Below are 54,510 nucleotides of genomic sequence, written 5' to 3'. Positions count from 1 at the left end.
GCAGCTCGTCGCCCTCGTCGAAGTCCAGGGTCATGCGTCCTCCTCGGTCGCTGACGGGCGGTCGGCGCCGGCCGGGCCGGCGAACGCCTGGGCGAGGTCGAGCCAGCGGTCGGCGGCGTCGCCGGTGGCCTCGAGCGCCAGGTCGGCGCGGTGCCGGCGGCGGGTGACGCGCAGGCAGAAGTCCAGGGCCGGGCCGCTGACCCGCTGGGCGGCGTCCTCGGGCCCGAAGACCCAGAGCTCGCCGTCGGGCGCGGTCAGCTCGACCCGGAACGGCTCGGCCGGGGCGGGCAGGCCGCGCTGGGCGAAGGCGAAGTCACGGGTGCGCACCCCGAGGTGGGCGACCGCGCGCAGCCGCGGCGAGACCGACGGCGGCAGCCCGAGCGCGTCGGTGACGTCGAGGCCGTGCGCCCAGGTCTCCATCAGCCGGGCGGTGGCGAGGGACGGGGCGCTCATCGGCGGGCCGAACCAGGGCACCTTCGCCCCCTCGGGCAGCGACGCGAGCCGGCGGGCCAGGTCGGCGCGGCTCGTCCGCCAGCGCTCCACGAGCAGCGCCGGATCGACGGCGGCCCCCTCGGCGGCCGCGGCGTCCACCGCCGCCGCCAGCTCGGGGGCGCTGCCGGCCGCGGCGGCGGCGAACGCCTCCGGCTCGGTGACCGCCCGCAGCGCCTGCTCGTCGGTCCAGGCCAGGTGGGCGATCTGCATCGCCACCGTCCAGCCCTCCGCGGGGGTCGGGAGGAGCCAGGCGGTGTCCTCCAGGTCGGCGACCACCGCGTCGAGGGCCGCGCCCTCGGCGGCGAGGTCGTCCAGCAGTCCGGCGAGCAGCCGGGTGCGCTCGCTCATGCCCACCTCCGTCGCGGCCGGCGGCGGTGCCGGACCCCGCGCCGACCGTACGGGCGGCGGTCTCGCGCTGGCCAGCGGGCCGGGCGGTCGGGCAGGCTCGGGCACCGTGCTCCTCGACGCCGCCCTGCTGTCCACCGGGATCGACGGCATCCCCGCCACCGCCCGCGACCTGGAGGCGCGCGGCTACGCCGGCGTCTGGGCCTCGGAGGTCGACCACGACCCGTTCCTGCCGCTGCTCTCGGCCGGGCAGGCGACCGAGCGGCTCCAGGTCGGCACCGCCATCGCCGTGGCCTTCGCGCGGTCGCCCATGACGCTGGCCACCACCGCCCACGACCTGCAGCGCTACACCGGCGGCCGGTTCGTGCTGGGCCTCGGCACGCAGATCAAGGCGCACGTCGAACGCCGGTTCTCGATGCCGTGGAGCCCCCCGGTGGCGCGGATGCGCGAGTACGTCGCGGCGCTGCGGGCCATCTGGGCGTCCTGGCAGGACGGCACGCCGCTGCGCTTCCAGGGCGAGCACTACCGGCACACCCTGATGACGCCGATGTTCGCGCCCGACCCGCACCCGTGGGGGCCGCCGCCGGTGTTCCTCGCGGCGGTCGGCCCGGCGATGACCCGCCTCGTCGGTGAGGTGGCCGACGGGTTGCTCGTGCACGGCTTCACGACCGAGCGCTACCTGCGCGAGCGGACGCTGCCCGCCCTCGAGGAAGGGCTGGCGGCCGCCGGCCGCACCCGGGAGCAGGTCGCCGTCACGCTGCCGGGCCTGGTCGTCTCGGGGCGGTCCGAGCAGGAGCTGGCCGAGGCGTCCGCGGCCGTGAAGGCCACCATCGCCTTCTACGGCAGCACCCCGGCCTACCGCCCGGTGCTCGAGCTGCACGGCTGGGAGTCCCTCGCCGACGAGCTGCACGCGCTCTCGGTCGGGCGCCGGGAGGACAAGTGGACGGCGATGCGCGACCTGGTCGACGACGAGGTGCTCGCCGCCTTCGCCGTCGTCGCCGAGCCGGACGACGTGGCCGCGCAGGTGCGCGCCCGCTACGACGGCGTGGTGGACCGGTTCAGCGTCTACGCGTCCTATCCCGCACCGCTGGACCTGTGGGACCCGCTGGTCGCCTCGTTCCGCTGAGGCGGTTCCGGCGGGGCGTCGGCCATGCTGGGCCCCGACGTCCCGACCCAGCGAGGAGTTCGCCCCCGTGCCCCGCCTCCGCACCAGCCTCGTCCCGCTCGCGCTCTCGGCCCTGCTGCTGGCCGGGTGCGGGGGCGAGGACGCCCCCGAGAGCACCGCCGCCGTCGCGAGCGGCAACCCCGACACCTGCACCGGCGAGGTCGTCGACGTCGTCGTCTCGGTCGGGCAGTGGGGTGACGTCGTGCGGCGGGTCGGCGGTGACTGCGCGAACGTGACGACGGTGCTCGCGTCCGGGGACGTCGATCCGCACGAGGCCGATCCGACCGCCGCAGACCTGGCCGCCTTCGCCGACGCCGACCTGGTGGTGGTCAACGGTGCGGGCTACGACCGGTGGGCCGAGGACGCTGCCGAGGCGCAGGAACCCGAGCCGGCCGTGCTGACGGTGACCGACCTCCTCGACGAGCCGGCGGGGAGCGACCCGCACGTCTGGTCGTCCCCCGCGGCGGTGCACGCGCTGGCGCCGGCGCTGGCCGAGGAGCTCGGGCAGCTCTCCCCCGACGCCGCGGACGTGTTCGAGGCGAACGCGGCGACCTGGCAGGCGGAGCTGCGGCAGTACCTGGACGCCGTCCTGGCGCTGGGCTCGACGGTCAGCGGCCGGACGTACGCGGCGACCGAGCCGGCCTTCGACCGGATGGCCGACGCCCTCGGCCTCGTGGACGCCACGCCGGAGGGCTACCGGCGCAGCGCTGCCCGCGGGGAGGAGCCCGCGCCAGGAGACCTGAGCGCCTTCGAGTCCGCGCTGGCCGACGGCTCGGTGGACGTGCTGGTGCTCGACGAGCAGACCGGCGGGGACGCGGCGGAGGCGCTGCGCTCGGCGGCCGACGACGCCGGGGTGCCCGTCGTCGAGGTGACGGAGGCGCCCGCCGACCAGGACGAGCCCTTCCTCGATTGGCAGCTCGCCCAGCTCACCGCCCTCGGCGAGGCGCTGGGCGCGGCCCGCTGACCTGCGCGGACGTGACCGAGATCTCAGGCCCCGTGGGGTGGATCACGCCGCTCCGAGGTTTCTCCTGCCGCGCCGCAGGGGCACGCTCGGGCACATGGAGGACACGCAGCGCGACGTACGAGTTTCCGACGACTCCCCCGAGGCCCAGACCGAGGATTCCCGCAGCCCCGAGCCGGCCACGGTCACGGTCGCGCGCATGCTGGCCAACCCCCGCCGCGTCCGCCGCAACTGAGCACGGAGCACCCTGCCCGGCGGTGACTCTCCGTCGCACCACGAGCCACACCGCTCCCCGTCGCCACGGGTAACCCGTCCACCTCTGGTTACCCAGAGCTACATCCACGGCGTGCCGCGAACTGCTCCGTCACGCGGTGGGTGCACCATCCCTGCGTGACCGCCGCCCCGCTCCTCGCAGCCGACGCCTACGCCGACGCACTCGGTGCTCCCGGCGCCCCCGTCCGCCGCAGCCGCGCCGAGCGGCAGGCGATCGTCCTGGACACCGCCGAGCGCTTGTTCGCCGGACGCAGCTCGCGCAGCGTCGGGATGGACGAGCTGGTCCGCGAGACCGGGCTGGGCAAGATGACGGTCTACCGGCTCTTCAAGAGCAAGGACGACCTGGTCGGGGCCTACCTCTCCCGCAAGGCCGCCACCGTGCTGGCCTTCATCGACGCCGAGCTGGTGCGGCTCGAGGGCGACCCGCGCGCGGCCCTGCTCTCCGTCGTCGACGCCGTCGAGCGCGACGTGACGCGCACCGGCTTCCGCGGTTGCCCCTTCACCAACGTCAGCAGCGAGTACGACGACCCGCAGCACCCGGCGCGGTCCGCCGCCGCCGACTACAAGTTCGAGATGCACATGCGCCTCGAGCGCCTCGCCGAGCAGGTCGCGCCGGGCAACGGCGAGGACCTCGCCGCGCAGATCCACCTGATCATCGACGGCATGTACCTCTCCGGGGGGCTGCTCGGTCCCGACGGCCCCGCCTCGCACGGCCGCCCGCTGGCCGAGCGGCTCATCGACATCGCGGTGGGCCGGGTCTGACCTGCGGCCGGCCGGCGGCCCCCGCACGATGAGCGGGTGACCGACGACCGGACCCGTCCCGACCTCGACGACACCACCGTCGAGGGCCTCGGCAAGCTCTCCGAGGCGCTCGAGACCGTCGACCAGGCCCGCGGCCTGCTCTACGGCTTCCACCAGCTGACCGGCAAGGCCGACCGGCTCCTGCAGGAGGCTGTCGAGGTGCTCGGCACGGCAGGAGCCACGCAGCTGGCCGCCGACCTCGACCGCGACCTCGTGGGCCGCAACGTGATCGCCGACCGCTGGACCTTCCAGATCGTCGAGGACTTCGACGAGAACTACTGGGCCACGTTCCGCGCCTTCGACCAGCGCGCCCGGGACGAGCTCGCCGGCGGCGACCGGCACGTCTTCGAGGCCCGCATGAAGCAGGGCGAGCGGACCCACGGCCACCCGAACCACGAGGCGGGTCCTGCGCTGTCCGAGTGACCGGGCGCCGCCATGATCACCGGCCGCGGGAGGCCCTCTCACGGGCCGCGCACGGGGCGCCCGACGGGCGGTGATCATGCAGACTCGACCGCATGACGATGCCGACACCGGCCCGGGACGACGACCTCGACGCGCAGCCGCTGGGCACCGACACCGCACCTCCCGGGGACGAGGCGTCGCAGGGCGGCGAGGACCGGCCCGCCGGCGGAGCTGCCGGGCCGAGCTACCCCCCGGCCGGCACGGAGCCGGACGCGCAGGGCTGACCTGCGCCGCGCGTCCCTGAGCAGCACACTCAGGGGGTGAGCACTCCCGAACCCCGCCCCGCCGGCACCCCCGGCACCGACCCCACGCTCGGCTCCCCGGGCGGCCAGGGCTCCACGCCGCCGCCGGTCGCCTCGGCCGGCCCCGACGGCCCGGCCCGGCCCACCGGCGGGGCGCAGCGGCACACCGGCCGCACGATCGGCCGGACCCTCGCGCTCTCCCTGCTGGTGTTCGTGACCGTCGTCCTGGTGCTGTTCGTCGTCTTCAACACCCAGACCGTCGACATCAGCCTGGTCTTCACCGACGTCCGCGCGCCCCTGGTCGTCGCACTGCTGATCGCCGCGGTCCTCGGCGCGGCGATGGTCGGGCTCCTCAACGCCCTCCTGACCGTGCGGGGGCGGCGGAAGAACCGCTGACCGGCCGTACCTCACCCCGACTGGGCGCGTCACGGCGGGGCCACTTGCTCGTTGCTACCGGTGAGTAATAGCGTTTGTTACTGGCGAGTAGGACCTCGCCGCCCACCGGCACGGAGCACGGGAGCCCAGTTCGATGACGCACTACACCGCCAACCTGCGGGACCTCGAGTTCAACCTCTTCGAGTTCCTGGACACCAAGGACCGGTTCGGCACCGGGCCGTTCGAGCAGATGGACGCCGAGACCGCGCGCGGTGTGCTGGCCGAGATCCGCAAGTTGTCGGAGGGCCCGATCGCGGCGTCCTTCACCGACGCCGACCGGAACCCGCCGGTGTTCGATCCGAGCACGCACTCGGTGACGCTCCCCGAGTCGTTCAAGAAGTCCGTCGAGGCGCTCAACGCCGGCGAGTGGTACCGGCTGGACCTGTCGCCGGAGATGGGTGGCTTCGGCGCTCCCGCCGCGCTGACCTGGGCGGCCTTCGAGATGGTGCTCGGCGCCAACCCCGCCGTCTTCATGTACGGCTCGGGCCCCGCGTTCGCGCAGACCCTGTACGACCTGGGCACCGAGGACCAGAAGAAGCTCGCCCACCACATGATCGACAAGGGCTGGGGCGCCACGATGGTGCTCACCGAGCCCGACGCGGGCTCGGACGTGGGCGCCGGCCGCACCAAGGCGGTCCAGCAGGCCGACGGCTCGTGGCACATCACCGGCGTGAAGCGGTTCATCACCTCCGCCGAGCACGACCTGAGCGACAACATCATCCACCTGGTCCTCGCCCGCCCGGAGGGCGCGAAGGCCGGCACCAAGGGGCTGTCGCTGTTCCTCGTCCCCAAGTTCCACGTCGACCTCGAGACCGGTGAGCTGGGCGAGCGCAACGGCGCCTACGTCACCAACGTCGAGAAGAAGATGGGCCTCAAGGTCTCCACGACCTGCGAGGTCACGTTCGGCGACGGCCCCGTGCCCGCGCAGGGCTGGCTGGTCGGCGAGGTGCACGACGGCATCGCCCAGATGTTCAAGATCATCGAGTACGCCCGCATGTTCGTCGGCACGAAGGCGATCGCCACGCTGTCGGCCGGCTACCAGGTCGCGCTCGACTACGCGAAGAGCCGCGTCCAGGGCGCCGACCTGACCGCGACGTCGAAGGACGCCCCGCGGGTCACGATCACCCACCACCCCGACGTCCGCCGCTCGCTGATGCTGCAGAAGTCCTACGCCGAGGGCATGCGCGCGCTGTACCTGTACGCGGCGAGCTTCCGCGACCAGGTCACCGAGGCCGAGGCCGCGGGCACCGCGGACAGCGAGCAGGCCGTGCTGGCCGCCAAGGTCAACGACCTGCTGCTGCCGATCGTGAAGGGCTTCGGCTCCGAGCGCGCCACCCAGCTGCTCACCGCCGAGTCGCTGCAGACGCTCGGCGGCTCGGGCTTCCTGCAGGACTACCCGATCGAGCAGTACATCCGGGACTCCAAGATCGACACCCTCTACGAGGGCACGACGGCGATCCAGGGCCAGGACTTCTTCTTCCGGAAGATCGTCAAGGACGGCGGCGTCGCGCTGACCTGGCTGGCCTCGCAGATCCAGGCCACGATCGACGCGGAGGTCGGCAACGGCCGGCTCAAGGAGGAGCGGGCGCTGCTGGCGACCGCCCTCCAGGACGTCCAGGGCATGCTCACCGCGATGTTCGGCCAGCTGACCGCCGCGCAGGAGGACATGTCGAGCCTGTACAAGGTCGGCCAGAACACCTCCCGGCTGCTGCTGGCCGTCGGCGACCTCGTCACCGCCTGGCTGCTGGTCCGCCAGTCCGAGGTGGCGCTCGCGGCGCTGTCGGGCGAGGTCGGCGAGAAGGACCGGTTCTTCTACGAGGGCAAGCTGGCCGCCACCCGCTTCTTCACCTCGCAGGTGCTGCCGCGCCTGACCTCGGACCGGACCATCGTCGAGAACACCGACAACGCGCTCATGGAGGTCGACGAGGCCGCCTTCTAGGCCTCGGGACCGACCGGACGGCCGCCGACCCCACGCGGGACGGCGGCCGTCCGTCGTTTCCGGCCGCGGGCAGCGGGCATGGGGTCCGGGAACCACGACCGGACAGGAGACCGCCATGACCGATCCACCGGGCAGCGACCGGATCCAGCAGGACGTCCCCACGGCGTCGGGCACCGGCGACAACAGCTCGTCGGGAACCTCGGGTTCCAGCTTCGACGACGTCCCCCTCACCGCCGACGAGGCGATCGAGCGGGACGCCTCCCACGGCGACGACCTCCCCGCCCGCGCGGACGGCGACGTCGCGCGTGCGGCCGGCGGGGGCGCGTCCGGCGAGGTCTCCGAACCGACCCAGCGATCAGGCGGGAGCAGCGCATGAGCCAGTCCGACCCCACCGGCTACGGCGAGTCCGCGGACACGACGGACGGCCCGGTGGCCGACGACCAGGGCGGCGACGCCCCCGAGGCGGACGCGACCCTCACCACCGACGACGACGCGCAGTCCGACGACGGCGTGGTCCGCCCCGGCAACCAGCCGGACTGAGGAAGGGCCCCGTCCTCCCCACCCCTCGCGCGGTCGGGGCGGTGCCCTGCACGCGGCCGCATAGGCTGCACCGGTGCCGCCCGCGACCGTGCTGCCGCGCGAGGAGCGGCTGGCACGGACGGCCGAGCACGAGGCGCGGATCGACAGGTGGGCCGGGCCGCACCGGGAGCGCCGCCGCCGCGGCGAGGCCCACCCGGTCCTCGATTTCCTCTTCACCTACTACTCCGAGACGCCCGGCCGGTTGCGCCGCTGGCACCCCGGGCCGGACGCCGCCCTGGCCCTTCCCGCCCCGCACGCGGCGTGGCGCTGGTACGCGACCGACGGCGGGACGGTGCGGCTGGACGTCGCCGCCTTCGTGGCCGAGCGCGGGGACACCGTCCGGTTCGTGCGCCGGCTGCTCGCGGCGACCGCGTCCCGCCCCGCCTTCAGCGGCTGCTTCGGCCTGCACGAGTGGGCGATGGTCTACCGCGACACCGGTACCCGGCACCCGGTCCCCCTCCGCCTCGGCCAGGCGGGCACCGACGCCGTCGTCGAGGCGCACCCGGTCCGCTGCAGCCACTTCGACGCCTTCCGCTTCTTCACGCCGGCCGCCGTCGGCCGCAACCGGCTGCAGCCGACCCGCGAGACCCAGCCGGAGCTGGAGCAGCCGGGCTGCCTGCACGCCGGCATGGACCTGTACAAGTGGGCCTACAAGCTGAGCCCGGCGACGCCGGGCGAGCTGGTGGCCGACTGCTTCGAGCTGGCGGTCGAGATCCGGGAGCTCGACATGCGGGCGTCGCCGTACGACCTGCGCGCCCACGGCTACGAGCCGGTGCCGATCGAGACGCCCGAGGGCAAGGCGGCCTACGTCGCCGCCCAGCGCGGGTTCGCCGAGCGCGGCGCCGTCCTGCGCGCGCGGTTGATCGAGCTCTGCGACCGGCTCCTGGCGGCCGCCTGACCGTCGTCCTCCGGTCGCCGGCCCGTCACGGGGACGTCGTACCGTCGTCGGGTGACCTCGACGCAGACCGGCCGCTGGGTGCGGCTCGACGGGACCGCGAACACCCGTGACCTGGGCGGCCTGCCGACCAGCGACGGCGGCCGCACGGTGCCCGGCCGGATCCTGCGCAGCGACAACCTGCAGACCCTCACCCAGGACGACGTCCGGCGACTGGTGGGCGAGCTGGACCTGCGGCAGGTGGTCGACCTGCGCACGACGGCGGAGATCCTGCTCGAGGGGCGGGGTCCGCTGCGCGACGTCCCCCAGGTCTCGCACCGCCACTTCACGCTGCTGCCCGAGCGCGGCCACCACACCGACGTGTTCGCGGTGGAGGAGGACGACCCCGAGCTGGACCTGCCGGCCGGCTGGATGGAGTCGCTGCTCCCCCGCCAGGTGGCCGCGCACGACGAGGGCGAGCCGCCCGCGGTCCGCTCCTACCTTGGCTACCTGGGCCAGCGGGGCGACAACGTCGTCGCCGCGCTGCGGGCGCTGGCGCAGGCCGGACCGGGCGCCTCGGTCGTGCACTGCGCGGCGGGCAAGGACCGGACCGGAGTGGTCTGCGCGCTCTCCCTGGCCGTGGCGGGGGTCCCGCACGAGGAGATCGTGGCCGACTACGCCATGACCGCCGACGTCATCGAGGGCGTGGTCGCGCGGCTGGCCGCCTCACCGACCTACGCCGAGGACATGGTCACCCGCGACATCGCCGTCCACACGCCGCGCGCGGAGACCATGGACCGCGTGCTGACGCTGCTCGACGAGCGGCACGGTGGCGCACGGGGCTGGCTCGAGGCGCACGGCTTCGGTGCGGACGAGCAGGCGGCGCTGAGGGCCCGGCTGCGCTCCTGACCCGTCAGCGGGCGGTGCGCGCCCCGGGCCGGGTGCGCTGCTTGTGCCGGTACATGGCCGCGTCGGCCTCGCGCAGCAGCTGGTCGGCGGTGCGGTCGCCGTCGCCACCGTGCACGGCGACGCCCACGCTCGTCCCGACCGCGACGTCGGTGCCCTCCAGCCGGAAGGACTCGACGAAGCAGCCGGTGACCCGATCGGCCAGCCCGTGCGCGTCGGCCGGGTCGACCAGCCCGGGCAGGACGATCGCGAACTCGTCCCCGCTGAGCCGGCCGACCGTGTCACCGGGGCGGACGGCCGCCCGCAGCCGTGCGGCCACCTGGCGCAGGAGCTCGTCGCCGGCCGCGTGACCGAGGGTGTCGTTCACCTGCTTGAAGCCGTCGAGGTCGCAGAACAGGACGCCGAGGTGGGCGCCGGCACGGGCATCGGGCAGCTGCGCCTGCAGCCGGTCGAGGAAGAGCACCCGGTTGGGCAGGCCCGTGAGCGCGTCGTGGGTGGCCTGGTGCTGGACCGTCGCCAGGAGCCGCGCCTTCTGCAGGGCGCTGGTCGCCTGGTCGCCGACGCCGCGCAGCCGGGCGAGGACGTCGCCGTCGAGCTGGGTCGGTGCCTCGCCGCGCCGCCAGCCGGCCGTGGCGACACCCAGGAACGTGGAGCCGGCCAGCAGGGGCACGGCGACGACGTCGACGGTGCCGGTGCCCTCGAGCAGCCGGCGCAGCGGGGCGCTGCTGGTCTCGGCGCTGATGATGCGAGGGGCGCGGTCGGTCAGCATGCCGACCAGCTCGGGCAGCTCCTCGGCGCGCAGCGTCGTCGTCCGCAGCACGTCCGACCCGCCGTGGGAGAGCCCGACCGAGGACTGGGAGTGCAGGGAACCGGTCGCCGGGTCCCAGAGCAGGATGCCGGCGCTCGTGCAGCCGACGATGCGCGGCAGGGCCCCGCTCACCACGTCGGTGACCGCGGCGGCGTCGGTCGTCGCCGCCAGGGCGTGGGCCAGGGAGAGCAGGGCGCCGGCGCGGTCGGCCTCCTGCCGGGCGTCCTCCAGCGCGATGATCAGGTCCAGGGCGGCGGCGGCGTGGCCCGCGTAGGCGGCCAGCATCGCGCCCTCGTCCCCCATGGTTCCGTCGCCGCTGGGGTAGATCGCCGCCAGCCGGCCGTGCGAGCGGCGGGCCGAGGCGACGTCGACGACGACGGCGCCGGGCCCCAGGTCCCCGCCCTCGAGGAGGGTGTCGGCCATTGCCGGGACGTCCGCGGGGGGCAGCCCGGCGCTGTGCACGAGCGGCTCGCCACCGCCGGGAGCGCGGACGGCGAGCAGGTACGCCGGCGCCAGGACCGCCTCGGCGGCACGGGCGACGATCCGCTGGAGCGCGGTGTCGACGTCGTCGCTGCCGACCAGCTCGGTCGATGCGGTCTGGAGGATCCGGAGCTGACCGCGCAGCGCGAAAAGCTCCGGGCTGACGGCCTCGGCGTCCTTGCGGCGGCGGCCCAGCCGACGGCGGCGGTCCCAGGTCACGCGGTAGACGCAGGCGTCGTGGCCGTCGGACTCGCACTCGTCGTGCTCGATGCGGGCCGGGGGCAGGCCGAAGACCTCGGGGACGACGCTGAACAGGCCCTGGGCGTAGATGCAGTCCAGGCGCGAGTGCCGGAAGCCGGGGTGCAGGGTGTAGCGGATGGTCGCCGAGGTCGCGGTCGTGTCGACGATCTGCATCGTGGACGTGGTGCTGAACTTCGCGACGGCACGCGGCAGCTGCTTGATGACCTGGCGCGGGGTGCCCATGGCACGCAGGAGGATCACGATGGAGTGCGCCAGCCCCGACTGCAGGGCGTAGGCACCCACCTTGTACATCAGCTCCGGGTCACCGACGACCTCCGTCGCCGAGGTGAACAGCCGGATGCGGGTGTCGTAGCTCCACCAGAGGGACTGGTCGTCGAGCTGCTCGTAGGTCCAGGGCAGGCCGGAGTGCTCCAGGACCTGGCGGACGACGTCCTCGCCGGCGGTCGCCCGCAGGTACCGGAGCAGCCCGCCGGTGGTGGCGCCGGAGGTCTCGCGTGCCTCACCGGAGGGGGCGCTCACCGGTCACCGTCCCGGTGCCGGGCAGCCGCGGGCGCCGGGGCCTGCCGCCGTCCGGCGGTGGCGCCGGTCACGGGCGGGATCCCTGCGGGCTGCACGGGAGGAGGAACGGCACGTCCCGGCTCGAACCTGAACGACGCTGACCCCATGGGGGGACGGGCAGGGCGGGCACGGGAGCGCAGGCGGGGCTTGCGCTGCCCGTCCGGCCGGAGTAGAGAGGTTGTGCATACCCCAGGGGGGTACCCCGGACCGGAGGAGGTTCCCATGCAGCACGGTGCCGTACACCCACAGCGACAGCATGACAGCAGACCGCAACGAGTCTCATGGGCGACCGCCCGGCAGGCGACGCTGCACTGCCTGACCGGCTGCGCCATCGGCGAGGTGCTCGGCATGGTGATCGGCACCTGGCTGGGCCTGGGGGACGTCACGACCGTGGCCCTGGCGGTCGTCCTCGCGTTCGTGTTCGGCTACGCGCTGACGATGCGCGGCGTGCTGCGCTCGGGCCTGTCCTTCCGTGCGGCGGTCCGGGTCGCACTGGCCGCGGACACGGTCTCCATCCTCGTCATGGAGATCGTGGACAACGCGGTGGTGCTCGGGGTGCCCGGCGCCATGGAGGCCGGCCTCGCCAGCGCGCTCTTCTGGGGCTCGCTGACCGTCGCGCTGGCCGTCGCGTTCGTGGTCACCCTGCCGATCAACCGGGCCCTGGTGAGCCGGGGCAGGGGCCACGCCGTCGTCCACGCGATGCACTGACCCCGGACAGCAGACGACCCCGGCCTCCACGGGAGGTCGGGGTCGTGCCGTCGTGGCGCCGCACGCGGGCGGCGCCGACTTGCCTCAGCGGCTGTTGGCGAGGGTGAGGAGCTCGTCGCGCATGGCCGGGCTGCTCGTACGGGCGAGAGCCTGGTTCAGGGCCCGCCGGGTACGCGCGGCCTGCCGACGCTGCTGCCAACGGGTCGTGACGCTGCTCATCGTGGTGTCGCCTCTTTCATCGAAGTAGATCGCCTGCACCCTTAGCAATGCAGGCTGACACCACTCTATTCCGACGAATCGCAGGCAGAACTGAAGCCATGCCGAAGTTCTCTCACCCAAAGGGGTGAGAGTGGTCACCCGAGCAGTGCCCGGGCCGCCGCTCGGGCCGCCTGCGGTCCGTCGGTGGCCAGCGCCGCCGCAGCCGCGCGCTCGCAGGCCTCGAGATCCACGGTGGCCAGGCGGGCGCCGACACGGGCGACCGCCGAGGTGGCGCACGACAGCGAGGTGATGCCCAGCCCGACGAGCACGCAGCCGAGCAGCGGATCGGCCGCGGCCTCACCGCAGACCCCGACGGGCTTGCCCGCGCGCCTGCCCGCCGCCGCGGTGATCGCCACGAGCTCCAGCAGGGCCGGCTGCCAGGGATCGGTGAGCTCGGCGAGGTCCGCGGACAGCCGGTCGGCGGCCAGGGCGTACTGGGAGAGGTCGTTGGTCCCGATGGAGAGGAAGTCCACGTGGGCGAGCAGCCGCTCGGCGTGCAGCGCCGCCGAGGGCACCTCGACCATCACGCCGGGGACCAGCCCGCGGGCGCGCACCGCGGCGGCGAAGCCCGCCGCTTCCGGCACCGTCGCCACCATCGGCGCCATCACCCACGGCGTGGAGCCGGTGCGGGCGGCCGCCTCGGCCACGGCGTCGAGCTGTCGCTCGAGCAGGCCGGGATCGCGCCGGGCCACCCGGAGCCCGCGGACCCCCAGCGCCGGGTTCGCCTCGTCCGGCGGGGTGGCGAAGGCCAGCGGCTTGTCCGAGCCGGCGTCCAGGGTCCGGACGACGACCTTCCGCCCCGGGAACGCCGCCAGCACCTCGGCGTAGCCGGCCGCCTGCTCCTCGACGGACGGCTCCTGCGCGCGGCCCAGGAAGGCCAGCTCGGTGCGGAAGAGCCCGACTCCCTCCGCGTACGCGATCGCCGCGGCGCGCGCTCCGGCGCCGTCCTGGACGTTGGCCAGGATCTGGACGACGGAACCGTCTCGGGTGCGCCCGGGGCCCGCGTAGGAGGCCAGCGCCTCGGCGGCCCGGCGGGCGCCCTCGACCCGGGACCGCGCCTCGTCGGCGTCGGGGTCGACGGTGACGGTGCCCTGCTCGCCGTCGACGAGGACGGTCGCGCCGGCAGGGACCTGGTCGAGACCGCCGACCCCGACGACGCAGGGCAGGCCGAGCTGGCGGGCGATGATCGCCGTGTGGCTGGTCGTACCGCCCAGCCGGGTGGCCAGCGCGAGGATCCGGGAGGGATCGAGCCCGGCGGTGTCGGCCGGCGCCAGGTCGTCGGCGAGCAGGACCGAGGGCTGGTCGGGAGCGGGCACACCCGGCTCTCCCTGACCGGTCAGCTCGGCGACGATGCGGTCGCGCACGTCGCGGACGTCCGGCACGCGCTCGGCCATGAGACCACCCAGCGACGCGAACATGTCCATGAACTGCTGGGCCGCCGTGACGGCGGCCACCGCCGCCGGCACGCCCTCGTCGATCCGCTGCTCGGCGGTGGTGCGCAGTGCCCGGTCGCGGGCGATGCCGGCGGTGGTGCTGAGGACCTCGGCGCTGACGCCGGTGGCGGCCGCGGCCCGGGCGGTGAGCCGCTCGGCCACCCGCTCGGCAGCGGCGCCGAAGCGGTCCTTCTCGGCCGCCCGGCCGGCCTCCGGCACGGTCGCCGGCCGCCCATCGGGCAGCTGCACGGCTCCGGCCGGTCGCACGACGGGACCGACGGCGGCGCCGGGGACCACCGGCGTACCGGTGAGGACGGCGGAGCCGGTGGCCGGGGGCGACGAGTCGGTGGTCGACATGGAGGACCTCGCACGGGAGAAGGTGGACCGTTCGGTGACCAGGGTCACGAGAAAGTGTTGACTTGTCAACGAATCGGACGTAGAACAACACAACCACAACGCAAAAGCCACACGGTCGGACATCCACCACCGGACTCTCGGAGGACAGCGTGCTCTACCCCGAGGAGCGGCAGCAGGCCATCGCCGCACGGGTCGCCGACCGGGGCCGCCTCGCCGTCACCGCGCTCGCCGAGGAGTTCGGCGTGACGACGGAGACCGTCCGCCGCGACCTGGCGGTCCTGGAGCGTGCCGGCACCCTGCGCCGCGTGCACGGCGGCGCCGTGCCGGCCGGCGCGCTGACGCTGGTCGAGCCGGGCCTGGGTGAGCGGCACCGGGCCCACAGCGAGCAGAAGCGGGCGATCGCCACCGCGGCCCTCGCCCTGCTCCCGGGCGCCGAGGGCAGCATCGTCCTGGACGGCGGCACGACGACCGCGGCACTGGCCGAGATCCTGCCCGCCGACCGGCGGCTGCTCGCCATCACCTCCTCGGTGCCGATCGCGTCGCGGCTCTCGGTCATGGCGGGGGTCACGCTGCACCTGCTCGGTGGCCGGGTCCGGGGCGTCACCCAGTGCGCGGTCGGCGAGACGACGGTCCGCGCGCTCGGCGAGCTCCGCGTCGACGTGGCCTTCCTGGGGGCCAACGGCATCGCGCCCGGCCACGGCTTCACCACGCCGGACGACGCCGAGGCCTCCGTCAAGCGGGCGATGGTGCGCGCGGGTCAACGCGTCGTCGTCCTGGCCGACAGCAGCAAGCTCGGACGCGAGCACCTGGTCCGCTACGCCGCCATCGAGGACGTCGACGTGCTGGTCACCGACGAGGGCGCCGATGCCGGGGTCGTCGCCGAGCTGGAGAAGGCCGGCGTCGAGGTCGTGCTCGCATGACCCCCTCCCGCGTCGTCACCCTGACGGCCAACCCGAGCCTGGACCGCACCCTCGACCTGCCCGCCCCGCTCGCCGAGGGCGGCATCGTGCGGCTGTCGGGGAGCAGCACCGAGCCCGGCGGCAAGGGCGTCAACGTGGCTCGGGCGATCGCCGCGGCCGGCGGCGACGTGGTGTCGGTGCTGCCCGCCGCCGCCTCCGACCCGATCGTCACCGCCCTGCGCGCACTGGGGCTGGAGCTGGCGACCGTCCCGGTGCAGGCACCGGTGCGCACCAACTACACCCTCGTCGACCCGGCCGGGACGACGACGAAGCTCAACGAGCCCGGCGCTGCGCTCAGCGGGACGACGCGAGCCGCGCTGGGCGGCGTCCTGCACGGTCACGCCGCCGCCGCGCAGTGGGTCGTGCTCTCCGGCTCCCTGCCGCCCGGCACGCCCGCCGACTGGTACGCCGACCTCGTCCGCTCGCTGCGCGACACCGGCGCCCGCATCGCCGTGGACACCAGCGAGGGGCCGCTGCTCGCCCTCGTGGCCGCCGGACCGGACGCAGCGCCCGATCTCCTCAAGCCCAACGCCGAGGAGCTGGCGCAGCTCGCGGGCTCGTCCGAGGCCGAGGTGCTGGGCGACCCGGCCGCGATGCTCGCCGCGGTCCGCTCGCTGCACGACCGCGGCGTGGCCGAGGTGCTGCTGACCCTGGGCGGCGACGGCGCCGTCCTCTCGACCGCGGACGGCGGGCTGTGGTCGGCACGCCCGCCGGAGATCACCGTGCGGAGCACCGTGGGCGCCGGCGACTGCAGCCTCGCCGGACACCTCCTCGCCTCGTTGGCCGGCGCCCCGCCGGCCGAGCGGCTGCGCACCGCCGTCGCCTACGGAGCGGCCAGCGCGTCGCTCCCCGGCTCCGCCGTCCCCACCCCGGCCCAGGTGGACGGTCCAGCAGTTCGGGTCATCGCCGGGCTCCCCGGCAGCAGCACCCCGCCCCCCGTTCCGGCCGCCGGCCGCGACGTCCCCTGACGCCTCCGGGAGAAGCTCCATGCCCGCACTGATCACCACCGACCTGGTCGCGCTCGACGCCGACCTCGGTGCCGACAAGGGCGCGGTCGTGCGCCGGCTCGCCGAGCTGGTCGCCGGCGCCGGTCGCGCCACCGACGCCGATGCCCTGCAGTCCGACGTCCTGGCCCGCGAGGCCCAGGCGGCGACCGGGCTGCCCGGCGGCATCGCCATCCCCCACTGCCGGTCCGCCGCCGTCACCGAGGCGTCGCTGGCGTTCGCACGGCTGTCGCCGAAGGTCGACTTCGGGGCCCCGGACGGGCCGGCCGACCTCGCCTTCCTCATCGCCGCGCCCGCCCACGGCGACGCCGACCACCTCACGCTGCTGACCGCGCTCGCCCGGGCGCTGGTGCGGCCGGAGTTCGTCGCGTCACTGCGCTCCGCGTCGTCGGCCCAGGAGATCGTGCGGCTGGTGGAGGAGGTCGTCTCGCCCGCTCCGGAGCCCGCGACCGCGGGTGCGACCGCAGCGCCGGCCCCGGCTGCGCCCGCGGCGCGGAAGAGCATCGTCGTCGTGAGCGCCTGCCCCACCGGGATCGCGCACACCTACATGGCGGCCGACAAGCTCGTCGCCGCGGGCGAGGCGGCCGGCGTCGACGTCCACGTCGAGACGCAGGGCTCGTCGGGCGCCACCCCGCTCGACCCCGCGGTCATCCGGGCCGCCGACGCCGCGATCTTCGCCGTGGACGTCGGCGTGCGGGACCAGGGCCGGTTCGCCGGCAAGCCGCTGGTGCAGAGCGGGACCAAGCGGGCCATCAACGAGCCCGACGCCATGATCCGCGAGGCGCTCGCTGCCGCCGACGACCCGGGCGCCCGCCGGGTGCCCGGCTCCGCCGCCGAGGCGCCCGCCGCGACGAGCGGCGGGGGTGCCCGCACGGGGACCGAGATCCGCCGCTGGCTGCTCACCGGCGTCAGCTACATGATCCCGTTCGTCGCAGCCGGCGGTCTGCTGATCGCGCTGGGCTTCCTGTTCGGCGGCTACCAGATCGTCAACGGCAACCCCGACGTCGAGGGCCAGAGCTATGCCCTGAGCTGGGTGCTCAACAACTCGTTCTTCGACCTCCCGAGCGCCTCGGGCATCGAGGGACTCAACGACGGCTTCCTCGGCTACCTGGGCGCCGTCTGCACCGTGCTCGGCCAGGCGGCGTTCGGCTTCCTGGTGCCGGCGCTCGCCGGCTACATCGCCTTCGCCATCGCCGACCGTCCCGGCATCGTCCCGGGGTTCGTCGTCGGCGCCGTGTCCGTGACCGTCGGCGCCGGCTTCATCGGTGGCCTGATCGGCGGCATCATCGCCGGCTTCGCGGCGCTGTGGATCAGCCGCTGGAAGCTGCCCACCGGGGTCCGCGGGTTGCAGCCGGTCGTGATCATCCCGCTGCTGGCGACCCTGATCTCCAGCGGCCTGATGGTCGTCGTCCTCGGCCGCCCCCTGGCCGCGGCGCTGGAGGGGCTGGGCAACTGGCTCAACGGCCTGACCGGTAGCGCCGCGATCCTGCTCGGGATCATCCTCGGCCTGATGATGTGCTTCGACCTGGGCGGCCCGGTCAACAAGGCGGCCTACGTCTTCGCGACCACCGGGCTCACCGCCGCCGTCACCGGCGACGGCGGCCAGCAGGAGCTGGTCATCATGGCCACGGTCATGGCGGCCGGGATGGTGCCGCCGCTGGCGATGGCGCTGAGCACCGCTGTCCGGCCGCGGCTCTACACGCCCGCCGAGCGGGACAACGGCAAGGCCGCCTGGCTGCTCGGCGCCTCGTTCATCTCCGAGGGCGCCATCCCGTTCGCGGCCGCCGACCCGCTGCGGGTCATCCCCTCGATGATGCTGGGGGGAGCGACGACCGGGGCCATCGTGGCGGCCAGCGGCGTCGAGCTCCGCGCCCCGCACGGCGGCATCTTCGTGTTCTTCGCGATGACCGGCGTCTGGATGTTCCTGCTCGCCCTCGTCGTCGGCACGGTCGTCGGCGCCCTGGCGGTCACGGTGCTGAAGACGATCGGGCGCAGGGGCGCGGAGGTGGTGCCCGAGGACGCCGTCGACCTCGAGCACGCGCACACCCCGGCCCACGCCACCCCGGCGCGCGCCGCGAGCACCTGAACGCCATGCTCGTGATCACCGATCCCCAGCAGCGAGGAAGAGGACCGATGCCCAGTCAGACCGTCACCGTCGGGTCGCGGGTGGGCCTGCACGCCCGCCCGGCCGCCCTCATCGCCGAGGCCGTCGGCAAGGCCGGGGTGCCCGTCACCCTGGCCACCCCGGGCGGCAACCCGGTCGACGCCGGCTCACCGCTGATGATCATGACGCTCGGCGCCAAGCAGGGGACTGAGGTCGTGGTGAGCAGCGACGACCAGGCCGTGCTCGACCGGATCGCCGGCATGGTCGCCCAGGACCTCGACGCCGAATGACCTGAACGACGACGGAGGCGCCCACCCGGGTCCGGGTGGGCGCCTCCGTCGTCCGTGCGTCAGCTGGGGCGCTCGACGTCCCCGCGCCAGGCGCCGGTCTCGGAGCCGCGGCTCTCGATGAACTCCTTGAACTTCTTCGCGTCCGCCTTGACCTGGCGGTCGTCGAAGCCGAGGGCGGCGCCGGCCTTCTCGACCAGGCCCTCCGGCTCCCAGTCGATCTGGATCATCACCCGGGTCTTGGCGTCGTCCAGCCGGTGGAAGGTGACCACACCGGCGTGCTTCGCCTCGCCGCTGGTGCTGGTCCAGGCGACGCGCTCCTCCGGGTGCTGCTCGGTGATCTCGGCGTCGAACTCGCGCTTGACGCCGTCGACGTTGGTGACCCAGTGGGTGTGGGTGTCGTCGAGCTGGGTGATCCGCTCCACCCCGCCCATGAACTGGGGGAACGACTCGAACTGCGTCCACTGGTCGTAGGCGACCCGGATCGGGACGTCGACGTCGACGGACTCCTGCACGCTGGCCACTGCTGCGCTCCTCTGCTCCGACTGCTCGGTCGTGCACCGCCTACCCGGGGCCTCCCGCCGCGACACGTCGAAGGGGCAGGTCAGCGACCGGGCGGGCAGGCCGTTCCCCCGGTCAGGCGATGAGCAGGGCGAGCCGTTCCGTGGGCGGCCGCCGGCGCAGTCGCTCGACCAGCCGCTCGATGCCCAGCACCAGCCGGGACTCCAGGGGGTACGTCCGGCGGATCACCGCGCGCGCCCGCTCGACGTCGGCGGGAGCCGACCGCACCTCCGCCGTGCCGGCGACCGGCACGGCGCCGTCGGCCACCGATCCGAAGCGCCCGCAGGGGCGGATCTCGACGCGGGGGTCGCGGCGCAGGCGCTTCACCTTGCCGCTCCCGGACGGCGTGAGGACGACGAGCGAGTCGCCGTCGCGGCCCACCCACACGGGGGTCGAGACGGGGGCACCGGAGGCGCGGAACGTGGTGAGCGAGATGAACCGCTCGTCGGCGAGGGGGAGGAGGTCGCTCACCACCCGACCGTAGTCGGGCGGCCGGCGGGGCGCCCGGCGGTCAGCGCAGCGCGGCCGCGACGCCGCCGCGCACGGGCCGGCCGTCGAGCAGCAGCATCTGGGCCAGGTGGTAGGCGTCGGGCTGGCCGGCCCAGGTGCCGGTCCCCACCTCCCCGGACGGCGTCAGCTCGTGGTGCCAGCTGCCCGTGGCCGGGTCGGCGAAGCGCTCTTCCCCGTGCCGCCGCCACCGCCGGGCGAGCTCGCGGTAGGAGGGGTCGACAGTCACCTCGGCCAGCACGGCCGCCGCGGCGACGGCCTCGCACAGCACCCAGTGCATGCGGGCGCCGACGACCGGGCGGTCGTCCCAGCCGAGGGTGTACGGGAAGCCGTCCTGCCCGTCGGCCGCCCAGCCGCGCGACGCCGCGGCCCCGAAGAGGTCGACGGCGTCGGGCAGCAGCCACTCCGGCGGGTCGGCCGTCACCGCACGGACGTGCAGGGCCAGCCGCGCCCACTCGAACTGGTGCCCGATGGTCACCCCGTACGGCCGGAACGGGTCGGCCGGCCGGTCCCGGTTGTACTCGGGAAGGGGCTCCCAGGCGCTCGTGAAGTGCTCCGGCAGCCGCCAGCCGCGCTCGCGCGCCCAGCCGTGCACCACCCGCTCGACCGCCCGCAGCGCCTGCCCGCGCAACCGCCCGGCGGTCCCGGCGTCGTCCACGGCGTCGGCGGCGGCCAGCACCGCCTCGACGCCGTGCATGTTGGCGTTGGCGCCGCGGTAGCCGTCCAGGCGGGTCCAGGTCCGGTCCCACTCCTCGACCGCCAGGCCGGCGTCGTCGTCCCAGAACCGGCTCTGCCAGACCTCCAGCGCGTCGGTGAGGAGCTCGCGCCCGCCCGGGAGCCCTGCGGTCGCCGCCGTGGACCCGGCGAGCAGCACGAAGGCGTGCACGTAGGCCGCCTTGGCGTCGTCCTCGGTGCTCGCCCGCCAACCCCCGTGCTCGAGGTCGCGCAGCGGGCCCCCGGTCAGCGCGGTGACACCGTGCTCGGACAGCTCGGCGGCTCCCGGTCGCCCGAGCAGGGCGGCCAGGCCGAAGACGTGCGTCATCCGGGCGACGATCCACGTCTCGACCGGCCGGTCGGGCAGCACCCGGCCGTCGTCGCCGAGGTAGCCGAAGCCGTCGGGCACCCTCGACCGCGCGGCGAAGTCGAGCAGTCGGTCCAGATCGGTCACGGACCGAAGGCTCGCACCTCCTCCGCTCAGCGACCAGCCGCCACCAGGAAGCCGAACCGCCGCACGTCGTCCTCGGGGAAGGGGTGCAGCGGGTCGCCGGTGAAGCCCTGGGCCCGGTGCCGCACCCCCTGCTGCGCCGCGCCCAGCACCAGGGTGGCGGCGTTGTACTGCGGTCGGCCGGCGCGGCAGGGGCCGTACTCGATGCAGGTCGCCAGGACCCCGGCGACAGCGGGCGCGGCGAGACTGGTGCCGTCGCCGACCCCGTAGCCGGGGACCTCCCCGTCGGTCGTCGTCTCGACGCAGACCCCCGGTGCGGCCAGCGTGTGCGCGAGGTCGCCCAGGCCCGTGGCGTAGTTGCTGAAGTACGCGCCCGAGTCGTCGGACTCGCCGTAGTCCCGCACGTCGCTGCCGAGGCAGTCGATCTGGGTGCGCGCTCCGGCCCGCCCGTCCAGGTCGGTCATGGCGGTGACGGCGATGACCTCGTCGTAGGCCGCGGGGATGACCTCGGCGAGGTCCATGCCGTAGTTGCCGGCGGCCGCCACGAATCCCACCCCCGCGTCCGTGGCGGCGCAGATCGCCGCGTGGAGCGGGTCGCCCGCCTCGCGTCCGCACCGGCCGTCGTCGGCGCCGAGGCCCGACACGCTCATGTTCGCGACCGCGATGTCGTTGCCGCGGTCGGCGTCCTGACGGGTAGCGGTCACCCAGTCCACCGCGCAGAGCAGGTTGGACAGCCACGCCTCGCCGTACTCGTCGAACACGTCCACCGACCACAGCGGCGTACCGGGCGCGGCACCCACGACGCCGGTCCGGTCGTCACGGGCACCCAGGACGCCGGCGACCATCGTGCCGTGGCCCGAGCCGTCGGTCACGGCGCCGGTGACCGGGACCGCGGTCCCGGAGCCGCAGTCCACCCCGCCGGCGACGTTCAGGTCGGGGTGCGCCGCCGCGATCCCCGTGTCGATCACGGCGACGTTCACCCGCACGCTGCCGCGGCCGTCCCCGACGCGGGCCGGCGACTGGTCGGCGCCGATCCGGGCGGCCCACCGGGGGAGGCACTGGCGCCCGGAGCGGACGCCCGAGCAGGCCGACGGACGCGCTCCGGAGTCGTGCGCGAAACGGAAGTCCTCGACGACGAAGGCGACGCGCGGGTCCGACTCGACCTCGGCGGCCTCGGCGTCGGTCATGGTCGCGGTCCAGGCCGGGAGCGCCTCGGCGAAGACGGCGTCGGCCACGACGCCCACCTCCGCGGCGAGGTCGGCCGCGACCGCGCCGGGGTCACCGGCGTCCTCCTCCAGGACGACGACCTGCCGCACGGCGGGCTCGTCGGCTTCCGCCGTCCCCCCGGCCAGGACGACCGGCGCGGCGAGGACGGCAGCGAGGACCAGCCGGCCGGTCAGGGCACACCTCATCTGGGACCACCAATGCTCTCGTTCGGAGGAATTCAGGCGGAATGCTGTGCGAGGACGCCCGGACCATTCATTCCGGCGCGCGGATCGCGACATCTCGGAATGGTCGGCGTTTCGACGAGATGGTCTTTCTCGAGCATGCAGCTCGCTACTGCGGCGCGCATCCGGCGTTCGGTCTCGAGGAGGTTCTCGACCATTCTCCGGGCCTCGGCCACGAACGACCTGCCGACCGCGGTCAGCGGCATCCCCGACCGGTCCCGGTGGAACAACTGGGCGCCGAGCTCACGCTCCAGGGCCTTGATGTGCAGCGAGACCGCCGACTGCGTGTAGCCCAGAGCGGTCGCGGCAGCGGTGACGGACGCGGCCTCGACGACCCCGAGGAAGGACTGGAGATGCGTGAGCGACACAAGCTGCGACATCGTTCCCCCATGCGGCCGCCGAGCCGACCGGATCAAACCGGTCGGTCCCGTCTCGTTCGGCGGCAGCCAAACAGCGGAATGGCGCGACTGTCAAGCAGGCCGGGCCGGTCCGGCCATTTCTTGCGGATCGGTTCCCGTGCAGCGCTCAACCAATTTCCGGAAGTGCGGCCGCCGCGGTGCATTGCGCGGCACATGACCGCAGGTCACGGGCCCGTGGCCGTCAGCAACCGGCCGTGACGAGGCGGGTCAGGAGGAGCGCCGCCGCCGTACCGCAGCGACTCCCAGAACCAGCCGCACGGCGACCACCGCGACGACGACCAGGCACGCCAACCGCAGCAGGCCGAGGCCGATGTTGCCGCCCTCACCGTCGCCCATCGACACGATCTCGGTGGCCAGCAGGACGAGCACTGCCCCGAGCAGCAGCCCTCCGGGTGCCCGCGAGGCGCCTTCCGGCCCGCCCCGGCCGGAGCGGTCGGGCAGGAGCAGCAGGACGGCGGCCACGAGACCCGCGGCGTAGCCGGCGAAGGCCAGCACCGAGGGCAGGGTGCCCTGCCCGGTGCCGGGCCGCGAGCCGCTGAGGACGATCGCCGCGATCTCGAGGGCGACGAAGAGCATCAGGGCGAGCAGAGCGGACGATCGGCGATCCACCACGAACACCTCCGGGAGGGCTGGACAGGGACTCGTGCCGGGCCCGCGAGGAGCAGGCCCGGCACGAGGTCGAACTCCTAGCGGTCGAGGACCACCGCTGCCCAGTACACGTTGGCCGTGTCGTAGCACAGCCCCCGCATCGGGTTGTACCAGGCGTAGGTGTACTCGCAGTTGCTGCGCATGTCCGCCCGGAGGCGGTTGTCGCAGGTGAACTCGCTGGTCGTCCCCGCGTAGCACAGGTCGTGCCGGGCGCAGGGTCCGCGGAAGTTGGCGTTGGCGCCGACCGGCGAGGGGAACTCGTCCGGCGAGTAGCTGCAGTAGTCGTGCAGCGTGCCGAGCTTCGGGTTGTAGACGTAGTTGGACGGGATCCCCACGTAGGCCGCGGTGCCGAACCCACCCGGCGGCGGCGGGGTGAGCGCCACCCTGCCGGCCTTCGTGTAGGCGGGGTCGATGGCCACCGGGAAGGCCGTCGTCGGGTCGAAGGCCACGGTCTGCACGAGCGTCGAGCCCTCGATGGAGAAGTAGGTCGGCAGCAGGTGTCCTGCGGAGTCGATCGCCACGGCCGAGTCGTAGGCGCCCACGACGGCGCCCTTGGCGTCGACCACGACGACCTCGCGGGTGATCCCCTGGGCGCCCTCGGCCGGGTCGGCCGGCTGCAGGGTGCCGCCGGCCGGCACCACCAGCGGGAACCGGTACTGCTGGACACCGGTCGCCGCGTCGATGACCACCTTCGCGGGGTCGACGACCGGAACCTCCGGTGCCGTCGGCGCCGCCTGGGCCGCCGGAAGGACCGTGCCCGCCAGGACGAACGCCATCCCGAGCAGTACCGCCGCTCGCGACAGCGCCCTGCCGCGCGCACCGGTCCGACGTGGACGTAGAGCCATTCCCATCACCTCATGAGTCGGGTCGAGTTCGTGGCGCAGCAGAACTACGGACCGATGAGGGAGAAGCGGGTTGCCACCTGCTGCGCGATCGACCTGCCTCGCACTTCTCGGTAGCGAGAATGCTGGGGCTCGGAGACGACGCGGGCCAGCAGCATGAGCATCCGTCATGGCGGGCCGGGCACACCGGCCCCGCGCCGCACGCAGCGGGCGGGACCGGCGGGACCGTCAGAAGGCGAGCGCGGCGCCGGGGTCGTGCAGCAGGGCACCGATGTCGGCCAGGAACCGCGACCCCAGCTCGCCGTCGACGATCCTGTGGTCGAAGGACAGCGCCAGCTGCGTCACCTGCCGGGGCACGACCTTGCCCTTGTGCACCCACGGCATCTCGCGGACCGCACCGAAGGCCAGGATCGCCGACTCCCCCGGGTTGAGGATCGGCGTACCGGTGTCGACGCCGAACACCCCGACGTTGGTGATGGTGATCGTCCCACCGGACATGTCCGCGGGCGACGTCCGCCCCTCGCGCGCGGTGGCGGTGAGGTCGGCCAGTGCGCCGGCCAGCTCGGCCAGCGACAACCGCCCGGCGTCCTTGATGTTCGGGACGACGAGGCCGCGCGGGGTGGCCGCGGCGATGCCCAGGTTCACGTGGTCCTTGACCACGATCTCCTGAGCCGCCTCGTCCCACGAGCTGTTCACCATCGGGTGCCGCTTCACCGCGAGCAGCAGCGCCTTGGCCACGAAGAGCAGGGGGCTGACCTTGACGTCGGCCAGCTCGGGGCGTGCCGCGAGGCGGGCGCGCAGCTTCATCATCCGGGTGACGTCGACGGTGAGGAACTCCGTGACGTGGGGCGCGGTGAACGCGCTGGCCACCATCGCCGCCGCGGTGTGCTTGCGGACCCCCTTGATCGGGATGCGCGTCTCCCCGCCCACCGGGCTCCCGGTACCGAACGCTCCCTGGACGACGGAGCCGGTGCTCGCGCCCGCTGCGGCGGCGTCGACGTCGGCCCGGGTGATGGTCCCGCCGGCACCGGAACCGGAGACCGCGGTCAGGTCGACGCCGAGGTCCTTCGCGTACTTGCGGACCGGCGGCTTGGCCAGCGGACGCAGTCGCCCCCGGCCGGGTGCCGCGCCACCCGAGGCGGCGGCGTCACCGCGCAGCGCGTGCGCCTCCGCCTGACGGCCGACCTCGAGCCCGCCGTGCCGCACCGGCTTGGTGCCGGCGTCGGGCGCGGTGGCCAGGAGGGGCGGGCGGTCGGTCCCCGAGCCGTAGTCGGCCTCGGGCAGCACCACGGGCGCCGTCGCCCGGGCGGCGACGGACTCGCCGCCGCGCCGCGGCCGGCGCCGCGCCTCGGTGTTCCGCGGGCCGTAGCCCACCAGCACGGCGGTCCGGCCGGAGGCGGTGGGCTCGCCGATCAGCCCCGTGGTGGCCGGGTCCGCGGCCGCGGCGGCGGGCGCGTCGCCACCGACGTCGATCGTGATGATCGGCGTGCCGACGTCGACCATCGTGCCCGCGTCGAACAGCAGCTCGGTCACCGTGCCCGCGAAGGGTGACGGGAGCTCGACCGCTGCCTTCGCCGTCTCCACCTCGCACAGCGGCTGGTTGACCGTGACCGTGTCGCCGACGGCGACCAGCCACTGCAGGATCTCGCCCTCGGTCAGGCCCTCGCCGACGTCGGGCAGCGTGAACTGCCTGGTCGCCATGCTCAGAACCCCATCGAGCGGTCGACGGCGTCGAGCACCCGGTCCAGGTCGGGCAGGTACTCCTCCTCGAGCTTCGACGGCGGGTACGGGGTGTCGTAGCCGCCGACGCGCAGCACCGGGGCCTCCAGCGAGTGGAAGCAGGTCTCGGTGACCCGGGCGGCGATCTCCGCGCCCAGCCCGAGCGTCGTCGGCGCCTCGTGCACGACGACGCAGCGGCCGGTCCGCCGCACGGACTCGAACACCGGGTCCAGGTCCAGCGGCGAGACGGTGCGCAGGTCGACGACCTCGAGCGACCGGCCCTCCTCCGCCGCGGCCTCGGCAGCCTGCAGCGCCGTCTTCACCATCGAGCCGTAGGCGAGGACGGTGACGTCGTCGCCGCCGCGCACCACGCGGGAGCGGAACAGCGGCTCGGGCGTGGCGTCGGTGTCGACCTCCGCCTTCTCCCAGTACCGGCGCTTGGGCTCGAGGAAGACGATCGGGTCCGGGTGGGCGATCGCCTGCTGGATGCCCCAGTAGGCGTCGACCGGGTTGCTGACGGCGACCACCTTGAGACCGGCCGTGTGCGCGAAGTAGGCCTCGGGGCTCTCGCTGTGGTGCTCGACCGCGCCGATGCCGCCGCCCATGGGGATGCGGATGACGATCGGCATCCGCACCGCGCCCTTGGAGCGGGCGTGGATCTTGGCGACCTGGGTGACGATCTGGTTGTAGGCAGGGAAGACGAACCCGTCGAACTGGATCTCGCAGACCGGCCGGTAGCCGCGCATGGCGAGGCCGACGGCGGTGCCGAGGATGCCGGCCTCGGCCAGCGGGGTGTCGACGACGCGGTCCTCGCCGAAGTCCTTCTGCAGTCCGTCGGTGATCCGGAAGACCCCGCCGAGCTTGCCGATGTCCTCGCCCATGAGGACGACCTTGGCGTCGTCCTCCATCGCCCGGCGCAGGCCGAGGTTGAGCGCCTTGCCGATGGTGAGGGTCTCGGTGCTCACTGGTGGCCCCCCTCGAAGCTCGCGTGGTACGCCTCGAACTCCGCTCTCTGGTCGGCCAGGTGGGGCGTCTGCTCGGCGTAGACGTGCTCGAACATCGAGCTGGGCGCCGGATCGGGCATGTCGACGGTGCCGCGGCGGATGCGCGCGGCCAGCTCGTCGCCCTCGGCCTCGACCGAGTCGAGGAAGGCGGCGTCGGCGATCCCGGTCCGCGACAGGTGGGCCTTGAGCCGTGCGATCGGGTCGCGCAGCTTCCACTCCTCCAGCTCGCTGGCCAGCCGGTAGCGGGTCGGGTCGTCGGAGGTGGTGTGCGCCCCCATCCGGTAGGTGAACGCCTCGATGAAGGTCGGGCCCTGGCCCTCGCGGGCGGCCTGCAGCGCGGAGCGGGTGACGGCCAGGACGGCGAGGACGTCGTTGCCGTCGACCCGGACGCCGGGGAAGCCGAAGCCGGCCGCGCGCTGGTACAGCGGGATCCGCGTCTGCCGCTCCAGCGGCACGCTGATGGCGTACTGGTTGTTCTGGCAGAAGAAGACGACCGGCGCGGAGAAGCTCGCGGCGAAGATCATCGCCTCGTTGACCTCGCCCTGGCTGGTCGCGCCGTCCCCCAGGAACGCCAGGACGGCGTTCTCCGAGCCGTCGCGCTGGACGCCCATGGCGTAGCCGGTGGCGTGCAGGCACTGGGCGCCGATGACGATCGTGTACAGGTTGAAGCCCCGGTCGGCCGGGTCCCACCCGCCGTTGTCGACGCCGCGGAACAGGCTCATGACCTGCAGCGGGTCGACCCCGCGCGCCCAGGCCACGCCGTGCTCGCGGTAGGTCGGGAAGGCCATGTCGCCGTCGAGCATCGCCCGGCCGGCCCCGACCTGCGCCGCCTCCTGCCCGAGCAGCGAGGCCCAGATGCCCAGCTCGCCCTGGCGCTGCAGCGCGGTGGCCTCGACGTCCCAGCGGCGGACCAGCACGAGGTCGCGGTAGAGGGCGCGCAGCTCGTCGTCGGAGATGTCGAGCGCGTAGTCGGGGTGCTCGACCCGCTCGCCCTCGGGCGTGAGCAGCTGGACCAGGTCGGGCTGCCGGGGGAGGTGCGGGGCCGACGCACCGGGGACGGGGTCGACCACCTCGGTGGTCTGGTCGAGCGCAGTCATCGAGCTCTCCTGCCGTCTCTCGCGGCTGCCGGGGTCACCGACCGGCCGCGGGGGTGGACGTCTCGTGGCGCCGGGGTGTGGCGCCACTCACACATGGTGGCACGGGGACCCGGTGCTGTGACAACACCACCCCGGACTCGATCTGCGCAAGATCCCTCGGACGGATTGCGCAGTTGGATCAGTACTAGGACGTCCACGCATGTCAGACTGGGCAGATGGCCGACGTCGACGCCACGGATGCGCGGCTGCTGCTCGCCCTCGGCGAGGACCCGCGGGCGAGCGTGATGGCGCTGTCGCAGCGCCTGGGGCTGGCCCGCAACACCGTGCAGGCCCGGCTGTCCCGGCTCGAGACGAACGGCGTCCTCGCCCCCCTCGACCGGCGGGTGCGGCCCGAGGCCCTCGGCTACCGGTTGAGCGCCTACGTCACGGTCCAGGTCGTGCAGCGGAGCCTGGCCGACGTGAGCGGCGCGCTGGCCGAGATCCCCGAGGTCGTCGAGGTGACCGGCCTGTCAGGGGTGACCGACCTGCTGGTGGAGGTGGTCGCCCGCGACGCCGACGACCTGTGGCGGATCACCGAGCAGGTGCTGGCGATCCCCGGCGTGCAGCGCACGGACACCGCCCTGGCGCTCCGGCGGTTCGTCGAGCACCGGCTGGGACCGCTGCTGGAGCGCGCGGCCGGCGAGGGCTGAGCGACCGGATCAGCGGCGGCGGCGCACCCGCACCGGCCCGCGGGCGGTCCCCACGTCGACGACCGCGCCGCCCTGGGTGACCTCGACCTCGCCGGCGGCCGCGAGCCGGCCCGCGGCGGCCCGCGCCTCGGGCATGAGCTCTCGCCAGCCCTCCGGGTCGACCGCCCGTGCGGCCTCCGACGGGCAGATCGAGGCGTCGGGACGGCGCTGGTCCAGCAGCTCCCCGATGCTGCGCTCCAGCCGCGCGCCGACGTCGTCCACCCCGCCAGCCTGCGGCCTCCCCCCGTCCGGCCGCCAGCGCGGTCCTCGAGCGGACGACAGCTAGCCCGTGCCCGCCTGGTCCCGCGCGGCCACCAGCAGGTGGACCGCGTCCTCGCCGGAGCCCACGCGCCGGCGCTCGGTGACGCCCAGCCCGGCGGATCCGAGAGCGGCCACCACGTCGTCCAGCGGCCGGATCAGGAAACCGTCGCGGGTGACCGCCATCCGGGCCATGGCCTGCGGGTCGCCGAGCCCGACGACCAGCCGCCCGCCGGGCCGGAGGACGCGGTGCACCTCGCGGAACGCGGCCTGCAGGTCGGGCACGAAGTAGATCGTGTTCAGCGTGATGGCCGCGTCCACCGAGGCGTCGGCCATGGGCAGGGCCTGGACGGGCGCGAGGTGCAGCCGCAGCCGGCCCGAGGCGACCGCGGAGCGGAAACGGCGCGAGGCAGCAGCCAGCATCGTCTCCGAGACGTCGACTCCCTGGACGCTGCCGGAGGACCGGTCGACGCCGTCCAATCGCCGGAGGAGCAGCGCCAGGCCGACCCCGCCGCCGAACCCGAGGTCGGCGAGCACTGCCCCGGGCCGCACCTCCAGGGCGTCCACGGCGGCCTGGACCGCCGGGGCGTTGCGCCGGTTGAGGATCCGGCCGACGAGGCGGCCCAGCGGCCCGCGCGGATGCCCCAGTTGCCGGGCGAGGGCGCTCGTCGCTCGGTCGCGCATGGCCATGCACGGATCGTAGGGACACGGCCGGCCACGCAGTGCCCGTCGAGCCACCGTTCCCGTCGTCCTGCGGCCGGGTAGGGCGCCGGCATGACGAGGACCCCACTGGGCGTGTCGGGCAAGGGCAAGCGCGGAATCAGCACAGCGGGGTGGCTGCTGCGCGGCGCCGCGGCCGGGGCGGCGGGCAGCACGGCGCTCAACGCCGTCACCTACCTCGACATGGCCGTCCGGGGACGCGCCGCCAGCTCCACGCCGGAGGACACGGTCGAGAAGCTCGCCGCGACCGCCCACGTCGCCATCCCGGGGGACGACCGGACCCGCGAGAACCGCACGCAGGGCCTCGGCCCGCTGATGGGGCTGGTGGCCGGGATCGGCGTGGGGGTGCTCGGCGGTGCCGCCCGCGCCTCGGGCTACCTGTCGGCCAAGCCGGTGGGCATCGCGCTGACCACCCTGGGCGTGCTGGTGGCGGCGAACGGCCCCATGACCGTCCTGGGCGTCACCGACCCGCGGACGTGGTCGCGCACCGACTGGATCAGCGACATCGTCCCGCACCTGGCGTACGGGATCGTCGTCACGAACACCATGGACGCCTTCGACCGCCCCTGAGCCGCGGCAGACTGCCCGCGTGGAGGAGATCACGACGGAGGCCCAGCTACGCGCCCTGCTCGGGGAGCCGGCCCGGGCGGCGCTGGACAAGGAGCGCGACTCGCTGCACGAGCTCGACCGGCAGTGGCTGGCGCACTCGCCGTTGTGCCTCGTCGCGACCAGCGACGCCGACGGTCGGTGCGACGTCTCCCCGAAGGGCGATCCGCCGGGCTGGGTGCTCGTGCTGGACGACCGGACGATCGCGCTCCCCGAACGGGCGGGCAACCGCCGCGCGGACGGCTTCCGCAACGTGCTGGCCAACCCGCACGTCGGCCTCGTCTTCCTGCTCCCCGGCCGTACCGACACGCTGCGGATCAACGGCCGCGCCCGGCTGGTCACCGAGGCGGGGCTGCTCGACCGCATGGTGGTGAAGGGGCACCGACCGCTCCTGGCGCTGGTGGTCGACATCGAGCAGGTGTTCCACCACTGCGGCAAGGCGTTCCTGCGCTCGCAGCTGTGGGAGCCCGGCACCTGGGACACGGAGGCGGTGCCGAGCCGGGCCCGCATCGCCCAGCGGCTCGAGCGCCCGGACGAGCCGCTGGCCCAGCTCGAGGCCTACTACGGCCCCGGCTACGCGGCCGGGCTCTACCCGCCCACCGCTGGGCCCCAGCCGCGCTCGTCCACGCCGCCCGGCACCGGCGCCTCGGGGTCGTAGGGCGTCCGCGTGAACACGAACGTGCCCAGGTCGAGGTGGTCGTCGGCGATGCGCAGGGTCTCCCCGGCGTAGTAGCCGTCGAGCCCGACCCACGTCCCGTCGTCCCTGGCCGTGAACCGGCTGGCCCGGCCGGTCCGCCCGGGCAGCGGGCCCAGGTGCAGCATCCCGCCGCCCACGGCGCGCAGCAGGATCGGCGACGGCCCCCAGAACCAGACGCCCAGCAGGTCCAGGGCGACCGGCGACGGCGCGGGCACCCAGGGCTCGACGATCCGCGGCTCGGCCGCCCGCAGGTCGGTGAGCAGCCCCGGGATCACGTTGTCGAGACCGGAGGTGGTGTTCGCCAGCGACACGGCACCCACCTGCTCCTCGCGGTCGACGAAGACGCCGGCGAGGAAGCCGGGCATGGAACCGCCGTGGCCGACCAGGGTGCGCCCGTCCACGCGCAGCACCTGCACGCCCAGCCCGTAGGCCGACCACCCCGGCGCGGAGGAGTCCACGCCGGCGGGGACGGTCATCTCCTCCAGGGTGGCCGGGTCGAGGACGTCGCCGGTGTCGCCGAGGAGGAAGGCCGCGAACCGCGCCAGGTCCGCGAGCGTCGCCCACAGCTGACCGGCGGCGGCCATGACTCCGGCGTGGTGCTCCGGCTCGGGCAGGACGACGTCGGCCCACGGGTGCACCGCCGTACCCTCCGCCGCGGGCGCCACCGGGCGGGGGGTGGTCCGCGCCATGCCCAGCGGCGCGAGCACCTCGGTGGTCACGGCGTCCTCCCAGCTGGTCCGGCGCATCCGGGCCACCAGCTCACCGAGCAGGCCGAACCCCAGGTTGGAGTAGTGGAAGCGGCGGGCGGCACCGAGCACGACGTCGTCCGCCCCCAGCCCGAGCTCGTCGAGCGAGCCGCCGGGGGTGCGCTCCCACCAGCCGCCGGGGCTCTCGGCCGAGGCGCCGGCTAGGTGCGAGAGCAGCTGGCCGATCGTGCGGTCGCCGAAGGGCGTGCCGGGGAGGTGCTGCTCGAGCGGGTCGTCGAGGCCCAGCCGCCCCTGGTCCCGCAGCCGCATGACCACGACCGCGGTGACGGTCTTGCTGATGGAGCCCAGGCGGTACTGGACGTCGGTGTGCGGCTCGGGCAGGTCCCCGCGCCCCGCCGACCAGGCCAGACCGCCGTCCCGGACGACGCCGGCGACCAGGCTCGGCGCCCGGCCCTCGCGCTGGGCGCGGGCGGTGCGCGCCAGGAGGAGGCGGGCGGTGGTCGGCAGGACGGGCTCGGGCATGTCGGCGACCGTAGCGAGCCGCCCCCGCGGGCCGCAGGTCAGGCGGCGACGGCCTCCGACCGCGGGAGCTGCCCCGCGGCGGTCGCGCGGCGCTCGAACCAGATGGTGGCCAGCGGCGGGATGGACGCCACCAGGGCCAGCAGCGTCGTGCCGGCCGACCACTTCAGCACGCGGGCGGTCAGCAGGGCGACGACCACGTAGGCCACGAAGACCCCGCCGTGGATCGGCCCGAAGATCTTCACGCCGAGCTCCGTCGTCTCGGGCACGTACTTGACGAACATGCCGATGAGCAGGCCGATCCAGGAGAGGGCCTCGGCGACGGCGACGACGCGGAACGCGGTGGCGGCGGTGCGGGGGTTCACGCCTGCGATCCTCCCCGAGCGCTCAGCCGAGGTAGGCCCGTCCGCGGGGTGAGATTTCATACCCCACCGGCAGGCTGCGGGTCAGCCCCAGCTCCTTGAGCTTGCGGACGTCGACCTTGAACGGGAGCGTGTCCCGGCCGAGCGACGCCGCGAGGTCCGGCGCCCGCACACCCGGGCGCTCGGCGATGAGCGCGAGCACCTGGCGGGTCCACGGCGTGCCGCGGGCGGCGTCCAGGCGGTCCAGCCGCCGGTCGACGGCGGCGCGGTCCTCTCCGGAGAGCTCGGCCTGCTCCCGCAGCGCCACGCGCGGGTCCGCACCGGCGTAGGAGACCTGCATCCGGTAGACCGTCGAGCCCTCCCGCCGGTCGATCAGCGTCCGCAGCTGGGCCAGCGACGCGACCCCGGCACGGTGGGCGTCCTCCTCGGTGATCGTCCCCGGGTCGACCGCCTCGACCGAGTCGACCCGGACGACCCCGGCGACGGTGCGCTGCGTGCTGCCGGGCCGCATGCGGGGCCGGTCCCACCGCCGGAACGCGAGCGTGACGGACCCGTCCGCGATCCCCGCGGCGGTGGCCGGGCTGATGAGCACCCGGGCATGGTGACAGGGTCTCCGCCGTGCGGGGACTGGCGCGACGGGAGTTCTGCCTCGTCCTGCTGCGGCGGATGGCCGACCTGCGCCCCGACCTGGTCGCCGACGCCCTCCCCCGGCTGGGCGCCACCCGGGCAGAGGCCCACGCCGCCCACACCACATGGCAGGCGCTCCAGCACGCCCCGCGAGCCCCTCGGGGGCTGACCCTGCGGACGGCGGTGCTCGGCCCGCCGGAGGAGCTGGAGGACCGCAGGTTCGGCGACCTCGACGTCCAGGTACGGCGCTGGCCGCTGCCGCTGTGGCCGCACCTCTCCTGGCAGGTGCTCACCGGCCCCGGCGGATCGGTGCTGGACGAGCACCTGGTCCGGATGCCGGGCTCGCCCGTTCCGCCGGCGTCCCCGGGCGACCTCCTGGTCTGGGAGCACGTCCTCGACGACGTGGTGGGTCTCCCGGACGCCCGCAGCGTGGACCCGGGCGTGGTCACGCGCTGGGAGGTCCACCTCCCCGGGGGTGTCCGGGCCGCCTTCGTCTGGGGTCTCCTGCAGCAGGTCAGCCGGACGCAGCGCTGACGGCGGGGGACCCGGAGAGCACCGCGCTCAGCGCGGCGGCGGCGACGAGACCGAGCGCCAGGCCGGGCCGCCCCAGCGCCAGCAGTGCCAGCCCGGCTCCCCCGAAGACGGCCACCTTCACCACGACCGCCAGGGCAGGCACGTGCACCACGGACCGGGGAGCCGCGAAGACCCCCCACAGCACGGCGGCCACCGCCGGGACACCGACGGCGAGCAGCAGGCGGACCGCCGTCGGACCGCCGGCCGACCAGCCCCACACACCCAGGGCGACGAGCGCCGCCAGCTCGGCCAGGAAGGCCACCGTCAGCCACGTCCAGTTCCAGGCCTGCGCCATGCGAGCCTCCGATGCGATCGCCGCTCCGTGCGGGAGCAGGGTTCGCGCCCCGGACCGACGCGTCAACCCGGGGGGGCCGTCCTGGGGGTGATCAGGCGGCGATGCGACGGGCGCCGCTGAAGCCGCTCATCAGCGGGGCGACCTTGACGACGTCGCCGGACGTCGGCGCGTGCACCATCTGCCCGTTGCCGATGTAGATGCCCACGTGGCTCACCGGGCTGTAGAAGAAGACCAGGTCACCGGGCTGGAGCTGGTCCCGGGAGACCGGCTGGCCCATCCGCGACTGGGCGAGGCTCGAGTGCGGCAGGTTGATGCCGGCGGCGCGGAAGGCGTAGGAGGTCAGGCCCGAGCAGTCGTAGCTGTTCGGCCCACCGGCAGCCCAGACGTAGGGCTTGCCGCGCTGCGCCATGGCGGTGTCGATGGCGATCTGGGCGGCGGCGCTGTCGGCGACGACCGGCCCTGCGGCCGGGACCTCCTCGCGGTCGTCCGACCGGCTGGCGCGCTCCTCGTGGGAGCTGGACACGACGCTCTGCTGCTCCTGCGCGCTGAGCGCGGCGAAGGCCGCGCGGTAGCCGTCGACCTCGGCCTGGAGGGCGGCCTGCTGCGCCGCGACCTGGTCGTACGTGGCCTGCGCGTCCGCGGCCGCCTGCTGCGCGGTCGCCTGCGCCTGGGCGGCGGCGACGTTGGCGGCGGCGGCGCCCTCGAGGATCTCGGTCTGGTGGCCGGCGACGAGCTGGAGGGTGGTGACCCGGTCCACGAACGCGTCGGCGGAATCGCTCGTCAGGAGTGCCTGGACCGGCCCGAGAGCCTCACCGGTGTAGGCGCTCCGGGCGAGGCCGCGGACCTGCTGCTGCGCGGCGGCCAGCTGGGCGGTGGCCTGCTCCATGGTGGCGACGGCGACCTTGGCGGCCTCCTGCTGCGCCTCGAGGGTGACGCGCGCCTCGTTGAACTGCTCGGTGATCACCTCGAGCTCGTGACCGCGGGCGGCGACCAGCTGCGCCGCCTCGGCGGACGTGGCGGGCGCGGCGTGCGCGGGCACCGCAGCGAACAGCGAGCCGGCGACGGCGAGGAGGGCGAGCGTGCCGCGGCGGGTGCGCCGGGAACGAGGGGCGGTGCGGGGGAGCGCACGGCCGAGGGGGGTCGCCATGATGCGGCGGCTCTCCGTTTCTTCGGTTCTGCCACGGTTGTCGTCGCGGTCCTCGGACCTCGTTCGGACCTCTTCGGCCCGGTTCCGACGGCGTCCGGAGGCGGTCACTGACTGCCCCGGCGGACACACAGACCGTAAGGGCCGTGACCGGCTCGTGACAATGACAAAGATGTTTTTTGTTTGGTGTTCCAGTTCACCGGGCATGTGGGACGGTCGAGCCCGATCCCAGCGGTCCCAGCCGTCACACGGCTCCCGCCGGCCTGGACGTCCCGACCGCCCCGCTCCGTTTCGGCGCCCGCCCGAGGTCGGTACCGGGGCACGGATCTGGAGAAGCCGCTCGTCCCGCGACTCCACGGGCCAGGAGGCCTCGAACCAGCAGGACGCGACGTGCGAGGAAGAGGGTCCTGAGGACGACCGACCGCCGGGTGCGCCGCACGGCCCTCGATCGGTACGGTCCGCCGGTGACGCGCAGCAGCTACGACGTGGTGGTCGTCGGCGGAGGGCACAACGGACTGGTCGCCGCCGCCTACCTCGCCCGCGCCGGCCGGTCGGTCCTCGTGCTCGAACGCCTGCCGCAGGTGGGGGGCGCCGCGGTCAGCCGTCAGGTCTTCGACGGGGTCGACGTCCGGTTGTCGGCCTACTCCTACCTGGTCAGCCTGCTGCCCGACCGGATCGTCGACGACCTCGGCCTCGACATCCGGCTGGCCGACCGGTCCGTCGCCTCCTACACCGCCGCCGTCCGCGACGGCCGGTCCACGGGCCTGCTCGTGGAACGCGACGAGGGCCCGGCGACGGCCGGCTCCTTCCAGCGCCTGACCGGCTCGGACCGCGAGTTCGCCGGGTGGCAGCGCTTCTACGGGCGGCTGGCGACCCTCGCCGAGGACCTCGCCCCCACGCTGACCGAGCCGCTGCTCGCGGCCGACGAGCTGGCCGGCCGGCTGCGGGATCCCGAGCTGTGGCACGACCTCCGCGAGCGGCCCCTGGCCGACGTGGTCGCCGACCACCTGTCCGACGACGTCGTCCGCGGGGTGGCGCTGACCGACGGGCTGATCGGGACCTTCGCCGACGTGCACGCCGGCGACGGGCTGGCCGGGCGCTGCTTCCTGTACCACCTGGTCGGCAACGGGACCGGCCGGTGGCGGGTGCCGGTGGGCGGGATGGGCGCCGTCAGCGGGGCCATGGCCGCCGCCGCCCGCCGTGCCGGCGCCGAGATCCTCACCCGGGCGACCGTCACCGCCCTGGACCCGTCGCCGGGCGGTGTCACCGTGCACTGGACGGACGACGACGGCGCTGACGGAGCCACCGACGCCGGTCACGTGGTCAGCGGCGCCGCGCCCGCCGTGCTCGCCGAGCTCACCGGCGCCGACGCCGGTCCGCGCCCCTCGGGCTCGCAGCTGAAGGTGAACATGGTCCTGGCCCGGCTGCCCCGGCTCCGCGCCGGCACCGACCCCGCGACGGCGTTCGCCGGCACCTTCCACGTGGACGAGTCCGCCGAGCAGATCGACGCCGCCCATGTCCAGGCCGCGGCCGGCCGGCTGCCGGACGTGATCCCGTTCGAGGTGTACTGCCACTCGCTGAGCGACCCCTCCGTCCTGGGGCCGGTCGAGCGGGCGACAGGCGCGCACACCCTCACCCTGTTCGGCCTGCACACCCCGGCCGAGCTCTTCCGGGCCGACCCGGTCGGCACGCGCCGCGAGGCCGTCCGGCGGGTGGTCGCCCAGCTCGACGCCCACCTCGAGGAGCCGCTGCTCGACTGCCTCGCACGCGACGCGCACGGCGAGCCGTGCCTGCAGGCGGCCTCACCGCTGGACGTGGAGGAGTCCCTGGCCATGCCCGGCGGGCACATCTTCCACGGCGACCTCGCCTGGCCCGTCGCCGCGACGCCGGACGAGGTGGGCACGTGGGGCGCGGCCACCGCGCACCCGAGGATCGTCGCGGCCTCGTCGGGCGGCACCGTCCGGGGTGGTGCGGTCAGCGGGCTCGGTGGCTACGCGGCCGCGCGCCACCTCCTGGACCCGCGCTGACCTCCCACGGCGGGCGCCTCCGCGCGGGGGCTGCCGGTGTCCTGTCGGGTGTCCGGCGCCGGCTCGTCGGCCGCGACCTGGCCCTGATCGCCGCGGGCCTGACGTTCTACGCGGGCATCGCCGTCGTCCCCGTGCTCGTCCTGGCGTTCGGGCTGACCGCCTGGCTGACCTCGGCGGAGCGGGTGACCGAGCTCGGCGACCGGCTGGCGGAGCTGCTCCCCTCCGCCGTCGGAGCCCCGGACGCCGTCGAGGAGCTGGTCGCCGCGGGCGTGGGCATGTCCCTCCTGGGTGGCCTGCTGGCGCTGCTGCCCATGTCCTTCTACGGCGAGGGCCTCCGGCGCGCCCTGCTGCGGTTCGGCGGGCGCCGCGAGGCGCTCACCGGCTGGAAGGGCCGGCTGGCCGCCGTGCCCGTCGTCCTGGTGACGCCGCTGCTGCTCTACCCGCTCCTGCTCACCGTGCCGGTCATGGCCGACCTCGCCGAGACCGGGGGCGCTGCTGCGACGGTCGGCCGGGTCGCGATCGGCTTCTACGGCGTCCTGGCCGCCCTGGCGGTGCCGCTGGCGTGGGGGTTCCGGGTCGTCGCGGGTGCGCCGATCCGGTGGCCGGCGCTGGTCACCGGAGCGCTGTTCACCGCGGCCTGCCTGTCGGGGTTCCTGCAGGGTTTCGTGCTGTTCCTGGCGCTGCCCCTGGACCTCGGGGCGCCGTTCGGCGGGCTCGACGTCGTCGGCGGGGTGGTCGCGCTGGGCCTGTGGCTCTTCCTGCTGCACCTGGTCGTGATCTGCGGCTGGCTGGCGACGCAGGCGCTGGACGAGCTGACCCGCGGTCAGCGGCCGGGGAGCGGGACGCCGTCCGGCAGGTCCTCGATCCAGCCCGGCAGGGGCATGCCCTCGAGCGGTGGCGCCGACGGCGGGGCCGAGGTGGGTGGCGGCGCCACCGGCGGCACCGCGGGTGGCGGCGGGGCGGAGGTCGAGGGCGCCGGCTCGACGTAGCCCGAGCCGTTGCTCACCAGGATCGTCACCACCTGACCCGGGACGGCCCGGCCCCCGCGCCCGGGGCTGGTGCCGACCAGCTCGCCGTCCCGCTCGTCGCTGTTCACCCGCACGGTCGTGCTCTGGAACCCGGCCGCGGCGAGCGCACGCGCGCACTGGAAGGGATCGGTGCACCCGGGCACCGGCTTGGTGTTGCCGTTCGCCACGGTCTGGTCGGCCGGCGGGAATGTGCCGCTGCCGCGCGCCTCGAGGATCGGCGCCATCGCGTCGTGCCAGACCGTCGCGCCCTTGCCACCGCCGAAGCCGCCCACGTTCTGGTTCCGCTTCGGGTTGAACACCATGACGCTGGCGGTGATCTCCGGCGTGTAGCCGACGAAGGTCACCGACACGTTGCCCTGCGCCGTCCCGGTCTTGCCGGCGATCTGGTGGCCGCGGACGTAGGCGGCCGGCGCGGTCTGACCGGGGTTCCCGGGCTCGACGTCCTTGCGCAGCATCTGGTTCAGCGTGCTGGCCACCCCGGCCGGGATGGCGTCGGGGGTGCAGTTGTCGGCGGTGACCACCGGGTCGCCGTCCTCGTCGGTGAGGGGCTCGCCCGTGCGGTCGAGGATCTGGGTGACCGGGAGGACGTCGCACTGCGTGCCGCCGGCCGCCAGGGTCGAGTAGGCGCTGGCCAGGCCGAGGGGGCTGGTGGCCTCCGGGCCGAGGGTGAACGAGCCGCGGTTCTCCTCGATGATCTGCTCCGGCAGACCGGCCGGGCCGAACTGGTAGAGGCCCATGTCCTCGGCCATGCGGACCGGCTCCTCCACGCTGCCGAGAGCGTCCTCCAGCGCGACGAAGTAGGTGTTCGACGACTGGTAGAGGGCCGTGGTGAGGTCCAGCGTGGGCCGGTAGGTGCCGGCGTTCTCCACCGTGTACGGACCGCCGTCCTGCCGGTAGACGCGGGACCGGTAGGGGCTGGGCGCGGTGAGCGTGTACTGGTTCGAGAAGCCGCGCGCGAGGGCGGCCGCGGCCACGAACACCTTGTAGGTCGACCCGGCCCCCCGGCTGGGCGCGACGTTGAGGTTGTAGGACTCCTGCGTCGGGTCGTCGACGTCGTAGCCGAAGATCCGGTTCACGCTCAGCGCCAGCAGGTGACCGGTGCCCGGCTCCACGGCGCTGAAGGTGGCGACCCGCTCGTCCTCCAGCGGCAGCGTGTTCAGCACCGCAGCGTCGCCGGAGCGCTGCAGCTCGGGGTCCAGCGTGGTCTGGATGACGTAGCCGCCGGTCTCGAGCTCCAGCTGGCTGATGCCGAGCGTCTGCGTCACGTACTTCTGCACGAAGTCGCAGACGTAGGGACCGACGGACGCCTCGACGCAGCCCCGACGGGGAGCCGGTGCCGGCGCCAGCCCCAGGGGCGCGAGGGCGGCCTCGGCCTCCTGCTCGGGCGTGATGTAGCCCTGCTCGGCCATCCGGTCCAGCACCTGGTTGCGCCGGATGGTGGCGCCCTCGGGGTTGACCAGCGGGTCGTCGTCCGACGGGCTCTGCACCAGCCCGGCCAGCAGCGCCGCCTGGGGCAGCGTGAGCGCGGAGGCGTCGACGCCGAAGTAGGCCCGAGCGGCCGGCTGCACGCCGTAGGCGTTCTGCCCGAAGTAGACGATGTTGAGGTATCGGGTGAGCAGCTCGTCCTTGCTGTACCGGTCCTCCAGGTCGAGGGCCAGCCGGGCCTCGCGCAGCTTGCGGCCGACGCTCTCCTCGGTGGCCGCGTCGCGGGCGGTCGGGTCGTCGGTCGACTGGAGCAGCGTCTGCTTCACCAGCTGCTGGGTGAGCGTCGAGCCGCCCTCCATCACCTCGCCCGCCGCGATGTTCCGCACGAGCGCGCGCAGGGTGCCCTGGACGTCGAGGCCGCCGTGCTCGAAGAAGCGGGCGTCTTCGATGGCGACCATCGCGTGCTTCATGACGTCGGCGATGCCGTCGCTGGGGACCGGGTCCCGGTTCTCCCGGTAGAACGAGGTGATCAGCTCGCCGTTCGCGGCCAGCACCGTCGTGTTGCCGGCCGGCGGCAGATCGGTCAGCTCCTCCGGCGGATCACCGAGCAGGCTGGTCGACTGCTGGGCCGCGAGCGCCGGGCCACCGATCCACGGCATGAGCAGACCGGCCAGCAGAGCTCCGGCGAGGACGATGCTGAGCAGCAGGACGCACAGCGTGGCGAACGTGCCCCTGCGCTGCTCCATGGCCCTCCTCCCTCGAACGCGGGGACCACCGAAACAGAGAACGGCCGGTCCCACAATCCTCCGCGCCGTCCGTGGCCTGCCCGTGACGGAACGCGACGGTCGGTTGGGAAGACCGAGGTCAGAGGGTCGCGTGCGCCGTGAGGGGCTCCGGGAGGTCGTCCCGGTGGAGGACGACCAGGGTGCTGACGGCTCGCGTCAGGACGACGTAGAGGCGGTGCAGCCCCCGCGGCTCGGCGGCCACGATCGCCGCGGGGTCGACCACCACGACGGCGTCGAACTCGAGCCCCTTGGCCAGCGTGGCGGGCACGACGGCGACGCGCGCCGCCTCCTCGCCGTCGTCGGTCAGGACCTCCGCCGGCAGGCCGGCTGCGGTGAGGGCGGCGGCCACCTCGGCCACCGCGGCGTCGGCGCAGACCACCCCGATCGAGCCCGGGACGCCGGCCAGCTCCCCCACCACGTCCACGAGCGGCCCCGCCAGGGCGCCGACCGGCCGCACCCGGAGGGATCCCGGCTCGCTGCGGACCGCCGTCGCCGCCGGGAGCCCGGGCGCGATGAGCGGCAGCAGCCGGTTCGCGAAGTCGAGCACCTCGCCCGGCACCCGGTAGCCGCGGGTGAGCGGGCGGACGACGGTGCCCGGCCGCCCCAGCCCGGCGAGGGTCTCCGCCCAGTCCGAGGGCGACCAGGGGCTGGTCGCCTGCGCCAGGTCGCCGAGCACGGTGAGGGAGCCGGCGGCCAGCCGGCGGGCCACCGCGCGGCACTGCATGGGCGAGAGGTCCTGCGCCTCGTCCACCACCACGTGGCCGTAGCCCGGGGTGCGCTCGAGGAGACCGGCGAGCTCGTCGGCGAGGACCGCGTCGGCCGCCGTCCAGGGGGCGCTCCGGACCGACCGGGGCGGGACGGTCCACCGCAGGAGCGCCTGCTCGTCGTCGTCGAGCAGGCCGCGAGCGGCACGCGCCAGCCGGTCGGCGTCGCTCCAGAGCTCGCAGAGCAGCCCCGCCGCATCGCGGGCGGGCCAGACCTCGTCGCAGAAGGCGCGGACCTCGGCGCTCCGTGCGGCGCGGCGGGTCTCGGCGTCGCCCGGGCTGCCGCCGGCCTCCTCCTTCTGCCGCCGCGCGTCCTCGGCGAGCAGCATCATCAGCCGCTCGCGGCCGGCCGCGTAGTGCAGCAGCTGCTGGTCGTCGTCGGCGCGGGCGCGACGGCGCAGGTCGTCGACGTAGCGTTTCAGCCGCTCGACCGGCACCCGGTACCGGCGCCCGTCGAGCGGCACCTGCACCGAGTCGGCCGGCTTGCGGATCTCGCCCCACAGCGCGCGCCGCAGCAGCTCGGCCATGCGGACGTCGCCCTTGAGCACGGCCACCTCGGGGCGGTCGACGGCGCGGACCGTCACCCGGGCGGTGAGGTCGGCGACGGTGGTCTGCTCGACCTCGACCTCGCCGAGGGTCGGCAGCACCTGCTCGATGTAGCGCAGGAACGCCCGGTTGGGTCCGACCACGAGGACGCCGGTCCGCGCCAGCTGGCCGCCGTGCGTGTAGAGCAGGTAGGCCGCGCGGTGCAGCCCCACCGCGGTCTTGCCCGTACCGGGGGCGCCCTGGACGCAGATCGACTCGGCGAGCGGGGCGCGGACGATGTCGTCCTGGTCGGGCTGGATGGTGGCGACGATGTCGCGCATCGGGCCGCTGCGGGGCCGCTCGATCTCCTGGCGGAGGAAGTCGCCGCGCGCCTCCCCCTCGGCGAGGTGCTCGTCCTCGTAGCCGGTCAGCTCTCCGCCGGAGAACCCGAAGCGGCGGCGACGTTCCAGACCCTGCCGGTCGGCGACGGTGGCCTGGTAGAACGGCCGGCTCATCGGCGCCCGCCAGTCGATGACGACGGGGTCGCCGGCGGCGTCGCGCACGTGCCGGCGGCCGATGTGGAAGGTCTCGGTCGCGGAGTCGGTGCGGCCGAAGAAGGGCGGGACGCCGGGGTCGGCGGCCAGCGTGCGCAGGCGCTCGGCGCGGGCGGCACCCAGCCGCTCGGAGGCCCAGGCGTCGACACCGGCGTCGACGACGGCGGAGGCGGCGGCCCGCATCTCGGTGAGGCACTCGGCGGCGCGCGCGAGGTGGGCGCGCTCGGCGGTCAGGACGGGATCGGCGGTCCCGGGTTCAGGCACGGTCGCAGGACGTTACGCCGAGCCCGCCACCCCGTCGACCAGCTTTCCGCACCGACAGGTGGATCACCGGTCCCCGGGTTCGACGATGTGCACGCGGACGGCGCGGAACTGCCCGGGCGTCGCGACCAGCACCGCCTTGGTCGGCTCCCCCACCTCCACGGCCGGCTCCCGCCGGAGCCCCGCCAGGGGTGCCAGGCGCGGGTCGGCGAGCACCTCGTCCACCAGACCGCGGTCACCGCCGGTGAACAGCGCCTCGGTGGTGCCGGCGTGCGGCAGCAGGACCCGCACGGCGGTCTCGACCGCGTGCGCGACGACGGCGTCGGTCTGGTGGCCCCGCCGGCGCGCGAACCGCTGCTGCGACCACCCGCCGGCCGCCGTCCGGCCCTGCACCTGCCGGGCATCGACCTTCGAGGCGACCAGCTCCTCCCCGTCGAACACTCCCACCGCCCAACGGCCGCGCCGGACCAGCAGGACCGCGGCCCGGTGCGGCTGCCGCGCGGCCGCGGTGAACGTGCCGAGCAGCGGCGGCTGCGGCGCCCAGCCGAACGGTGCGGTGAGGACGACGGTGGTCGTGTCGGCGCAGGTGACGTGCAGGGAGGCGTCGACCGGCCGCACCTCGGTGAAGGCGCCGTGCCGTTGCGCCACGCCGTCGAGCCACCGGCCGAGCCGTTCCGGCGGGACGCCGAGGAGGCGACCGCCCCCGGCGGCGGGACGGGCTCGGGTCACGCCGCGAGGTCGCCGATCCCCGGCGCGACGACGGGCAGCCCGGCCTCGACCCAGGCCTCGAAGCCACCCACGACGTCGACGGTCCGGTGGAGGCCGAGGGTGCGCAGGGTGTCGGCCACCAGGCTGGAGCTGTACCCCTGGTTGCAGAGCACGACGACCTCGACGTCGTAGCCGCTCACCTGCGGGATCCGGTCCGGGCTCGCCGGGTCCAGACGCCACTCGAGCACGTTGCGGTCGACGAGGACGGCGCCGGGCACGTCGCCGTCCCGGCTGCGCTGCTCCCAGGGCCTGGTGTCGACCAGCAGGGCGCCGGCGGCCAGGCGGGCCGCCGCCTCCTCCGGGGTCACGCGGCCGATCCGGCCGCGCACCTGGGCGAGCAGCTCGTCGATGGAGCGGGCCATCAGCGGACGAGGGCCGGGGTGGACGCGTGCTCGGCCGGGATGTGCAGCAGCTTCTGGCATGCGGCGACCACGACGGCGGCGCTCGCGGCGGCGACGGTGGCGACCAGGAAGGACGCGTTCGCGCCCCAGACGTCGACGATCTTGCCGGCGACCGACGCCCCGACGGCGACCCCCAGTCCCAGCGCCGTGCCGATCCAGGTGAAGGCCTCGGTCACCGCCGACCGGGGGACGAGCAGCTCGGCCAGGGTGAAGGAGCTGATCAGGGACGGCGAGACGGCGATGCCGGCGAGCACCACGAACGGCAGCATCAGCCACACGTCGGTGACCAGCATCAGCGGGATGCTCAGCACGGTCAGGAGGACCAGGACGCCGGCCAGGCGCAACCGCAGCGGCAGCCGCCAGTGCACCGTCCCCCACCCGATCCCGCTGGCCATGGACCCGACCGCGAGCCCGGCGATGAGGACGCCGGACAGCGACTTCGCGTCCTCCTGGTCGGCGAAGGCCACCAGCGCGATCTCCAGGCAGCCGAGGATCGCGCCGACGGCGGCTCCCACGACGAACAGCACGCGCAGGCCCTTGGTCCGGATGGCCGAGGGGCCCTGCCGCGCCGCGTGGCCGTGCGGCGGCGGTTCGGTGCGCCCCTGGGCGGCGAACAGCAGGCTGCCGACGGTCGCCAGGGTGAACGCGGTGACCACGCCGCTGGTCGCATGCCCCGTCGTCGACAGGAACGTGACCAGCACCGGGCCGACGATGAAGACGAACTCGTCGACGACGGACTCCATCGCCAGCGCCGTCGGCAGGCGGTGGCTGCCGCGGAGCAGGTGCGTCCACCGCACGCGGATCATGGAGGAGACCGGCGGGATGCAGGCGCCGGCGACCCCGGCGGAGACGAAGACCGTCCACAGCGGCCAGTCGTCCTTCACCGCGGCGAGGAAGCAGACGCCCGAGACGACGAAGACGGCGAGGACCGGGAGCAGGACCCGCCGCTGCCCGTGGGTGTCGGCCCACCGACCGAGCAGCGGACCTGCTGCGGCGGTCGTGACGGCGCCGGCCGCGGCGACCGCCCCGCCGAGGCCGTAGGACCCCGTCTCGTCGGCCACCAGGAGGACGCAGCCCAGGCCCACCATCGACAGGGGCAGCCGGCCGACGAACGCGGCGAGCACCATCGGCAGCGCGTGCGGGGTGCGCAGCACCTGCAGGTAGGGATTCGCCACGAGCGGGGGAGCCTCCGTCACACGTAGTGGGGCATCGCCACGCTACCGACCCCGGACCCGCCCGTCTCGTCGGGACGGCACCACGACGCCCCGTGATGATCAGGTCTCCTGATCATCACGGGTCCTGGCTCACGGTCGACGGTGAGCCAGGACCCAGAACGATCAGGTCTCCTGATCGTCCTGGGAGGCGGGACGAGAAAGGGCCCGGACCGCCACGCTGCGGTCCGGGCCCTGGTCTCGTCGGTTCAGGCGAGCCGGCTCTTGAGGATCTCCAGCTCGTCCCACATCGTGCTGGGGAGCTTGTCGCCGAACTTCTCGAACCACTCGGTGATCTGCGGGATCTCCTCGCGCCACTCCTCGGGCTTGACGGCGAGGGCCTTCTCGACCTGCTCCGGCGTCATGTCCAGGCCCGAGACGTCGAGCGAGTCGACGGTGGGCACGTGGCCGACCGGGGTCTCGACCGCGGCCGCGGTGCCCTCGAGGCGCTCGACGACCCACTTGAGGACGCGGCTGTTCTCGCCGAAGCCCGGCCACAGGAAGCCGCCGTCCTCGTCGCGGCGGAACCAGTTCACGTAGAAGATCCGCGGCAGCTTGGTCGAGTCGGCCTGCTTGCCGGTGTTCACCCAGTGGGCGAAGTAGTCACCGGCGTTGTAGCCGATGAAGGGCAGCATCGCGAACGGGTCGCGGCGGACGACGCCGACGGCGCCGGTGGCCGCGGCCGTCGTCTCCGAGGAGAGCGTCGCGCCCATGAACACGCCGTGGTTCCAGTCGCGGGCCTCGCTGACCAGCGGGATCGTGGTCTTGCGGCGGCCGCCGAACAGGATGGCCGAGATCGGCACGCCCTTCGGGTCCTCGTACTCCGGCGCCAGGATCGGGCACTGGGTGATCGGGGTGCAGAACCGGCTGTTCGGGTGGCTGGACAGCTCGTCGCTGTCCGGCGTCCAGTCCCGGCCCTTCCAGTCGGTGAGGTGCGCGGGCGGCTCCTCGGTCATCCCCTCCCACCAGATGTCCCCGTCGTCGGTCAGGGCGACGTTGGTGAACACCGAGTTGCCCTTGTCGATGGTGCGCATCGCGTTGGGGTTGGTGTCCCAGCCGGTGCCCGGCGCGACGCCGAACAGGCCGTACTCGGGGTTGAGGGCGTAGAGCCGGCCGTCCTCGCCGAAGCGCATCCAGGCGATGTCGTCGCCGAGCGTCTCGACCTTCCAGCCCGGGATGGTCGGCTCGAGCATGGCCAGGTTCGTCTTGCCGCAGGCGCTCGGGAAGGCGGCGGCCACGTAGTAGGTCTTCTGCTGCGGGCTGGTCAGCTTGAGGATCAGCATGTGCTCGGCGAGCCAGCCCTCGTCGCGCGCCATCACCGAGGCGATGCGCAGCGAGTAGCACTTCTTCCCGAGCAGCGCGTTGCCGCCGTAGCCCGAGCCGTAGGACCAGATGGCCCGCTCCTCGGGGAAGTGGACGATGTACTTGGTGTCGCTGCACGGCCACGGCACGTCCTGCTGGCCCGGCTCGAGCGGGGCGCCGAGGGAGTGCATGGCCGGCACGAAGGGCCGGTCCTCGCCCATGGCGTCGAGGACGTACTGGCCGATGCGGGCCATGACCCGCATCGAGACGACGACGTACTCGGAGTCGGTGAGCTCGACGCCGAACATCGGGTTCTCGGCCTCGACGGGGCCCATGCAGAACGGGATCACGTACATCGTGCGGCCACGCATGGAGCCGCGGTACAGCTCCGTCATGACCGACTTCATCTCGGCCGGGTCCATCCAGTTGTTGGTGGGACCGGCGTCGGCCTCGTCGACCGAGCAGATGTAGGTGCGGTCCTCGACCCGGGCGACGTCGCTGGGGTCGGAGGCGCACCAGAACGAGTTGGGCTTCTTCTCCAGGCGGGTGAAGGTGCCGGCGTCGACCAGCTTCTGGGTGAGCCGCTCCCACTCCTCGTCGCTGCCGTCGACCCAGACCACCTGGTCGGGGGTCGTCAGCTCGGCCATCTCCCGGACCCATGCCAGGAGGCGGGCATGCGTGGTGGGTGCGTTGTCGAGACCGGGGGTGGCCACTGAAGTCACGGCGTCTCCATCCTCTGGGTAGCCGGGCGGGGTCCGGCACCGGCGCTGGTGCTTGTGCTCTGTCTGCGGGCCCCGGCATCGGTGCTGGGTGCAACGATCGGGATCAGGAGAGGTTACCGACGTTCTAGACGTCTGTAACCGTGAGAGATGTTACGTCTAGGACGTCTGCTCTTCAGGTCGGAAGACCCTGGTGGAGGCATGGAAGAGCCCGACGATCATCGGTGTTCGCATCGGCCGTGAGCACCCCCCATCTCTTCACGCCCCTGACCCTGCGCGGCGTCACGCTGCCCAACCGGCTCGTCGTCGCCCCCATGTGCCAGTACTCCGTCACCGACGGCGTCGTCGGGGACTACCACCTGGCTCACCTGGGCCGGTTCGCGCTGGGCGGGTTCGGGCTGGTCGTCGTGGAGGCGACCGGGGTGACGCCCGAGGGCCGCATCAGCCACGGCGACACCGGCCTGTGGTCCGACGAGCAGGTCCCCGGCATGGCGCGGGTCGTCGACTTCCTGCACGCGCACGGGTCGAAGGCCGGCATCCAGCTGGCCCACGCCGGCGCCAAGGCCTCCAGCAAGCGACCCTGGGACGGCGAGGGCCCGGTCACGGCGGAGAACGCCCGCCCGGGCGAGGAGCCGTGGCAGACCGTGTCGGCCAGCCCCGTGCCGGTGGCGCCGGGCTGGCCCACCCCGCACGCGCTCACCGTGGAGGAGCTGGCCGGGGTGCGCGAGGCGTTCGTCGCCGCCACGCGCCGCTCGCTGGACGCCGGCTTCGACGTCGTCGAGGTGCACGCCGCTCACGGGTACCTGCTCAACCAGTTCCTCTCCCCGCTCACCAACCGGCGGGACGACGAGTACGGCGGGTCGCGGGAGGCCCGCATGGGCTTCCCGCTGGAGGTCGTCGAGGCCGTCCGGGCCGTCTGGCCGCAGGACCGCCCCCTGTTCGTGCGCGTCTCGTCGGTCGACGGGTCGAAGGACGGCGTGACGGTGGAGGACACCGTCGCCTTCGCGCGGGAGCTCCGGGCGCGCGGCGTCGACGCGATCGACACCTCCGGGGGCGGTCTCGGCGGCGGCTGGCAGCACCCGATCGGCTACGGCTACCAGGTGCCGCACGCCGCGCGCATCCGCGCCGAGGCCGGCATCCCCACCATGGCGGTCGGGCTGATCGTCGACGCGCGCCAGGCCGAGGCGGTCCTCGAGCAGGGCTTCGCCGACCTGGTCGCCGTCGCGCGCGAGGCGCAGGACGACCCGAACTTCGCGGCGCGCGCCGCACGCGAGCTCACCGGCAGCCACGACGTCTACCCGGTCCAGGCCGGCCCCCGGCTGGCCTCGCGGGACCGACTGCTGGGCCGGCTCGGCCCGTGGACGGGCCCGGACCCGGTGCAGGTGACGCAGCCCGTCTGACCGGGAGGCGCCACAGGCCGCCGGGACGGCGCCCAGGGGCCTACGGTGCGGCGGCATGCCGCAGCAATCGGCTCTCGTGCGCGCCTCGGCGCTCCAGCTCACCGCCGGCCTCGCCGGCCAGGTCGTCGCGCTCCGGCGCCGGCATCCCTACGACACCCCGGTGATGCGCGGCCGGCCGGAGCACGTGGCTCGCGACTCGTGGTTCCTCGGGACGGCGCTGAGCGCGCCGGTGGTAATGCTCGCCCCGCAGGCGTGGGCGACCGCCCGCCTCGCCGGGGGCACCGCGGAGCCGGCCCGGCGGGTGCTGCGCGGGCTGGGCAGCGTGATGATCGCCGGATACCTCATGGAGCGGCTCTGCCGGCGGCGCCTGACGCCGGGCGGGTTCGAACCGGTGGAGACGCCGATCGTCGTCGCCGGGCTCGGCGGCGCGATCGCCATGGCGCTGGCGGCCCGGCCTCAGCCGCGGCCGTAGAGGGGGCCCACCTCCGCGTAGAAGCCGTCCCACCCGCCCGGCCCCGGACCTCCGGCCACCACCGCGTCGAGCTTGTCCAGGTACCAGTGCCAGCCCATCGCGTAGTCGACGACGTCCGCGTCGGCCGGGAAGACCTGCACGAAGCTCAGCCAGGTGCGCCCGCCCTCGGAACGGAGGTCGAGGTCGACCCGCCAGGTCATGCCTTCCTGCTGCTCGGCCCACTGGACGACCAGCCGGCGCGGCGGGTCGCACTCGAGGATCGTCATCGGCTCCCCGGTGTGCTCGCCCTCCTCGTGCGTCATGACGAAGGTGCCGGTGCCGCCGGTACCGCGGGCGCCGTCGTAGCGGCCGATCCAGCGCGCCAGGCGCTCGGGCTCGGTGAGCGCCGACCAGACGTCCTCGATCGGGTCGGGCCAGGACCGGCGGAACTCCAGCCGCTGCCGCCCGTCGTCCAGGTGGGTGACCGTTCCGCGGCGGGTCTCCAGGTCCTCGGTCATGCGCCGTCTCCTGTCCGTCGTGCCCGCCGTCCGCGGGCGATCTCGGTGTCCAGTGCGTCCAGCCGCCGGGCCCAGAGGTCGCGGTAGGGCTCCAGCCAGTCGTCGAGCTCCCGCAGGGGGCGCGGGTCGAGCGCGTAGAGCCGCCGCTTGCCCTCGGCGCGCGCGGTGACCAGGCCCGCCTCGCGCAGCACGCGGAGGTGCCGGCTGACCGCGGGCCTGCTCACCGGGAAGCGCTCCGCCAGCTCACCGGCCGCGACCTCCCCGTGGGCGAGCAGGGCGACCAGTTCCCGCCGCACGGGGTCGGCGAGGGCCGCGAGCGCCTCCACGGCACATGCGTAACACATCGGTTACGCGTTGCGCCAGAGGTTTCTCCCCATGGACGGCAGGGGCATGCGAGCGGGCATGTCCGTCACCGATCCCGACGTCCCCGATCCGCTCAACGACCCCCGCACCCTGCAGGCCGATCCCGGCGCGCACGGCCAGGGCGACGACCTCGCCTCGGCCGCCGACGACCCGGAGACCGCCGGCGAGGACGAGCTGGCGACCAGCCAGAACCTGCCCGACGAGGCGGGCGGCGGCGACGTCACGGGCGGCATGGCGTCCGAACCCTGACCCGCATGTGACGGAGCGGTCCTCCTCGGGTATCCGCGCGGTGTACCGATCGCGTCGAGTCGTCGAGGAGGACCGATGGCCACGGGTGAGACCGGTTTCGAGGACGTCTACTACGACCTCATCTCGGTCCAGTACCACTCGCTCAAGGCCGGGCACGACTACGGCCAGTACGTCCGCGACGCCGAGAACGCCGGCCTGGACGACGTCGCGGGGTTCTTCCGCGAGGTGATGGAGCAGGACTCTGCGCGGGCGAAGCGCTGCCACGAGTTCCTGGGCCGGCTGCAGGGCACCGACCAGGCCGGACCGGCCGCGCGATGATGGCCGGGTGATCCGTACACCGCTGACCCGCTGGTTCGACCTGACGACGCCGGTCATCGGTGCGCCGATGGCCGGTGTCTCCGGCGGGGCGCTCGCCCGCGCCGTCTCCGAGGCCGGTGGTCTCGGCATGATCGGCGTGAGCGGCCGGCACAGCGCCGAGTTCGTGGCGGAGCAGTGCGCCCTGCCCGCCGAGGCCCAGCTGCCCTTCGGCGTCGGGCTGATGATCTGGACGCTGGCGGAGCGGCCCGAGCTGTTCGAGGCGACGGTCGCCGCGCAGCCGAGCCTCGTGTCGATGTCCTTCGGCGACGCGGAGCCGTACGTCGGCCCGCTGCACGACGCCGGGATCGCGGTCGCCGCGCAGGTGAACACCGTCGCCGACGCCCGGCGAGCTGTCGACGCCGGCGTCGACGTCCTGGTCGCGCAGGGCACCGAGGCGGGCGGGCACACCGGTCAGCGCGCGCTCCTGCCGCTGCTGCAGGAGGTGCTCGCGCTCACCGACCGCCCCGTCGTCGCCGCCGGCGGGATCGCGACGGGCCGCGCCATGGCCGCGATGCTCGTCGCGGGTGCGGCCGGGGTGTGGGTCGGGACGGCGCTGCTGGCCTGCACCGAGGGGCTCAACGGCTCCGCCGCCCGCGAGCGGATCCGCGAGGCCGACGGCGACGAGACGGTGCTGACCCGCGCCTTCGACGTCGCCGAGGGCATCGCCTGGCCCGAGCGCTGGCCCGGGCGGGCGCTGGTCAACGACTTCAGCCGGGAGTGGCACGGCCGGGAGGCCGAGCTGGTGGCCGACGACGCGGCGCGGGCGCTGGTGGTCGAGGGCCGGCGCACGGGCGATCCCGCGCACGCCCCGCTCTACGCGGGCGAAGCGGTCGGCCTGGTCACCGCCGAGCGATCAGCGGTGGACGTCGTCCGGGAGCTGGACGCCGATGCCGAGAAGGCGCTGCGCGCGGTGCCGAAGCTCCTGGGCTAGACCGCGCAGGTGCCGTCCTCGCAGCCCTCGGCGGCCGGGACGGTGAGCAGCGGGTGGGCGTCGGCCCACGCCCGCTCGAGGACCTGCAACAGCAGCTCGGCCGGCTGCGCACCCGCCGCGCCGTACTTCCGGTCGACGACGAAGAACGGGACGCCGGTCGCGCCGAGCGCCTGGGCGATCGCGCCGTCCTGGCGGACGGCGGAGAGGTAGCGGCGGTCGGCGAGCGCCTCGCGGACCTCCGCCTCGTCCAGGCCGACCTCGAGGGCCAGCGGCACGAGGTCGTCGACGGAGAAGACCGAGCGGCCCTCCTCGAAGTACGCGTGCAGCAGGCGCTCCTTGAGCTCGTTGCGCGTGCCGTGCTCGGCGGCGAGGTGGAGCAGCTCGTGGGCGAGCAGCGTGTTCCCGCTGATCCCGTCGGCCAGGTGGTAGTCGAGGCCCTCGCCGGCGGCGATCTCCTCGACACGGGCCATGTTGGCGCGCATGTCCTCGACGCTGGCGCCGTACTTGGCGGCCAGCGCGGGCAGGGTCGGGTGCGTCTCGCCCTCGGGGACGGAGGGGTCGAGCTGGAAGGACCGCCACACGACCTCGACCTGGTCCCGGTGCGGGAACTGCTCGAGGGCGCTCTCCAGGCGGCGCTTGCCGATGTAGCACCAGGGACACACGACGTCGGACCAGACCTCTACCTGCATGCCCGCCCCAACCTCGTTGCAGGTTCAAGCATTCCGGCCGCAGCAGTGCGTGGGTCAGTCATGTCGGCTTCTCAGCGGCTGTAGGGGAGGTCGAGCCCGTGCTCGGCCATCATCTCCTCGTACGCCGACAACCAGCTCCTCACCGTTTCCACGGCATGGGGATCGGGTGCTCCGCTCTCGAGCTCTTCGAGCAGGTTGAAGAGCGTGTCGCCCTGCACCAGGAGACCCGGGAATCGTCGTCCTTCACCGTGGACGAGCTGCACGTTGCCGCGCACACCGAGCCAACGAACCATCGACATAAGGGCTCCCTCGAGTGACGAATCGCAGCGTGTCGTCGGACAGCTCCTCGCGCAAGAACCGCGGAGCGACGTGGCGCAGCGCGCGGCGGCGCAGGTCAGCCGGTCGTGGGCGGGTGCACCTCGGCGCGCGCCCGGCGGTCCCCCCGCGTCGGGTCGAGGAAGACGTAGCGGACGCCCTCGTGCCGGGCCACCAGCCGTCGCTCGGCCTCGTCCGACGCCCGCTCGACGTCGGCGACGGTCGAGGCGTCGTCGAAGTCGACCTTGGCCGAGACGATGAGCTGGCCCGGGCCGATGACCGTCGTCAGAAGGAACGGCACGTCGCTGACCTGCGGGAGCGCGAGGATCTCCTGGCGCAGCTCCTCCTGCAGCCCCGGCGCGATCGACTGCCCGATCAGCAGCGAGACGTTCGCCTTCGCGAGCGATCCGGCGACGAGCAGCAGGAGCACGCCGATCGCGATGGCCGCGACGCCGTCCCAGAGCGGATCACCGGTCACCTGCTCGAGGAACAGGCCGAGCGCGGCGAGCACCAGACCGACGAGGGCGGCGCTGTCCTCGAAGGTCACCGCCTTGACCGTCGTGTCCGACGTCTCCCGCAGGTACCGGCGGGGCGTCGTCCCCCACCTTCGGGCGGAGCTGCGCACCTGCCGCACGGCCTTGACCAGCGACGTGCCCTCGAGCACGAAGGAGATCGCCAGGACGACGTAGGCGATGAGCGGGTCGCCCTGCTCCTCGCCCTCGAGGATCGTGGTGACGCCCTGCCAGAAGGAGAACCCGGCGCCGAGGGAGAACGTGGCCAGGCAGGCCAGCAGCGCCCAGAAGTAGGTCTCGCGGCCGTAGCCGATCGGGTGCCGCTCGTCGGGCGCCTTGGTCCCGCGCTTGAGCGCGACGAACAGCAGCACCTCGGTGATGGTGTCGGCGAGCGAGTGGGCGGCCTCGGAGAGCATCGCCGAGGAGTGGCTGATCAGGCCGCCGACCAGCTTGGCGACCGCGATGCCGAGGTTGGCCAGGCCCGCGACGACGACGGTGCCGGTCGACTCGCTCCCCGAGCCCTCCCCGGCGTCCTCCGCCAGGACGTGGTCGGGGGCCGGAGCCGGTTGCGTCATGCACCCACCGGTGCCCCCGCGGCGGCGCGGTCATGCGGCGCCGCGGGGGGTCGTCAGCGGACGCCGACGAGGTCCACCACGAAGACGAGGGTGGCGCCGGGCTTGATGACGCCGCCCGCGCCGCGCTCGCCGTAGGCCTTGTGCGCGGGGATGGTCAGCCGGCGGCGGCCGCCGACCTTCATGCCGACGATGCCCTCGTCCCAGCCCTGGATGACCATGCCGACGCCCACCCGGAACTCCAGGGGGTCGCCGCGGTCCCAGGAGGCGTCGAACTGCTCGCCGCCGTCGTGCGTCACGCCGACGTAGTGGGCGCTGACGAGGCTGCCCGGGGTCGCCTCGGGTCCGTCGCCGACGACGATGTCCTCGATCACGAGGTCCTCCGGGGCCGGCCCGGTGGGGGGCTCGACGTCCGGTCGGCTCAGCTCGGCCACGGTTCTCCCTCCTGCACCGGGGCTCTCCCGGCGCCGCACCCATCCAAGCAGCGGCCGGGAGGCCCCGCTCAGACGCGGTCCAGCCGCCCCGGCGCGGGGACGACGTCGAGCGGGTGCGCGATCTCGTCCGAGCGCAGGTGCCAGGCCGCGATCGCGACGACGGCCACGACGGACGGCGCGAGGGCGGCTACCAGGAACGTGGTCCGGAGGCCGATGTGCTCGCTCACCGGTCCGGCCAGGGCCATCGACACCGGCATGAACGACAGCGACACGAAGAAGTCCAGGCTGGAGATGCGCCCGAGCATCGCGGTCGGGACCCGGCGCTGCAGCAGCGTGCCCCAGATGACCGCCGCCGCCGAGAAGGCCGCGCCCATGACGAGCCCCGCGGCCAGCTTCGGCCAGAGCGGCGTGCTGAACCCGAACACCGCGAGCGGCACGCAGCCCAGCCCCCACAGCAGGTTCGTCGTCGTCAGGTAGCGCCGGGGCAGCCGCAGCGAGCCGACGACGAGCGAGCCCACGGCACCGCCCGCACCGAAGGCGGCGACCACGAAGGCGTGCTGGTAGGGGCCACCTCCGCCGTCCTTGATCGCGAAGGGGACGAGCACCTGCAGC

At 74.3% G+C, this 54,510-nt stretch carries 62 protein-coding genes and 1 pseudogene (2 of these 63 running past the window's edge); 28 read left to right on the top strand and 35 right to left on the bottom strand.

From position 1 onward, the window contains the following. Positions 1-34, bottom strand: the 5' portion of a protein-coding gene (locus DCS98_RS07610; protein ID WP_206340150.1) for an acyl-CoA dehydrogenase family protein. It extends 1,124 nt beyond the left edge of the window; the window shows 34 of its 1,158 coding nt (coding positions 1-34); its start codon is at positions 32-34; its stop codon lies beyond the left edge, outside the window. Continuing rightward, a complete protein-coding gene (locus tag DCS98_RS07605; RefSeq protein WP_116450790.1) occupies positions 31-840 on the bottom strand; it encodes a TIGR03084 family metal-binding protein in 810 nt (269 codons plus the stop codon). Before DCS98_RS07605 ends, DCS98_RS07610 begins: the two co-directional genes overlap by 4 nt. Here DCS98_RS07605 and DCS98_RS07600 point away from each other — a divergent pair. The 12 genes from DCS98_RS07600 to DCS98_RS07555 all read left to right on the top strand — a co-directional run bounded on the left by DCS98_RS07600 (position 839) and on the right by DCS98_RS07555 (position 9,477). Continuing rightward, positions 839-1,963, top strand: coding sequence for a TIGR03617 family F420-dependent LLM class oxidoreductase (locus tag DCS98_RS07600; RefSeq protein ID WP_116450789.1), 1,125 nt, complete (start codon positions 839-841; stop codon positions 1,961-1,963). The two genes, DCS98_RS07605 and DCS98_RS07600, sit on opposite strands and share 2 nt — an antisense overlap. A 67-nt stretch (positions 1,964-2,030) precedes the next feature. After that, the gene (locus tag DCS98_RS07595) at positions 2,031-2,966 is read left to right on the top strand and encodes a metal ABC transporter solute-binding protein, Zn/Mn family (protein ID WP_116450788.1); all 936 of its coding nucleotides are present in this window, start codon (positions 2,031-2,033) and stop codon (positions 2,964-2,966) included. A 94-nt stretch (positions 2,967-3,060) separates the two neighbouring features. Next, a complete protein-coding gene (locus tag DCS98_RS07590; protein WP_164704451.1) occupies positions 3,061-3,198 on the top strand; it encodes a hypothetical protein in 138 nt (45 codons plus the stop codon). 155 nt (positions 3,199-3,353) lie between these two features. Continuing rightward, positions 3,354-3,998: a TetR/AcrR family transcriptional regulator gene (locus DCS98_RS07585; RefSeq protein ID WP_116450786.1), complete on the top strand. Its 645-nt coding sequence runs from the start codon at positions 3,354-3,356 to the stop codon at positions 3,996-3,998. Between the two features lie 36 nt (positions 3,999-4,034). After that, on the top strand, positions 4,035-4,460 hold the full coding sequence (locus DCS98_RS07580; RefSeq protein ID WP_116450785.1) for a hypothetical protein: 426 nt from the start codon (positions 4,035-4,037) through the stop codon (positions 4,458-4,460). Between the two features lie 92 nt (positions 4,461-4,552). Beyond that, on the top strand, positions 4,553-4,723 hold the full coding sequence (locus DCS98_RS22905) for a hypothetical protein (RefSeq protein ID WP_164704450.1): 171 nt from the start codon (positions 4,553-4,555) through the stop codon (positions 4,721-4,723). Positions 4,724-4,759: 36 nt separating this feature from the next. Next, complete coding sequence (locus DCS98_RS07575; RefSeq protein WP_116450784.1) at positions 4,760-5,137, top strand: LapA family protein; 378 nt, start codon at positions 4,760-4,762, stop codon at positions 5,135-5,137. A 133-nt stretch (positions 5,138-5,270) separates the two neighbouring features. Continuing rightward, positions 5,271-7,115, top strand: coding sequence for an acyl-CoA dehydrogenase (locus DCS98_RS07570; protein ID WP_116450783.1), 1,845 nt, complete (start codon positions 5,271-5,273; stop codon positions 7,113-7,115). A 115-nt stretch (positions 7,116-7,230) separates the two neighbouring features. Then, positions 7,231-7,491 (top strand): hypothetical protein, encoded by a 261-nt coding sequence (locus DCS98_RS07565; protein ID WP_116450782.1) that lies wholly within the window; start codon positions 7,231-7,233, stop codon positions 7,489-7,491. Continuing rightward, a complete protein-coding gene (locus tag DCS98_RS22900; RefSeq protein WP_164704449.1) occupies positions 7,488-7,655 on the top strand; it encodes a hypothetical protein in 168 nt (55 codons plus the stop codon). Before DCS98_RS07565 ends, DCS98_RS22900 begins: the two co-directional genes overlap by 4 nt. Before the next feature lie 73 nt (positions 7,656-7,728). Continuing rightward, positions 7,729-8,592: a 3-methyladenine DNA glycosylase gene (locus DCS98_RS07560; RefSeq protein ID WP_116450781.1), complete on the top strand. Its 864-nt coding sequence runs from the start codon at positions 7,729-7,731 to the stop codon at positions 8,590-8,592. A 51-nt stretch (positions 8,593-8,643) separates the two neighbouring features. Next, complete coding sequence (locus tag DCS98_RS07555) at positions 8,644-9,477, top strand: tyrosine-protein phosphatase (protein ID WP_116450780.1); 834 nt, start codon at positions 8,644-8,646, stop codon at positions 9,475-9,477. A gap of 4 nt (positions 9,478-9,481) precedes the next feature. Here DCS98_RS07555 and DCS98_RS07550 read toward each other — a convergent pair whose 3' ends face one another. Next, on the bottom strand, positions 9,482-11,542 hold the full coding sequence (locus tag DCS98_RS07550; protein WP_116450779.1) for a diguanylate cyclase domain-containing protein: 2,061 nt from the start codon (positions 11,540-11,542) through the stop codon (positions 9,482-9,484). A 144-nt stretch (positions 11,543-11,686) separates the two neighbouring features. Between DCS98_RS07550 and DCS98_RS07545 the strand changes: the two genes are divergently transcribed. Then, on the top strand, positions 11,687-12,289 hold the full coding sequence (locus DCS98_RS07545) for a DUF4396 domain-containing protein (RefSeq protein ID WP_476727142.1): 603 nt from the start codon (positions 11,687-11,689) through the stop codon (positions 12,287-12,289). An 84-nt stretch (positions 12,290-12,373) separates the two neighbouring features. Here the strand turns inward: DCS98_RS07545 and DCS98_RS23880 are convergent, their stop codons facing one another. After that, a complete protein-coding gene (locus DCS98_RS23880; RefSeq protein WP_254920418.1) occupies positions 12,374-12,508 on the bottom strand; it encodes a hypothetical protein in 135 nt (44 codons plus the stop codon). Between the two features lie 134 nt (positions 12,509-12,642). After that, positions 12,643-14,337, bottom strand: coding sequence for a phosphoenolpyruvate--protein phosphotransferase (locus DCS98_RS07540; RefSeq protein ID WP_116450777.1), 1,695 nt, complete (start codon positions 14,335-14,337; stop codon positions 12,643-12,645). A gap of 149 nt (positions 14,338-14,486) precedes the next feature. Here DCS98_RS07540 and DCS98_RS07535 point away from each other — a divergent pair, with 149 nt between their 5' ends. Genes DCS98_RS07535 through DCS98_RS07520 form a run of 4 tightly spaced genes read left to right on the top strand, consistent with a single transcriptional unit; the run spans position 14,487 to position 18,694 of the window. Continuing rightward, positions 14,487-15,257, top strand: coding sequence for a DeoR/GlpR family DNA-binding transcription regulator (locus tag DCS98_RS07535; protein WP_116450776.1), 771 nt, complete (start codon positions 14,487-14,489; stop codon positions 15,255-15,257). Then, complete coding sequence (locus tag DCS98_RS07530; protein WP_116450775.1) at positions 15,254-16,264, top strand: 1-phosphofructokinase family hexose kinase; 1,011 nt, start codon at positions 15,254-15,256, stop codon at positions 16,262-16,264. The genes DCS98_RS07535 and DCS98_RS07530 overlap by 4 nt, the downstream gene beginning before the upstream one ends. A 19-nt stretch (positions 16,265-16,283) precedes the next feature. Continuing rightward, entirely contained in the window at positions 16,284-18,386 is a 2,103-nt protein-coding gene (locus tag DCS98_RS07525) for a PTS fructose transporter subunit IIABC (RefSeq protein ID WP_116450774.1), read from the top strand. A 47-nt stretch (positions 18,387-18,433) separates the two neighbouring features. Further along, the gene (locus DCS98_RS07520; RefSeq protein WP_116450773.1) at positions 18,434-18,694 is read left to right on the top strand and encodes an HPr family phosphocarrier protein; all 261 of its coding nucleotides are present in this window, start codon (positions 18,434-18,436) and stop codon (positions 18,692-18,694) included. 59 nt (positions 18,695-18,753) lie between these two features. Here the strand turns inward: DCS98_RS07520 and DCS98_RS07515 are convergent, their stop codons facing one another. The 10 genes from DCS98_RS07515 to pdhA form a co-directional block, all read right to left on the bottom strand. Beyond that, a complete protein-coding gene (locus DCS98_RS07515; protein WP_116450772.1) occupies positions 18,754-19,215 on the bottom strand; it encodes an SRPBCC family protein in 462 nt (153 codons plus the stop codon). Positions 19,216-19,327: 112 nt separating this feature from the next. After that, positions 19,328-19,723 carry a PPOX class F420-dependent oxidoreductase gene (locus tag DCS98_RS07510; protein WP_206340149.1) on the bottom strand — a complete coding sequence of 132 codons (396 nt, stop codon included), beginning with the start codon at positions 19,721-19,723 and terminating at the stop codon, positions 19,328-19,330. A gap of 40 nt (positions 19,724-19,763) precedes the next feature. Further along, the gene (locus DCS98_RS07505) at positions 19,764-20,927 is read right to left on the bottom strand and encodes an AGE family epimerase/isomerase (protein ID WP_116450770.1); all 1,164 of its coding nucleotides are present in this window, start codon (positions 20,925-20,927) and stop codon (positions 19,764-19,766) included. Between the two features lie 26 nt (positions 20,928-20,953). After that, positions 20,954-22,336, bottom strand: a complete 1,383-nt coding sequence (locus tag DCS98_RS07500; protein WP_116450769.1) for a S8 family serine peptidase — start codon at positions 22,334-22,336, stop codon at positions 20,954-20,956. A 32-nt stretch (positions 22,337-22,368) separates the two neighbouring features. Further along, positions 22,369-22,752: a LysR family transcriptional regulator gene (locus tag DCS98_RS07495; protein WP_116450768.1), complete on the bottom strand. Its 384-nt coding sequence runs from the start codon at positions 22,750-22,752 to the stop codon at positions 22,369-22,371. Positions 22,753-22,998: 246 nt separating this feature from the next. Then, positions 22,999-23,400, bottom strand: a complete 402-nt coding sequence (locus DCS98_RS07490) for a hypothetical protein (RefSeq protein WP_164704448.1) — start codon at positions 23,398-23,400, stop codon at positions 22,999-23,001. A gap of 77 nt (positions 23,401-23,477) precedes the next feature. Further along, positions 23,478-24,215 (bottom strand): hypothetical protein, encoded by a 738-nt coding sequence (locus DCS98_RS07485; protein ID WP_116450766.1) that lies wholly within the window; start codon positions 24,213-24,215, stop codon positions 23,478-23,480. 294 nt (positions 24,216-24,509) lie between these two features. Then, complete coding sequence (locus DCS98_RS07480) at positions 24,510-25,982, bottom strand: dihydrolipoamide acetyltransferase family protein (RefSeq protein ID WP_116450765.1); 1,473 nt, start codon at positions 25,980-25,982, stop codon at positions 24,510-24,512. A gap of 2 nt (positions 25,983-25,984) precedes the next feature. Further along, positions 25,985-26,965, bottom strand: a complete 981-nt coding sequence (locus DCS98_RS07475; RefSeq protein ID WP_116450764.1) for an alpha-ketoacid dehydrogenase subunit beta — start codon at positions 26,963-26,965, stop codon at positions 25,985-25,987. Further along, on the bottom strand, positions 26,962-28,101 hold the full coding sequence (gene pdhA, locus DCS98_RS07470; RefSeq protein ID WP_116450763.1) for a pyruvate dehydrogenase (acetyl-transferring) E1 component subunit alpha: 1,140 nt from the start codon (positions 28,099-28,101) through the stop codon (positions 26,962-26,964). Before pdhA ends, DCS98_RS07475 begins: the two co-directional genes overlap by 4 nt. A 215-nt stretch (positions 28,102-28,316) precedes the next feature. On the opposite strand from pdhA, the gene DCS98_RS07465 reads away from it, so the two are divergent. Then, positions 28,317-28,790: an Lrp/AsnC family transcriptional regulator gene (locus tag DCS98_RS07465; protein ID WP_116450762.1), complete on the top strand. Its 474-nt coding sequence runs from the start codon at positions 28,317-28,319 to the stop codon at positions 28,788-28,790. A gap of 9 nt (positions 28,791-28,799) precedes the next feature. Here the strand turns inward: DCS98_RS07465 and DCS98_RS07460 are convergent, their stop codons facing one another. Next, complete coding sequence (locus tag DCS98_RS07460; RefSeq protein WP_116450761.1) at positions 28,800-29,051, bottom strand: DUF3253 domain-containing protein; 252 nt, start codon at positions 29,049-29,051, stop codon at positions 28,800-28,802. 60 nt (positions 29,052-29,111) lie between these two features. Continuing rightward, a complete protein-coding gene (locus DCS98_RS07455; RefSeq protein ID WP_116450760.1) occupies positions 29,112-29,777 on the bottom strand; it encodes a class I SAM-dependent methyltransferase in 666 nt (221 codons plus the stop codon). An 84-nt stretch (positions 29,778-29,861) separates the two neighbouring features. Between DCS98_RS07455 and DCS98_RS07450 the strand changes: the two genes are divergently transcribed. Both DCS98_RS07450 and DCS98_RS07445 read left to right on the top strand, forming a co-directional pair. Beyond that, positions 29,862-30,377, top strand: coding sequence for a hypothetical protein (locus tag DCS98_RS07450; RefSeq protein WP_206340148.1), 516 nt, complete (start codon positions 29,862-29,864; stop codon positions 30,375-30,377). A gap of 19 nt (positions 30,378-30,396) precedes the next feature. Further along, positions 30,397-31,071: a pyridoxamine 5'-phosphate oxidase family protein gene (locus tag DCS98_RS07445; RefSeq protein WP_116450759.1), complete on the top strand. Its 675-nt coding sequence runs from the start codon at positions 30,397-30,399 to the stop codon at positions 31,069-31,071. Here DCS98_RS07445 and DCS98_RS07440 read toward each other — a convergent pair. Genes DCS98_RS07440 through DCS98_RS07430 form a run of 3 tightly spaced genes read right to left on the bottom strand, consistent with a single transcriptional unit; the run spans position 31,002 to position 33,290 of the window. After that, complete coding sequence (locus tag DCS98_RS07440) at positions 31,002-32,339, bottom strand: serine hydrolase domain-containing protein (protein ID WP_116450758.1); 1,338 nt, start codon at positions 32,337-32,339, stop codon at positions 31,002-31,004. The two genes, DCS98_RS07445 and DCS98_RS07440, sit on opposite strands and share 70 nt — an antisense overlap. A gap of 38 nt (positions 32,340-32,377) precedes the next feature. After that, complete coding sequence (locus DCS98_RS07435) at positions 32,378-32,701, bottom strand: DUF3817 domain-containing protein (RefSeq protein WP_241037334.1); 324 nt, start codon at positions 32,699-32,701, stop codon at positions 32,378-32,380. A gap of 22 nt (positions 32,702-32,723) precedes the next feature. Beyond that, positions 32,724-33,290, bottom strand: coding sequence for an ASCH domain-containing protein (locus tag DCS98_RS07430; RefSeq protein ID WP_206340147.1), 567 nt, complete (start codon positions 33,288-33,290; stop codon positions 32,724-32,726). Positions 33,291-33,316: 26 nt separating this feature from the next. Here DCS98_RS07430 and DCS98_RS07425 point away from each other — a divergent pair, with 26 nt between their 5' ends. Next, the gene (locus tag DCS98_RS07425) at positions 33,317-33,859 is read left to right on the top strand and encodes a hypothetical protein (protein ID WP_116450756.1); all 543 of its coding nucleotides are present in this window, start codon (positions 33,317-33,319) and stop codon (positions 33,857-33,859) included. On the opposite strand, the gene DCS98_RS07420 is transcribed toward DCS98_RS07425, so the two are convergent. Together DCS98_RS07420 and DCS98_RS07415 are read right to left on the bottom strand one after the other, a co-directional pair. Next, positions 33,840-34,193 carry a DUF2568 domain-containing protein gene (locus tag DCS98_RS07420; protein WP_116450755.1) on the bottom strand — a complete coding sequence of 118 codons (354 nt, stop codon included), beginning with the start codon at positions 34,191-34,193 and terminating at the stop codon, positions 33,840-33,842. The two genes, DCS98_RS07425 and DCS98_RS07420, sit on opposite strands and share 20 nt — an antisense overlap. Before the next feature lie 91 nt (positions 34,194-34,284). Further along, positions 34,285-35,340 (bottom strand): C40 family peptidase, encoded by a 1,056-nt coding sequence (locus DCS98_RS07415; protein ID WP_116450754.1) that lies wholly within the window; start codon positions 35,338-35,340, stop codon positions 34,285-34,287. 461 nt (positions 35,341-35,801) lie between these two features. Here DCS98_RS07415 and DCS98_RS07410 point away from each other — a divergent pair, with 461 nt between their 5' ends. Further along, positions 35,802-37,364: a phytoene desaturase family protein gene (locus DCS98_RS07410; protein WP_116451107.1), complete on the top strand. Its 1,563-nt coding sequence runs from the start codon at positions 35,802-35,804 to the stop codon at positions 37,362-37,364. After that, positions 37,361-38,161, top strand: a pseudogene (locus DCS98_RS07405) (YhjD/YihY/BrkB family envelope integrity protein); the annotation flags it as partial. The gene DCS98_RS07410 and the pseudogene DCS98_RS07405, both read left to right, overlap by 4 nt. 26 nt (positions 38,162-38,187) lie before the next feature. Here DCS98_RS07405 and DCS98_RS07400 read toward each other — a convergent pair. From DCS98_RS07400 to DCS98_RS07375, 6 genes are all read right to left on the bottom strand, one after another. Beyond that, positions 38,188-40,563 carry a transglycosylase domain-containing protein gene (locus DCS98_RS07400; protein WP_116450753.1) on the bottom strand — a complete coding sequence of 792 codons (2,376 nt, stop codon included), beginning with the start codon at positions 40,561-40,563 and terminating at the stop codon, positions 38,188-38,190. Between the two features lie 118 nt (positions 40,564-40,681). Beyond that, positions 40,682-42,709, bottom strand: a complete 2,028-nt coding sequence (locus DCS98_RS07395; protein WP_116450752.1) for a HelD family protein — start codon at positions 42,707-42,709, stop codon at positions 40,682-40,684. 63 nt (positions 42,710-42,772) lie between these two features. Further along, complete coding sequence (locus DCS98_RS07390; RefSeq protein WP_116450751.1) at positions 42,773-43,435, bottom strand: acVLRF1 family peptidyl-tRNA hydrolase; 663 nt, start codon at positions 43,433-43,435, stop codon at positions 42,773-42,775. Beyond that, the gene (locus DCS98_RS07385; RefSeq protein ID WP_116450750.1) at positions 43,432-43,836 is read right to left on the bottom strand and encodes a rhodanese-like domain-containing protein; all 405 of its coding nucleotides are present in this window, start codon (positions 43,834-43,836) and stop codon (positions 43,432-43,434) included. Before DCS98_RS07385 ends, DCS98_RS07390 begins: the two co-directional genes overlap by 4 nt. Continuing rightward, positions 43,836-45,050, bottom strand: a complete 1,215-nt coding sequence (locus DCS98_RS07380; protein WP_116450749.1) for an MFS transporter — start codon at positions 45,048-45,050, stop codon at positions 43,836-43,838. The genes DCS98_RS07385 and DCS98_RS07380 overlap by 1 nt, the downstream gene beginning before the upstream one ends. Before the next feature lie 245 nt (positions 45,051-45,295). Continuing rightward, entirely contained in the window at positions 45,296-47,110 is a 1,815-nt protein-coding gene (locus tag DCS98_RS07375) for a phosphoenolpyruvate carboxykinase (GTP) (RefSeq protein WP_116450748.1), read from the bottom strand. 236 nt (positions 47,111-47,346) lie between these two features. Here DCS98_RS07375 and DCS98_RS07370 point away from each other — a divergent pair, with 236 nt between their 5' ends. Next, positions 47,347-48,507 (top strand): NADH:flavin oxidoreductase/NADH oxidase, encoded by a 1,161-nt coding sequence (locus tag DCS98_RS07370; RefSeq protein ID WP_116451105.1) that lies wholly within the window; start codon positions 47,347-47,349, stop codon positions 48,505-48,507. A gap of 55 nt (positions 48,508-48,562) precedes the next feature. Continuing rightward, positions 48,563-48,979, top strand: a complete 417-nt coding sequence (locus tag DCS98_RS07365) for a hypothetical protein (RefSeq protein ID WP_116450747.1) — start codon at positions 48,563-48,565, stop codon at positions 48,977-48,979. Here the strand turns inward: DCS98_RS07365 and DCS98_RS07360 are convergent. Together DCS98_RS07360 and DCS98_RS07355 are read right to left on the bottom strand one after the other, a co-directional pair. Continuing rightward, positions 48,964-49,476, bottom strand: a complete 513-nt coding sequence (locus tag DCS98_RS07360) for an SRPBCC domain-containing protein (RefSeq protein WP_116450746.1) — start codon at positions 49,474-49,476, stop codon at positions 48,964-48,966. The two genes, DCS98_RS07365 and DCS98_RS07360, sit on opposite strands and share 16 nt — an antisense overlap. Further along, positions 49,473-49,802 carry a metalloregulator ArsR/SmtB family transcription factor gene (locus tag DCS98_RS07355; RefSeq protein ID WP_206340146.1) on the bottom strand — a complete coding sequence of 110 codons (330 nt, stop codon included), beginning with the start codon at positions 49,800-49,802 and terminating at the stop codon, positions 49,473-49,475. Before DCS98_RS07355 ends, DCS98_RS07360 begins: the two co-directional genes overlap by 4 nt. Before the next feature lie 49 nt (positions 49,803-49,851). On the opposite strand from DCS98_RS07355, the gene DCS98_RS07350 reads away from it, so the two are divergent. The 3 genes from DCS98_RS07350 (at position 49,852) to DCS98_RS07340 (ending at position 51,376) form a co-directional block, all read left to right on the top strand. After that, positions 49,852-50,088, top strand: coding sequence for a hypothetical protein (locus tag DCS98_RS07350; protein ID WP_241037331.1), 237 nt, complete (start codon positions 49,852-49,854; stop codon positions 50,086-50,088). A gap of 75 nt (positions 50,089-50,163) precedes the next feature. Continuing rightward, the gene (locus tag DCS98_RS07345; protein WP_116450743.1) at positions 50,164-50,406 is read left to right on the top strand and encodes an acyl carrier protein; all 243 of its coding nucleotides are present in this window, start codon (positions 50,164-50,166) and stop codon (positions 50,404-50,406) included. A gap of 7 nt (positions 50,407-50,413) precedes the next feature. Next, the gene (locus DCS98_RS07340) at positions 50,414-51,376 is read left to right on the top strand and encodes an NAD(P)H-dependent flavin oxidoreductase (RefSeq protein WP_116450742.1); all 963 of its coding nucleotides are present in this window, start codon (positions 50,414-50,416) and stop codon (positions 51,374-51,376) included. Here DCS98_RS07340 and DCS98_RS07335 read toward each other — a convergent pair. The 5 genes from DCS98_RS07335 to DCS98_RS07320 form a co-directional block, all read right to left on the bottom strand. Next, the gene (locus tag DCS98_RS07335) at positions 51,373-52,065 is read right to left on the bottom strand and encodes a DsbA family oxidoreductase (RefSeq protein WP_116450741.1); all 693 of its coding nucleotides are present in this window, start codon (positions 52,063-52,065) and stop codon (positions 51,373-51,375) included. The genes DCS98_RS07340 and DCS98_RS07335 overlap by 4 nt on opposite strands. A gap of 71 nt (positions 52,066-52,136) precedes the next feature. Then, on the bottom strand, positions 52,137-52,364 hold the full coding sequence (locus DCS98_RS22895) for a DUF6959 family protein (RefSeq protein ID WP_164704447.1): 228 nt from the start codon (positions 52,362-52,364) through the stop codon (positions 52,137-52,139). Between the two features lie 95 nt (positions 52,365-52,459). Beyond that, entirely contained in the window at positions 52,460-53,467 is a 1,008-nt protein-coding gene (locus tag DCS98_RS07330; RefSeq protein ID WP_116450740.1) for a cation diffusion facilitator family transporter, read from the bottom strand. Positions 53,468-53,520: 53 nt separating this feature from the next. After that, entirely contained in the window at positions 53,521-53,898 is a 378-nt protein-coding gene (locus tag DCS98_RS07325; protein ID WP_116450739.1) for an FKBP-type peptidyl-prolyl cis-trans isomerase, read from the bottom strand. 68 nt (positions 53,899-53,966) lie between these two features. Beyond that, positions 53,967-54,510 carry the end of an MFS transporter gene (locus DCS98_RS07320; RefSeq protein ID WP_116450738.1) on the bottom strand. Its footprint extends 728 nt past the window's final position, so 544 of the gene's 1,272 nt are visible here — the last part of the coding sequence; its start codon lies beyond the right edge, outside the window — the gene reads right to left on this strand; its stop codon occupies positions 53,967-53,969.

The organism is Blastococcus litoris (genome assembly GCF_003075095.1).
Classification (GTDB): domain Bacteria; phylum Actinomycetota; class Actinomycetes; order Mycobacteriales; family Geodermatophilaceae; genus Blastococcus_B; species Blastococcus_B litoris.
The sequence above is the reverse complement of the archived record's forward strand: the minus strand, read 5'-3'. Positions and strand labels throughout refer to the sequence as shown.

Bases quoted from the DNA above. Each gene is read 5' to 3' on its own strand.
- DCS98_RS07365 (WP_116450747.1), top strand. From the start codon at position 48,563: ATGCCGCAGCAATCGGCTCTCGTGCGCGCCTCGGCGCTCCAGCTCACC.
- DCS98_RS07605 (WP_116450790.1), bottom strand. From the start codon at position 840: ATGAGCGAGCGCACCCGGCTGCTCGCCGGACTGCTGGACGACCTCGCC.
- DCS98_RS07385 (WP_116450750.1), bottom strand. From the start codon at position 43,836: ATGGCCCGCTCCATCGACGAGCTGCTCGCCCAGGTGCGCGGCCGGATC.
- DCS98_RS07465 (WP_116450762.1), top strand. From the start codon at position 28,317: ATGGCCGACGTCGACGCCACGGATGCGCGGCTGCTGCTCGCCCTCGGC.
- DCS98_RS07530 (WP_116450775.1), top strand. From the start codon at position 15,254: ATGACCCCCTCCCGCGTCGTCACCCTGACGGCCAACCCGAGCCTGGAC.
- DCS98_RS07525 (WP_116450774.1), top strand. From the start codon at position 16,284: ATGCCCGCACTGATCACCACCGACCTGGTCGCGCTCGACGCCGACCTC.
- DCS98_RS23880 (WP_254920418.1), bottom strand. From the start codon at position 12,508: ATGAGCAGCGTCACGACCCGTTGGCAGCAGCGTCGGCAGGCCGCGCGT.
- DCS98_RS07440 (WP_116450758.1), bottom strand. From the start codon at position 32,339: ATGCCCGAGCCCGTCCTGCCGACCACCGCCCGCCTCCTCCTGGCGCGC.
- DCS98_RS22905 (WP_164704450.1), top strand. From the start codon at position 4,553: ATGACGATGCCGACACCGGCCCGGGACGACGACCTCGACGCGCAGCCG.
- DCS98_RS07480 (WP_116450765.1), bottom strand. From the start codon at position 25,982: ATGGCGACCAGGCAGTTCACGCTGCCCGACGTCGGCGAGGGCCTGACC.
- DCS98_RS07400 (WP_116450753.1), bottom strand. From the start codon at position 40,563: ATGGAGCAGCGCAGGGGCACGTTCGCCACGCTGTGCGTCCTGCTGCTC.
- DCS98_RS07420 (WP_116450755.1), bottom strand. From the start codon at position 34,193: ATGGCGCAGGCCTGGAACTGGACGTGGCTGACGGTGGCCTTCCTGGCC.
- DCS98_RS07590 (WP_164704451.1), top strand. From the start codon at position 3,061: ATGGAGGACACGCAGCGCGACGTACGAGTTTCCGACGACTCCCCCGAG.
- DCS98_RS07520 (WP_116450773.1), top strand. From the start codon at position 18,434: ATGCCCAGTCAGACCGTCACCGTCGGGTCGCGGGTGGGCCTGCACGCC.
- DCS98_RS07495 (WP_116450768.1), bottom strand. From the start codon at position 22,752: ATGTCGCAGCTTGTGTCGCTCACGCATCTCCAGTCCTTCCTCGGGGTC.
- DCS98_RS07360 (WP_116450746.1), bottom strand. From the start codon at position 49,476: ATGACCGAGGACCTGGAGACCCGCCGCGGAACGGTCACCCACCTGGAC.
- DCS98_RS07540 (WP_116450777.1), bottom strand. From the start codon at position 14,337: ATGTCGACCACCGACTCGTCGCCCCCGGCCACCGGCTCCGCCGTCCTC.
- DCS98_RS07335 (WP_116450741.1), bottom strand. From the start codon at position 52,065: ATGCAGGTAGAGGTCTGGTCCGACGTCGTGTGTCCCTGGTGCTACATC.
- DCS98_RS07415 (WP_116450754.1), bottom strand. From the start codon at position 35,340: ATGGCGACCCCCCTCGGCCGTGCGCTCCCCCGCACCGCCCCTCGTTCC.
- DCS98_RS07545 (WP_476727142.1), top strand. From the start codon at position 11,687: ATGGGGGGACGGGCAGGGCGGGCACGGGAGCGCAGGCGGGGCTTGCGC.
- DCS98_RS22895 (WP_164704447.1), bottom strand. From the start codon at position 52,364: ATGTCGATGGTTCGTTGGCTCGGTGTGCGCGGCAACGTGCAGCTCGTC.
- DCS98_RS07450 (WP_206340148.1), top strand. From the start codon at position 29,862: ATGACGAGGACCCCACTGGGCGTGTCGGGCAAGGGCAAGCGCGGAATC.
- DCS98_RS07345 (WP_116450743.1), top strand. From the start codon at position 50,164: ATGGCCACGGGTGAGACCGGTTTCGAGGACGTCTACTACGACCTCATC.
- DCS98_RS07350 (WP_241037331.1), top strand. From the start codon at position 49,852: ATGGACGGCAGGGGCATGCGAGCGGGCATGTCCGTCACCGATCCCGAC.
- pdhA (WP_116450763.1), bottom strand. From the start codon at position 28,101: ATGACTGCGCTCGACCAGACCACCGAGGTGGTCGACCCCGTCCCCGGT.
- DCS98_RS07570 (WP_116450783.1), top strand. From the start codon at position 5,271: ATGACGCACTACACCGCCAACCTGCGGGACCTCGAGTTCAACCTCTTC.
- DCS98_RS07500 (WP_116450769.1), bottom strand. From the start codon at position 22,336: ATGAGGTGTGCCCTGACCGGCCGGCTGGTCCTCGCTGCCGTCCTCGCC.
- DCS98_RS07485 (WP_116450766.1), bottom strand. From the start codon at position 24,215: ATGGCGTTCGTCCTGGCGGGCACGGTCCTTCCGGCGGCCCAGGCGGCG.
- DCS98_RS07600 (WP_116450789.1), top strand. From the start codon at position 839: ATGCCCACCTCCGTCGCGGCCGGCGGCGGTGCCGGACCCCGCGCCGAC.
- DCS98_RS07455 (WP_116450760.1), bottom strand. From the start codon at position 29,777: ATGGCCATGCGCGACCGAGCGACGAGCGCCCTCGCCCGGCAACTGGGG.
- DCS98_RS07330 (WP_116450740.1), bottom strand. From the start codon at position 53,467: ATGACGCAACCGGCTCCGGCCCCCGACCACGTCCTGGCGGAGGACGCC.
- DCS98_RS07565 (WP_116450782.1), top strand. From the start codon at position 7,231: ATGACCGATCCACCGGGCAGCGACCGGATCCAGCAGGACGTCCCCACG.
- DCS98_RS22900 (WP_164704449.1), top strand. From the start codon at position 7,488: ATGAGCCAGTCCGACCCCACCGGCTACGGCGAGTCCGCGGACACGACG.